Annotated in this window: 55 protein-coding genes, 1 tRNA gene and 2 pseudogenes (2 of these 58 only partly in view); 33 read left to right on the forward strand and 25 right to left on the reverse strand. The window is 71.5% G+C overall.

From position 1 onward, the window contains the following. The 5 genes from ACLZOT_RS19705 to ACLZOT_RS19725 form a co-directional block, all read right to left on the reverse strand. On the reverse strand, positions 1 to 1,237 hold the 5' portion of the coding sequence (locus ACLZOT_RS19705; protein WP_416970273.1) for a peptidoglycan D,D-transpeptidase FtsI family protein. It extends 227 nt beyond the left edge of the window; the window shows 1,237 of its 1,464 coding nt (coding positions 1-1,237); the start codon lies at positions 1,235 to 1,237; its stop codon lies off the left edge, out of view. Next, complete coding sequence (locus tag ACLZOT_RS19710; RefSeq protein WP_416970274.1) at positions 1,234 to 2,673, reverse strand: FtsW/RodA/SpoVE family cell cycle protein; 1,440 nt, start codon at positions 2,671 to 2,673, stop codon at positions 1,234 to 1,236. The genes ACLZOT_RS19705 and ACLZOT_RS19710 overlap by 4 nt, the downstream gene beginning before the upstream one ends. A gap of 49 nt (positions 2,674 to 2,722) precedes the next feature. Next, on the reverse strand, positions 2,723 to 4,228 hold the full coding sequence (locus tag ACLZOT_RS19715; protein WP_416970403.1) for a Stp1/IreP family PP2C-type Ser/Thr phosphatase: 1,506 nt from the start codon (positions 4,226 to 4,228) through the stop codon (positions 2,723 to 2,725). A gap of 104 nt (positions 4,229 to 4,332) precedes the next feature. Continuing rightward, a complete protein-coding gene (locus ACLZOT_RS19720) occupies positions 4,333 to 4,872 on the reverse strand; it encodes an FHA domain-containing protein (protein WP_416970275.1) in 540 nt (179 codons plus the stop codon). Between the two features lie 10 nt (positions 4,873 to 4,882). Then, a complete protein-coding gene (locus tag ACLZOT_RS19725) occupies positions 4,883 to 5,704 on the reverse strand; it encodes an FhaA domain-containing protein (protein WP_416970276.1) in 822 nt (273 codons plus the stop codon). A 379-nt stretch (positions 5,705 to 6,083) separates the two neighbouring features. Here ACLZOT_RS19725 and ACLZOT_RS19730 point away from each other — a divergent pair. Then, positions 6,084 to 6,167: transfer RNA gene (locus ACLZOT_RS19730), tRNA-Leu, on the forward strand. Between the two features lie 130 nt (positions 6,168 to 6,297). On the opposite strand, the gene ACLZOT_RS19735 is transcribed toward ACLZOT_RS19730, so the two are convergent. Further along, on the reverse strand, positions 6,298 to 7,656 hold the full coding sequence (locus ACLZOT_RS19735) for a helix-turn-helix domain-containing protein (protein ID WP_416970277.1): 1,359 nt from the start codon (positions 7,654 to 7,656) through the stop codon (positions 6,298 to 6,300). Positions 7,657 to 7,844: 188 nt separating this feature from the next. Between ACLZOT_RS19735 and ACLZOT_RS19740 the strand changes: the two genes are divergently transcribed. From ACLZOT_RS19740 to ACLZOT_RS19760, 5 genes are all read left to right on the forward strand, one after another. Beyond that, a complete protein-coding gene (locus tag ACLZOT_RS19740) occupies positions 7,845 to 8,651 on the forward strand; it encodes a DUF4232 domain-containing protein (protein ID WP_416970278.1) in 807 nt (268 codons plus the stop codon). Positions 8,652 to 8,736: 85 nt separating this feature from the next. Then, the gene (locus ACLZOT_RS19745; protein ID WP_416970279.1) at positions 8,737 to 10,194 is read left to right on the forward strand and encodes a DUF2252 domain-containing protein; all 1,458 of its coding nucleotides are present in this window, start codon (positions 8,737 to 8,739) and stop codon (positions 10,192 to 10,194) included. A gap of 84 nt (positions 10,195 to 10,278) precedes the next feature. Then, positions 10,279 to 10,422 (forward strand): hypothetical protein, encoded by a 144-nt coding sequence (locus tag ACLZOT_RS19750; RefSeq protein WP_416970280.1) that lies wholly within the window; start codon positions 10,279 to 10,281, stop codon positions 10,420 to 10,422. A 125-nt stretch (positions 10,423 to 10,547) separates the two neighbouring features. Further along, positions 10,548 to 11,351, forward strand: coding sequence for a J domain-containing protein (locus ACLZOT_RS19755; RefSeq protein ID WP_416970281.1), 804 nt, complete (start codon positions 10,548 to 10,550; stop codon positions 11,349 to 11,351). A gap of 137 nt (positions 11,352 to 11,488) precedes the next feature. Continuing rightward, positions 11,489 to 11,818: a rhodanese-like domain-containing protein gene (locus ACLZOT_RS19760; protein ID WP_416970404.1), complete on the forward strand. Its 330-nt coding sequence runs from the start codon at positions 11,489 to 11,491 to the stop codon at positions 11,816 to 11,818. A gap of 330 nt (positions 11,819 to 12,148) precedes the next feature. On the opposite strand, the gene ACLZOT_RS19765 is transcribed toward ACLZOT_RS19760, so the two are convergent. The 7 genes and pseudogenes from ACLZOT_RS19765 to ACLZOT_RS19795 all read right to left on the reverse strand — a co-directional run bounded on the left by ACLZOT_RS19765 (position 12,149) and on the right by ACLZOT_RS19795 (position 18,669). Beyond that, a complete protein-coding gene (locus ACLZOT_RS19765; protein ID WP_416970282.1) occupies positions 12,149 to 13,279 on the reverse strand; it encodes an acyl-CoA dehydrogenase family protein in 1,131 nt (376 codons plus the stop codon). Between the two features lie 94 nt (positions 13,280 to 13,373). Next, positions 13,374 to 14,435: a 2Fe-2S iron-sulfur cluster-binding protein gene (locus tag ACLZOT_RS19770; protein ID WP_416970283.1), complete on the reverse strand. Its 1,062-nt coding sequence runs from the start codon at positions 14,433 to 14,435 to the stop codon at positions 13,374 to 13,376. Next, complete coding sequence (gene paaD, locus ACLZOT_RS19775; protein WP_416970284.1) at positions 14,435 to 14,959, reverse strand: 1,2-phenylacetyl-CoA epoxidase subunit PaaD; 525 nt, start codon at positions 14,957 to 14,959, stop codon at positions 14,435 to 14,437. Before paaD ends, ACLZOT_RS19770 begins: the two co-directional genes overlap by 1 nt. Continuing rightward, positions 14,953 to 15,669: a 1,2-phenylacetyl-CoA epoxidase subunit PaaC gene (gene paaC, locus ACLZOT_RS19780; protein ID WP_416970285.1), complete on the reverse strand. Its 717-nt coding sequence runs from the start codon at positions 15,667 to 15,669 to the stop codon at positions 14,953 to 14,955. The genes paaD and paaC overlap by 7 nt, the downstream gene beginning before the upstream one ends. Further along, entirely contained in the window at positions 15,666 to 15,950 is a 285-nt protein-coding gene (paaB, locus tag ACLZOT_RS19785; RefSeq protein ID WP_416970286.1) for a 1,2-phenylacetyl-CoA epoxidase subunit PaaB, read from the reverse strand. Before paaB ends, paaC begins: the two co-directional genes overlap by 4 nt. Further along, positions 15,947 to 16,930 (reverse strand): 1,2-phenylacetyl-CoA epoxidase subunit PaaA, encoded by a 984-nt coding sequence (gene paaA / locus ACLZOT_RS19790; protein ID WP_416970287.1) that lies wholly within the window; start codon positions 16,928 to 16,930, stop codon positions 15,947 to 15,949. Before paaA ends, paaB begins: the two co-directional genes overlap by 4 nt. A gap of 111 nt (positions 16,931 to 17,041) precedes the next feature. Further along, a pseudogene (locus ACLZOT_RS19795) lies at positions 17,042 to 18,669 on the reverse strand (IS200/IS605 family accessory protein TnpB-related protein). Positions 18,670 to 18,961: 292 nt separating this feature from the next. On the opposite strand from ACLZOT_RS19795, the gene ACLZOT_RS19800 reads away from it, so the two are divergent. From ACLZOT_RS19800 to ACLZOT_RS19810, 3 genes are read left to right on the forward strand one after another with little or no spacing between them, the layout of a single operon-like run. Continuing rightward, the gene (locus ACLZOT_RS19800) at positions 18,962 to 19,870 is read left to right on the forward strand and encodes a DUF5819 family protein (RefSeq protein WP_416970288.1); all 909 of its coding nucleotides are present in this window, start codon (positions 18,962 to 18,964) and stop codon (positions 19,868 to 19,870) included. Next, on the forward strand, positions 19,867 to 21,123 hold the full coding sequence (locus ACLZOT_RS19805) for an HTTM domain-containing protein (RefSeq protein ID WP_416970289.1): 1,257 nt from the start codon (positions 19,867 to 19,869) through the stop codon (positions 21,121 to 21,123). Before ACLZOT_RS19800 ends, ACLZOT_RS19805 begins: the two co-directional genes overlap by 4 nt. Then, positions 21,120 to 21,875 (forward strand): TrmH family RNA methyltransferase, encoded by a 756-nt coding sequence (locus tag ACLZOT_RS19810; RefSeq protein WP_416970290.1) that lies wholly within the window; start codon positions 21,120 to 21,122, stop codon positions 21,873 to 21,875. Before ACLZOT_RS19805 ends, ACLZOT_RS19810 begins: the two co-directional genes overlap by 4 nt. Here ACLZOT_RS19810 and paaN read toward each other — a convergent pair. Then, positions 21,872 to 23,563: a phenylacetic acid degradation protein PaaN gene (gene paaN, locus ACLZOT_RS19815; protein ID WP_416970291.1), complete on the reverse strand. Its 1,692-nt coding sequence runs from the start codon at positions 23,561 to 23,563 to the stop codon at positions 21,872 to 21,874. The two genes, ACLZOT_RS19810 and paaN, sit on opposite strands and share 4 nt — an antisense overlap. A 138-nt stretch (positions 23,564 to 23,701) precedes the next feature. Here paaN and ACLZOT_RS19820 point away from each other — a divergent pair, with 138 nt between their 5' ends. Further along, positions 23,702 to 25,219, forward strand: a complete 1,518-nt coding sequence (locus ACLZOT_RS19820) for a 3-hydroxyacyl-CoA dehydrogenase (protein ID WP_416970292.1) — start codon at positions 23,702 to 23,704, stop codon at positions 25,217 to 25,219. Beyond that, a complete protein-coding gene (locus ACLZOT_RS19825) occupies positions 25,216 to 25,815 on the forward strand; it encodes a TetR/AcrR family transcriptional regulator (RefSeq protein ID WP_416970293.1) in 600 nt (199 codons plus the stop codon). The genes ACLZOT_RS19820 and ACLZOT_RS19825 overlap by 4 nt, the downstream gene beginning before the upstream one ends. Here the strand turns inward: ACLZOT_RS19825 and ACLZOT_RS19830 are convergent. Beyond that, positions 25,805 to 26,215, reverse strand: coding sequence for a PIN domain nuclease (locus tag ACLZOT_RS19830; RefSeq protein ID WP_416970294.1), 411 nt, complete (start codon positions 26,213 to 26,215; stop codon positions 25,805 to 25,807). The two genes, ACLZOT_RS19825 and ACLZOT_RS19830, sit on opposite strands and share 11 nt — an antisense overlap. Continuing rightward, positions 26,212 to 26,439: a type II toxin-antitoxin system VapB family antitoxin gene (locus tag ACLZOT_RS19835; protein ID WP_416970295.1), complete on the reverse strand. Its 228-nt coding sequence runs from the start codon at positions 26,437 to 26,439 to the stop codon at positions 26,212 to 26,214. The genes ACLZOT_RS19830 and ACLZOT_RS19835 overlap by 4 nt, the downstream gene beginning before the upstream one ends. A 95-nt stretch (positions 26,440 to 26,534) precedes the next feature. On the opposite strand from ACLZOT_RS19835, the gene ACLZOT_RS19840 reads away from it, so the two are divergent. Then, on the forward strand, positions 26,535 to 26,882 hold the full coding sequence (locus ACLZOT_RS19840; protein WP_416970296.1) for a hypothetical protein: 348 nt from the start codon (positions 26,535 to 26,537) through the stop codon (positions 26,880 to 26,882). 51 nt (positions 26,883 to 26,933) lie between these two features. Beyond that, the gene (locus ACLZOT_RS19845; protein WP_416970297.1) at positions 26,934 to 27,476 is read left to right on the forward strand and encodes an NUDIX domain-containing protein; all 543 of its coding nucleotides are present in this window, start codon (positions 26,934 to 26,936) and stop codon (positions 27,474 to 27,476) included. 327 nt (positions 27,477 to 27,803) lie between these two features. Here the strand turns inward: ACLZOT_RS19845 and ACLZOT_RS19850 are convergent, their stop codons facing one another. Next, positions 27,804 to 28,157, reverse strand: a complete 354-nt coding sequence (locus ACLZOT_RS19850) for a hypothetical protein (protein ID WP_416970298.1) — start codon at positions 28,155 to 28,157, stop codon at positions 27,804 to 27,806. Positions 28,158 to 28,487: 330 nt separating this feature from the next. Here ACLZOT_RS19850 and ACLZOT_RS19855 point away from each other — a divergent pair, with 330 nt between their 5' ends. Further along, positions 28,488 to 28,820, forward strand: a complete 333-nt coding sequence (locus ACLZOT_RS19855) for an SH3 domain-containing protein (protein WP_416970299.1) — start codon at positions 28,488 to 28,490, stop codon at positions 28,818 to 28,820. After that, positions 28,781 to 29,173 carry a hypothetical protein gene (locus ACLZOT_RS19860; RefSeq protein ID WP_416970300.1) on the forward strand — a complete coding sequence of 131 codons (393 nt, stop codon included), beginning with the start codon at positions 28,781 to 28,783 and terminating at the stop codon, positions 29,171 to 29,173. The genes ACLZOT_RS19855 and ACLZOT_RS19860 overlap by 40 nt, the downstream gene beginning before the upstream one ends. A gap of 29 nt (positions 29,174 to 29,202) precedes the next feature. Here the strand turns inward: ACLZOT_RS19860 and ACLZOT_RS19865 are convergent, their stop codons facing one another. Beyond that, entirely contained in the window at positions 29,203 to 29,703 is a 501-nt protein-coding gene (locus ACLZOT_RS19865) for an Lrp/AsnC family transcriptional regulator (RefSeq protein ID WP_416970301.1), read from the reverse strand. Between the two features lie 175 nt (positions 29,704 to 29,878). On the opposite strand from ACLZOT_RS19865, the gene pdhA (ACLZOT_RS19870) reads away from it, so the two are divergent. From pdhA (ACLZOT_RS19870) to ACLZOT_RS19890, 5 genes are all read left to right on the forward strand, one after another. Beyond that, the gene (pdhA, locus tag ACLZOT_RS19870; protein WP_416970302.1) at positions 29,879 to 30,994 is read left to right on the forward strand and encodes a pyruvate dehydrogenase (acetyl-transferring) E1 component subunit alpha; all 1,116 of its coding nucleotides are present in this window, start codon (positions 29,879 to 29,881) and stop codon (positions 30,992 to 30,994) included. Then, complete coding sequence (locus ACLZOT_RS19875) at positions 30,991 to 31,995, forward strand: alpha-ketoacid dehydrogenase subunit beta (protein WP_416970303.1); 1,005 nt, start codon at positions 30,991 to 30,993, stop codon at positions 31,993 to 31,995. The genes pdhA (ACLZOT_RS19870) and ACLZOT_RS19875 overlap by 4 nt, the downstream gene beginning before the upstream one ends. Further along, complete coding sequence (locus tag ACLZOT_RS19880) at positions 31,995 to 33,335, forward strand: dihydrolipoamide acetyltransferase family protein (RefSeq protein WP_416970304.1); 1,341 nt, start codon at positions 31,995 to 31,997, stop codon at positions 33,333 to 33,335. Before ACLZOT_RS19875 ends, ACLZOT_RS19880 begins: the two co-directional genes overlap by 1 nt. 63 nt (positions 33,336 to 33,398) lie before the next feature. Continuing rightward, positions 33,399 to 34,304: a DUF6457 domain-containing protein gene (locus ACLZOT_RS19885; RefSeq protein ID WP_416970305.1), complete on the forward strand. Its 906-nt coding sequence runs from the start codon at positions 33,399 to 33,401 to the stop codon at positions 34,302 to 34,304. Next, positions 34,301 to 35,752 carry a molybdopterin molybdotransferase MoeA gene (locus tag ACLZOT_RS19890; protein ID WP_416970306.1) on the forward strand — a complete coding sequence of 484 codons (1,452 nt, stop codon included), beginning with the start codon at positions 34,301 to 34,303 and terminating at the stop codon, positions 35,750 to 35,752. The genes ACLZOT_RS19885 and ACLZOT_RS19890 overlap by 4 nt, the downstream gene beginning before the upstream one ends. A 122-nt stretch (positions 35,753 to 35,874) precedes the next feature. Here ACLZOT_RS19890 and ACLZOT_RS19895 read toward each other — a convergent pair whose 3' ends face one another. Continuing rightward, on the reverse strand, positions 35,875 to 36,990 hold the full coding sequence (locus ACLZOT_RS19895) for a potassium channel family protein (protein WP_416970405.1): 1,116 nt from the start codon (positions 36,988 to 36,990) through the stop codon (positions 35,875 to 35,877). Between the two features lie 71 nt (positions 36,991 to 37,061). On the opposite strand from ACLZOT_RS19895, the pseudogene ACLZOT_RS19900 reads away from it, so the two are divergent. Both ACLZOT_RS19900 and ACLZOT_RS19905 read left to right on the forward strand, forming a co-directional pair. Continuing rightward, positions 37,062 to 37,742: pseudogene (locus ACLZOT_RS19900) on the forward strand (potassium channel family protein); the annotation flags it as partial. Between the two features lie 9 nt (positions 37,743 to 37,751). Continuing rightward, positions 37,752 to 38,735, forward strand: coding sequence for an NAD(P)H-quinone oxidoreductase (locus tag ACLZOT_RS19905; RefSeq protein WP_416970307.1), 984 nt, complete (start codon positions 37,752 to 37,754; stop codon positions 38,733 to 38,735). A 16-nt stretch (positions 38,736 to 38,751) separates the two neighbouring features. Here ACLZOT_RS19905 and ACLZOT_RS19910 read toward each other — a convergent pair whose 3' ends face one another. After that, entirely contained in the window at positions 38,752 to 39,132 is a 381-nt protein-coding gene (locus ACLZOT_RS19910) for a hypothetical protein (protein WP_416970308.1), read from the reverse strand. Between the two features lie 164 nt (positions 39,133 to 39,296). Between ACLZOT_RS19910 and ACLZOT_RS19915 the strand changes: the two genes are divergently transcribed. After that, positions 39,297 to 39,767, forward strand: a complete 471-nt coding sequence (locus ACLZOT_RS19915) for a hypothetical protein (protein WP_416970309.1) — start codon at positions 39,297 to 39,299, stop codon at positions 39,765 to 39,767. Positions 39,768 to 40,199: 432 nt separating this feature from the next. Next, positions 40,200 to 40,745, forward strand: a complete 546-nt coding sequence (locus ACLZOT_RS19920; protein ID WP_416970310.1) for a bacterial proteasome activator family protein — start codon at positions 40,200 to 40,202, stop codon at positions 40,743 to 40,745. A 76-nt stretch (positions 40,746 to 40,821) separates the two neighbouring features. Here the strand turns inward: ACLZOT_RS19920 and ACLZOT_RS19925 are convergent, their stop codons facing one another. Then, the gene (locus ACLZOT_RS19925; protein ID WP_416970311.1) at positions 40,822 to 42,435 is read right to left on the reverse strand and encodes a protein kinase domain-containing protein; all 1,614 of its coding nucleotides are present in this window, start codon (positions 42,433 to 42,435) and stop codon (positions 40,822 to 40,824) included. Between the two features lie 324 nt (positions 42,436 to 42,759). On the opposite strand from ACLZOT_RS19925, the gene ACLZOT_RS19930 reads away from it, so the two are divergent. Next, positions 42,760 to 44,394: a protein kinase domain-containing protein gene (locus ACLZOT_RS19930; RefSeq protein ID WP_416970312.1), complete on the forward strand. Its 1,635-nt coding sequence runs from the start codon at positions 42,760 to 42,762 to the stop codon at positions 44,392 to 44,394. Between the two features lie 42 nt (positions 44,395 to 44,436). On the opposite strand, the gene ACLZOT_RS19935 is transcribed toward ACLZOT_RS19930, so the two are convergent. Continuing rightward, positions 44,437 to 44,787: a pyridoxamine 5'-phosphate oxidase family protein gene (locus tag ACLZOT_RS19935; RefSeq protein WP_416970313.1), complete on the reverse strand. Its 351-nt coding sequence runs from the start codon at positions 44,785 to 44,787 to the stop codon at positions 44,437 to 44,439. A gap of 87 nt (positions 44,788 to 44,874) precedes the next feature. Continuing rightward, positions 44,875 to 45,534, reverse strand: a complete 660-nt coding sequence (locus ACLZOT_RS19940) for a response regulator (protein WP_416970314.1) — start codon at positions 45,532 to 45,534, stop codon at positions 44,875 to 44,877. Between the two features lie 323 nt (positions 45,535 to 45,857). Here ACLZOT_RS19940 and pdhA (ACLZOT_RS19945) point away from each other — a divergent pair, with 323 nt between their 5' ends. The 3 genes from pdhA (ACLZOT_RS19945) to ACLZOT_RS19955 are packed head-to-tail and all read left to right on the forward strand — an operon-like array spanning position 45,858 to position 49,440. Further along, complete coding sequence (pdhA, locus tag ACLZOT_RS19945) at positions 45,858 to 47,057, forward strand: pyruvate dehydrogenase (acetyl-transferring) E1 component subunit alpha (protein ID WP_416970315.1); 1,200 nt, start codon at positions 45,858 to 45,860, stop codon at positions 47,055 to 47,057. Between the two features lie 3 nt (positions 47,058 to 47,060). Continuing rightward, positions 47,061 to 48,041 (forward strand): alpha-ketoacid dehydrogenase subunit beta, encoded by a 981-nt coding sequence (locus tag ACLZOT_RS19950; protein ID WP_416970316.1) that lies wholly within the window; start codon positions 47,061 to 47,063, stop codon positions 48,039 to 48,041. Between the two features lie 10 nt (positions 48,042 to 48,051). Continuing rightward, positions 48,052 to 49,440, forward strand: a complete 1,389-nt coding sequence (locus tag ACLZOT_RS19955; protein WP_416970317.1) for a dihydrolipoamide acetyltransferase family protein — start codon at positions 48,052 to 48,054, stop codon at positions 49,438 to 49,440. A 96-nt stretch (positions 49,441 to 49,536) separates the two neighbouring features. Here the strand turns inward: ACLZOT_RS19955 and ACLZOT_RS19960 are convergent, their stop codons facing one another. After that, a complete protein-coding gene (locus ACLZOT_RS19960) occupies positions 49,537 to 50,394 on the reverse strand; it encodes a hypothetical protein (protein ID WP_416970318.1) in 858 nt (285 codons plus the stop codon). 153 nt (positions 50,395 to 50,547) lie between these two features. Between ACLZOT_RS19960 and ACLZOT_RS19965 the strand changes: the two genes are divergently transcribed. Then, entirely contained in the window at positions 50,548 to 51,060 is a 513-nt protein-coding gene (locus tag ACLZOT_RS19965; RefSeq protein ID WP_416970319.1) for a hypothetical protein, read from the forward strand. Between the two features lie 232 nt (positions 51,061 to 51,292). Here ACLZOT_RS19965 and ACLZOT_RS19970 read toward each other — a convergent pair whose 3' ends face one another. Then, positions 51,293 to 51,703, reverse strand: a complete 411-nt coding sequence (locus ACLZOT_RS19970; protein WP_416970320.1) for an ATP-binding protein — start codon at positions 51,701 to 51,703, stop codon at positions 51,293 to 51,295. A gap of 203 nt (positions 51,704 to 51,906) precedes the next feature. Here ACLZOT_RS19970 and ACLZOT_RS19975 point away from each other — a divergent pair, with 203 nt between their 5' ends. The 4 genes in view from ACLZOT_RS19975 to ACLZOT_RS19990 are tightly spaced (at most 40 nt apart) and all read left to right on the forward strand, a layout consistent with a single transcriptional unit that may run on beyond the window. Next, a complete protein-coding gene (locus tag ACLZOT_RS19975; protein ID WP_416970321.1) occupies positions 51,907 to 52,767 on the forward strand; it encodes a helix-turn-helix domain-containing protein in 861 nt (286 codons plus the stop codon). 5 nt (positions 52,768 to 52,772) lie between these two features. Next, positions 52,773 to 52,949 (forward strand): DUF397 domain-containing protein, encoded by a 177-nt coding sequence (locus ACLZOT_RS19980; RefSeq protein WP_416970322.1) that lies wholly within the window; start codon positions 52,773 to 52,775, stop codon positions 52,947 to 52,949. A 40-nt stretch (positions 52,950 to 52,989) separates the two neighbouring features. Further along, entirely contained in the window at positions 52,990 to 53,586 is a 597-nt protein-coding gene (locus ACLZOT_RS19985) for a hypothetical protein (protein WP_416970323.1), read from the forward strand. Next, positions 53,576 to 53,965, forward strand: partial view of a Fic family protein gene (locus tag ACLZOT_RS19990; RefSeq protein ID WP_416970324.1) — the 5' portion only. Its footprint extends 246 nt past the window's final position; 390 of the gene's 636 nt are visible here — the first part of the coding sequence; the start codon lies at positions 53,576 to 53,578; its stop codon lies off the right edge, out of view. The genes ACLZOT_RS19985 and ACLZOT_RS19990 overlap by 11 nt, the downstream gene beginning before the upstream one ends.

Below are 53,965 nucleotides of genomic sequence, written 5' to 3' on the forward strand. Positions count from 1 at the left end.
CGCCGGAGATCTGCGCGTTCTTGCCGGTACCGGTCTTGACGACCGTCTCCATCATCTGCTGCACCTTCTGCGCGGTGGAGGAGGAGACGGCCTGGGAGAGCACCTTGGGCTCGGTGGTCTCCAGGGTGTCGAGGTTGGGGGACTTGAGGGAGTCCACCATGTACGGGCTCATCAGCTTGCCGTCGTTGGCGATGGCCGCGGCGACCATGGCCATCTGGAGCGGGGTGGCCCGGGTGGAGCCCTGCCCGATGCCGTCGAGGGCGTTCTGCGGCCGGTTGTCCTCGGGGTAGACGGACTCGGCGGCGCGGACGGGGACGTCGAGCTTGTTCTCGTTGAAGCCGAACTTCGTGGCCTGCTCGATCATCTTCTTGTTGCCGACGTTGTCGGACATCTTCGCGAAGACGGTGTTGCAGGACACTTCGAGCGCGTACTCCAGCGTGGCGTTCTCGCACTCACCGTGCTCGTTGGTGAGGTCGGTCTTGGTCTGCGGCAGCTGGTAGGGGTCCGGGGTGTCGGTCTTCTCGTCGATCCCGGAGACGACGTTGTTCTCCAGCGCGGCGGCGGCGGTGAGCACCTTGAACGTCGACCCGGGCGGGTACGTCTCGCGCAGCGCCCGGTTCAGCATCGGGTCGTCGGCGTCGTTCTTCTTCTGCACGGCCACCCACGCCTCGGTGTCCGCGTCGGTGTTCCCGGCGAACTTCGAGGGGTCGTACGACGGTGTCGAGACCAGCGCGAGGATCTTGCCGGTGGTCGGGTCGATCGCGGCGACCGCGCCCTTCTTGTTCCCGAGCCCGTCGTACGCGGCCTTCTGCGCGGCGGCGTTGAGGGTGGTGACGACGCTGCCGCCGGCGCGCTGCTTGCCGGTGAGCATGTCGAGGGTGTTGCGGAAGAAGAGCCGGTCGTCGGTGCCGGAGAGGATGCCGTCCTCCAGGTTCTCCAGCTGGTTGGAGCCGAACGCCTGGGACGAGAACCCGGTGACCGGCGCCCACATGGCGCCGTCCTTCCAGGTCCGCTTGTACTTGTAGTCGCCCTTGGTCTCCACGGACCCGGTGATGGCCTTGCCGTTGACGATGATGTCGCCGCGCGGGATCGAGTACCGGGTGATCGGGACGCGGCGGTTCTTGTCGTCGGTGGCCAGCTCGTTCGCCTTGACGTACTGGAGCCAGTTGCCCCGCACCAGCAGGGCGAGGATCAGCAGACCGCAGAAGATCGCGACGCGGCGCAGGGGCTTGTTCATGAGGGGCGGACCACCTGGGTCATCTCGGCGTCGGGGCTGGGAGCGGGGGCCGGGGCGGGGCGGCGGGCCGTGTCGCTGATGCGGATGAGGATGCCGATGAGCGCCCAGTTGGCGATGACGGAGGAACCGCCGTACGCGAGGAACGGCATGGTCATACCGGTCAGCGGGATGAGGCCCATGACGCCGCCGGCGACGACGAACACCTGGAGGGCGAAGGCGCCGGACAGGCCGATGGCGAGGAGCTTGCCGAAGGGGTCGCGGGCGGCGAGGGCGGTACGGATGCCGCGCTCGACGATCAGGCCGTACAGGAGGAGCAGGGCCATCAGCCCGGCGAGGCCGAGTTCCTCGCCGAAGGTGGCGAGGATGAAGTCGGAGTTCGCGGCGAACTTGATCAGCTCGGAGTGGCCCTGGCCCCAGCCGGTGCCCAGCGTGCCGCCGGAGCCGAAGGCCCACAGCGCCTGCATGGCCTGCTCGGAGTGGCCGATGACGCCCTCCTGGGAGAGCTTGTACTCGCCCATCGGGTTCTGCCACGCCTCGACGCGCTGCTGGACGTGCGTCTCGAAGCTCGCGACGGCGACCGCGCCGACCGCCGACATCAGCAGACCGAAGACGATCCAGCTGGTCCGCTCGGTGGCGACGTACAGCATGATCACGAACATGCCGAAGAACAGCAGCGAGGTCCCGAGGTCGGTCTCGAAGACCAGGATCAGGATCGACAGGAACCAGACGACGAGGATCGGTCCGAGGTCGCGCCCGCGCGGCAGGTAGAGGCCGAGGAAGCGGCGGCTGGCGAGGGCCAGCGCGTCCCGCTTCACCATCAGGTACCCGGCGAAGAAGACCGCGAGCACGATCTTCGCGAACTCACCGGGCTGGATGGAGAACCCGGCGACCGAGATCCAGATCTTCGCGCCGTAGATGTTCTGCCCGAGGCCGGGGACCAGCGGCAGCAGCAGCAGGAAGATCGCGCCGGCCATGGAGATGTAGGTGTAGCGCTGGAGGACCCGGTGGTCCTTGAGGAAGATCAGCACCACGATGAAGAGGGCGATGCCCATCGCCGTGTACATCAGCTGCCGGGGCGAGGCGTTGCCCGCCTGCTCGGCCGCCTGGAGGTACTTGGACTGGTCCAGCCGCCAGATGGCGACCAGACCGAGCCCGTTGAGCAGCGTCGCCAGCGGCAGCAGCAGGGGGTCCGCGTAGGGCGCGAACTTGCGGACGACGAGATGGGCGATGCCCGCCAGCAGACCGAGCCCCAGGCCGTAGGCGAGCAGCCCCGCGGGGACCTGCTCGTTGATGGCGAGGCCCACGTTGGCGTAGGCGAACACCGGGATCAGGACGGCGAACACCAGCAGTCCCAGCTCGGTGTTGCGTCTGCTCGGCGCTCCGATGGCGCCGATCGTGGACGTGTGGTGCGTCGGTGTGTTGGTAGTACTGCTCATCGTGTGACGGGGCCTCTCACGGCTTGCCTCTTGCTTGCCTCACGGCTCGCTACTGCTTGCCGCACAGCGAGACGACCTGCTCCTCCTCCTGAGAGAGAGACGGCCCGGGGCTCGGGGTGGCCGACGGGCTGGCCGCCGGGGACGGGGACGCGTTCGGGCTCGGGCTCTGCGAACCCGCCGTGGCCGACGGGCTCGGCGTCGGCTTGGACGCGGACGACGAGGATCCGGTTCCCGAACTCCCGTCCTGCGCCTGCTTCTTGCACGCGGACGCCTGGACGGACAGCTCGTCGAGTTTCTTCTGCGCGCCCTTCAGGCTGGAGGCCGGGATGGTCTCCTCGACCTGCTTCTGCTGGTACTGCGGGAGGTACTTGAGTTCGATCTCGGGGTGGTCCTTCTCGACCTTCGAGAGCGAGACCCAGGCGAGGTCCTGGCTGATCCCCCGGTACAGCGCGAGGTGTTCGCCCTTGGCGCCGACGTAGTACTGGGTCTGCGTCCACCGCCAGCCGCCGTACAGACCGGCGCCGACGACCGCGAGGGCCAGCGCGCTGTACAGGGAGACCTTGAGCCACTTGCGGCTCTTGCGGGGTTTGACGAAGTCGTCGGCGGAGTAGTCGCCGAAGCCGTCGGTGGAGATGAAACCGGTCACGTCCCCCGATCCGGGGGGCCCGAACTCGCCGCCGCCGGGGTTCGCGCGGTGCCGTCCGAGGCTCGCGGCGCGGCCGGCCGGGGTCTGCATGATGCCGTTGTCGTGCGGCAGCTGGAGCTGGTTCTCGGCGACCGCGCCGACCACGACGGGGGTGTCGTAGAGCTGGCCCGCGAGGGTGTCGCCGGTGTCGAGGTCGAGGACGTCCGCGACGATCACGGTGATGTTGTCGGGGCCGCCGCCGCGCAGGGCGAGCTGGATGAGGTCCTGGATGGTCTCGTGGGGCCCCTGGTAGCTGGCCAGGGTCTCTTCGAGGGTCTGGTGCGAGACGACGCCGGAGAGGCCGTCGGAGCAGATCAGATACCGGTCGCCCGCCCTGACCTCGCGGATCGAGAGGTCGGGCTCGACGTGCTCGGCGGAGCCGAGGGCGCGCATCAGGAGGGAGCGCTGCGGGTGGGTCGTCGCCTCCTCCTCGGTGATCCGGCCCTCGTCGACGAGGCGCTGCACCCAGGTGTGGTCCTGCGTGATCTGGGTGAGGACGCCGTCGCGCAGCAGGTAGGCGCGCGAGTCGCCGACGTGGACGAGGCCGAGGCGCTGGCCCGTCCACAGCAGGGCGGTCAGGGTCGTCCCCATGCCTTCGAGCTGGGGGTCCTCGTCGACCAGGGAGCGCAACTGGTCGTTGGCGCGCTGGACGGCGGTGGCGAGGGAGGTGAGGACGTCCGAGCCGGGGATGTCCTCGTCGAGCGCGACGATCGTGGAGATCGCCTCGGAGGAGGCGACCTCGCCGGCGGCGGCGCCGCCCATGCCGTCCGCGATGGCGAGCAGGCGGGGTCCGGCGTATCCGGAGTCCTCGTTGCCCTCGCGGATCATGCCCTTGTGCGATCCGGCGGCGAAACGCAGGGAGAGACTCATGCGCACCTCACCCGTCGGCTCCGGGTACAGCCGGTCGTGTCGAGCCACACTGCCCACCCTCCGGTCGGGAGCTCGCTCCGCTCGCGCTCATTCATGATGCAGCACTACTTCCGCAGCTCGATGACGGTCTTGCCGATGCGGATCGGGGCGCCCAGCGGGATCGGCGTCGGGGTCGTCAGCCGCGTTCGGTCGAGGTACGTGCCGTTGGTGGAGTTGAGGTCCTCGACGATCCAGTTGCCGTCGCGGTCCGGGTAGATCCTGGCATGGCGGCTGGAGGCGTAGTCGTCGTCCAGCACGATCGTCGAGTCGTGCGCCCGGCCCAGCGTGATGGTCTGGCCCTGGAGCGCGACGGTCGTGCCGGTGAGGGTGCCCTCGGAGACGACCAGCTTGCTGGGGGCGTTACGGCCCCGGCGGCCCCCGGAGGCGGGCTGCTGGCGCTGCTGCGGGGGCGCGGCGGCGGCCTGCTGCTGGCGCCGGCCCTGCTGCGCGTTCTGGTCGGCGCCTCGCCGGGAGCGCTGCGAGCCGCGCTGGGTGACGCGCGTACCGAACAGGTCGCTGCGGATGACCTGTACGGCCACGATCACGAACAGCCACAGTACGGCCAGGAAACCCAGCCGCATGACCGTGAGGGTCAGCTCTGACATTGCCCCCGCTTCACCCTTCGGCTTGCCTATAGATAACGGTGGTGCTGCCCACGACGATCCGCGAGCCGTCGCGGAGCGTAGCGCGGGTGGTGTGCTGTCCGTCCACCACGATGCCGTTCGTGGACCCGAGGTCCTGGACGGTCGAGGGCGAACCGGTACGGATCTCGCAGTGCCGCCGGGAGACACCCGGGTCGTCGATGCGGACGTCGGCGTCGGTGGAGCGGCCCAGCACGAGGGTGGCGCCGGTGATCTGGTGGCGGGCGCCGTTGATCTCGATCCAGTGCCGGGCGCGGGAGCCGGGAGCGGGGGCACCGGCGAGGCCGCCGCCCTGGCCCGCGGGCGGGTAGCCGTATCCGGGGCGGCCGGCGGGAGCGCCGGGCGGCGGGGCGGCGGGCATGGGGGGTGCGCCGTACGGGGCCGGGGCGGCCGGGCGGGCGCCCGGGGCCTGCTGGTCCGTGGAACCGGAGAGAGTGCGGCTGCGGACCCGGTACAGGCCGGTGTCCAGGTCGTCCGCCTTCTCCAGGTTGACCTTGATCGGCCCCATGAAGGTGTAGCGCTGCTGCTTCGCGTAGTCCCGCACCATCCCGGCCAGTTCGTCACCGAGCTGTCCGGAGTAGGGGCTGAGGCGCTCGTGGTCGGGCGTGCTCAGTTCGACGATGAAGTCGTTGGGGACGACGGTCCGGTCCCGGTTCCAGATCTGGGCGTTGTTGTCGCATTCGCGCTGGAGCGCGCCGGCGATCTCCACGGGCTGGACCTCGGACTTGAAGACCTTGGCGAAGGTGCCGTTGACCAGCCCTTCCAGGCGTTGTTCGAACTTCTTCAGAACTCCCATGGGGCACCTCCTCCGTCGTGACGGCTCTGTCGTTGTCGCTGTGGGCCGTGCTGTTCGAACGTCTCGTGCTGTTGCTCGTACTGCTTACTGATCGTATCCACGCGGCGGTGAAACAGCCGGTTCCCCTTTCGCGCCGTGCCTGCCGAGGATCGTAGAGGCGCTCACGGACCAGTGTCCCGCACCTGACTGTGCACCTGCTCCGGCTTCCTGGGAGACGGGGGGACACCGGTACGAGGTTGATACGTGTCACTCACCGGGGCGGGACGGTGGGTACCCCTGCGTGACAAGTGAGGTGAAGAGGCCGGATCCCCCGTGGTAAGGTTTTCCACGTCGGAAGGGGCCAGCCCGAAAGGGCCAGAAGCCGGAAGACACACCCAATGCGCGGGTGGCGGAATAGGCAGACGCGCTGGATTCAGGTTCCAGTGCCCGAAAGGGCGTGGGGGTTCAACTCCCCCCTCGCGCACAGCGAGAACCCCCCAGATCATCGATCTGGGGGGTTTCTTCATGCCCGGATGTCCGGACGCCCGGGGGTCGGGTGGTGTGATGTTCGCCCTGGTGTGAGGTGTCTCTCACCAGGGCGCGTACCGCGGGCGCTAAGGGACCTGGCCGTCGTTGCGGGGGGTGCGGATCCACTCGTTGCCGCCCAGGGGGTAGTCCCAGATGTCCCGGCCGTCGTCGGCGCTCGTGCGGAACGGGGTGCCCTCGTTGTCGATGTGTACGGTGCCTTTTCGGGAGCCGCTCGACCAGGCCAGGGTGAGGTCCCAGCGGACGTCGTGGGCGGTCGTGGTGGCGTTGATGTAGAAGACCTCCGGGTCGGACTCGCTGACCTTGTACGGGAAGTCGCGCTGGCCGCCCTGCACCGTCACCGCCGGGGTGCCCTGGTCCAGGTCGACCGAGAACGACTTCGTCTCCACGTTGCCGCCGCAGCCCGAGCCCATGCCGTACACGTTCCAGGCGAGGGGGGCGTTCTGGGTGATGATCCGGACGTTCAGGGACTCCAGGACGACCGTCTCTCCGCCCGTGCCCTGGACCGTCAGGCCGATCATCTGCTGGTTCGCGGAGACCGCGCCGTTCGCCGCCGCCCAGCGGGGGGCGTTGGGCTCCGTCGCGGGCGGGCCCATCTGCGCGGGGTCGCTGTCCACCAGGAACTCCTGGCTGCAGGGGCTCTCGTAGACGTACGGGCGGACGCCGACCGTCAGGGGGGTGCCCTGGGGTTCGGGGGCCGGGGTGGAGGGACGGGCGGACGCGGACCCCTTCGAGGGGGACGCCGCCGACGGGGAGGGGCTTCGGAGGGACGGGGAGGGGGTGGGGGAGAGGGCGGACGCGGAGGTGGGGGCGGTGGGGGTGCCTAGGCCGGCCGCTTTTCCGTCAGGGGTGGGGTCTGTGGGGCGGTTCGCCACGAGGGCGGCTGCGGTGAGGGCGGTGACGATCGCGGCTGCGGTGATGAGGGTGGCTCTGCGGGGGAGTTTGCGGGAGGGGGGTGGGCTTTCGAGGGTTTCGGGGGTTTCGGGAGTGGGGGGTGGCGGGGGCTGGGCCCAGCTCGGGGTGGTGGCGGGGGGTGCTTCGGGGGGTGCCGGGGTGGCCTCGGCGGCCGTGGCGTTCGTGACTGTCGGTTCGTCAGTCCCGTACCCCTCCGTCGGCTCCGTCGGCTCCGTCGTTTCTGTCGTCTCCGTCGTTTCCTTCGTCCGGCGTTTGCGGGCCGTGTCCGCGAGGATCCAGTGGCGGTGGAGGTCGACCAGTTCCTGGGGGGTCGCGCGGCAGGCGCGGGCGAGGCGTTCGACGGGGGCGTACTCCGTGGGGACGGCGGTGCCGTTGCAGTAGCGGTGGAGGGTCGAGGTGCTCATGTGGAGGCGTTTGGCGAGGGCGCCGTAGCTGAGGCCGGAGCGGTCCTTGAGGGCGCGGAGTGTCGCCGCGAATTCCTCGATGTCGTCGGCCCCCACCGTCGGTGACACCTGTCGCTCCCTCTTTCCGTATCCCGTTCGCGCGTTCCAGGCGGACCGCGTTTCCTCTGGTGGGAGTGTGTTTGACCGTTCCAGCGTTCCCAACTGGGCGGCAGACGTGGCGGTTGGGACGGATCACCCCACAAGCTCTGGTCATCCAAGCATCACTCCGGCCCGAACCACTAAGGGGCAGCTCAGTCATGTCCAGCTTCCGTACCTCCCGTACCCGTCGTGTCCGTCTCGTGAGCGCCGCCGCCGGTGTCGTGATCGCTGCGTTGTCGATGAGCGCCTGCAAGGACGGGACGGGGGTCGATGTCACCGGGGCGCCGGTGCCGGCGTCGTCTTCTTCTTCCTCCTCCTCGTCCTCGGACGCGCCGTCGGCGGGGGCGCCGGAGGCGGGCGGGGCTTCCACGAGCGGGGGTGCGTCGGGCGGCACGTCCGGTGGGTCTTCCGGCGGTTCCTCCGGGGGGTCCTCCGGCGGCTCTTCGGCCGCCAAGGGTTCCTCGGTTTCCACCGGGACCTCCGGGGGTACGGCCGCGGCGACCGGCGGGTCGTCGGCCGGGAAGAAGGCGGTCTCGCCCGTCACCTGCGAGGGGTCCAACACCAAGACCGTCGCCTCGCCCGTCAACCGGCCCGTGAACCACATGCTGCTGACCGTCACCAACACCGGCAGCAAGCCCTGCTTCCTGTACTACTACCCGGCCGTCGCCTTCGCCGGCGCGCAGTCCGCGCCGCCGGTCATCGAGGACTCGCAGCCGCAGGCCGTCGTCACGCTCGAACCCGGCCAGTCCGGGTACGCGGGGGTCACGCTCTCGGCGACCGACGGGAGCGCCGAGGGCGGCCGTACGGTGAAGTCGCTGGACGTCTACTTCTACGGCCGCGACCTGGACGGCGGGAGCGTCGGCAAGGGCGCGAAGCCGAAGCTGCCCGCCGGGGGCGTCTACATCGACGACTCCCTCAAGGTGACGTACTGGCAGCAGGACATGGACGACGCCCTGATGTGGTGACGCGCTCCTGCCGAGCCCCTCTGTGTGGGTGACGGAGTTGTCCACAAGTCGGGAGTTATCCACAGGGAGTGACGGGTTTCGGGGGATGGCTGTACGGTCGGGGCGAGTTGATGATCGTGCGGGTGCACAGGGGAGGCGGTCGGCCGTGAGCGGGGTTCGGATTCCTCGGGTGGCGGGGTTCGCGCAGTGGGACGGGGGCTCCGGGGAGTCGCCCAAAGAGGCCGGGAAGGCGGTGCGGCGCGCGGTGCCGCGCCGCGCGCACGCCGGGTTCGAGGCGGACGGGGAGCGGCCCGAGGTCGTCGCCGTCGTCGAGGAGTCCAACCGGGGGCGGATCGCCGGGCTGACGCCGATAAGGATGGGGCGGATGGCGGCCTCGCCGTTCGCGTTCCTGCGCGGGTCCGCCGGACTCATGGCGTACGACCTGGCGCGTACGCCCTCCACCCGGATCCCGGCGCAGATCTGCGGGGACGCGCACGCCGCGAACTTCGGTCTGTACGGTGACGCGCGCGGGCGGCTCGTGATCGACCTCAACGACTTCGACGAGACGGTCGTCGGGCCGTGGGAGTGGGACCTCAAGCGCCTCGCCGCGTCCCTCGTCCTCGCGGGGCGGGAGGCCGGTGCCGACGAGGACCGGTGCCGGCAGGCGGCCCACGACACGGTCGGCGCGTACCGGCGCACGATGCGGCTGCTGGCCAGGCTGCCCGTCCTCGACGCGTGGAACGCCATCGCCGACGAGGAGCTGGTCTCGCACAGCGACGCCCGCGATCTGCTGGGGACGCTGGAGCGGGTCTCGGAGAAGGCCCGCGCCAACACGAGCGGGCGGTTCGCGGCGAAGTCGACCGAGGCCACCGAGGACGGGGGACGCCGGTTCGTGGACGCGCCGCCGGTGCTGCGCCGGGTCCCGGACGAGGAGGCGGCGGCCGTCGTCGCCGGTCTTGAGGCGTACGTCGCGACGCTCTCCGAGGACCGGCTCCCCCTGCTGGCCCGCCACTCCGTCCACGACGTCGCCTTCCGCATCGTCGGCACGGGCAGTGTGGGGGCGCGGTCGTACGTCGTCCTGCTCCTCGACCATCGCGGTGAGCCCCTGGTCCTCCAGGTGAAGGAGGCCCGGCCCTCCGCGCTGGTCCCCCATCTCGTCACCGCCGGGTTCCCCGTCGAACCCGTCGACCACGAGGGGCGGCGGGTCGTCCTCGGGCAGAAGCGGATGCAGGTCGTCAGTGACGTCCTTCTCGGGTGGACGACCGTTTCCGGACTTCCCTTCCAGGTACGGCAGTTCCGCAACCGCAAGGGCAGCGTGGACCCGGCCGCCCTCGCGCCGGACCAGCTCGACGACTACGCCCGCATGACCGGGGCGCTCCTCGCCCGCGCCCACTCCCACAGCGCCGACCCTCGCCTCATCGCCGGGTACTGCGGCAAGAGCGAGGAACTCGACGAGGCGATCGCGGGCTTCGCGGTGGCGTACGCGGAGCGGACCGAGCGGGATCATGGGGCGCTGGTGGCGGCTGTGCGGGAGGGGAGGGTGGAGGCGGAGACGGGGGTGTGAGGGGGAGGCTGGTGGCGTGAGGCGTGTTCGCGTCGGGCGCGAGGGTGATCGCCGGGGCATCTGAGGTCGGTCGCGCGGAGCGCGGTGCTCGCGTCGGTCGCCGGGGTGATCGGGGTGGTCGGGCTGTGGGGCGTGTTCGCGTCGGGTGCCGGGGTGATCGGGGCCGCCGGGCTGTGCGGCGTGTTCGCGTCGGGTGCCGGGGTGGTGCGGGTGGCCGGGCTGCGGTAGGGGTGCGGACGAGGTGCCTCGCGGTCGTCTCCGTCCCCATGTCTCCGTGCCCCGCGCCCCCACCGATGCGCCCGCCAGGACCCGTACGCATCCGGTGCCCCCAGCGGAGCGATTACGCTGGGTGGGTGACGACACCCGATGCTGAGGCCGAGCGTGCGCGGCCCGAGGAGCGGCTCGAACAGGCCGTGCGGGCCGCCGAGCAGGCGCTGATCGAGTTCGAGATCGCGGTGGAGACCTTCCGGGTGGAGGTCGACAACTTCTCGCGGCTGCACCACCAGAAGCTGGGGCCGATGTACGCCCGCCTCGACGAACTCGACGCGCAGATCGCCGAGGCGAGGGCCGCGCGCACCGGTGACCCGGAGGACGTACGGATCGCGGCGGAGGCGCGGGCGCGGGTGATGCCCATGCCGGGGGTCGAGGAGCTGTTCCACGGCTGGATGGACGGCGACGGGCTCTTCCCGGAGGCCACGGCGATGCTGACCGAGCAGCCCGTACGGCCCCCGGAGCGGGTGCGGCCCAGCGACGAGGCCCGCAAGCTCTACCGCGACCTCGCCCGCAAGGCCCACCCCGACCTCGCGCAGGAGGACGCGGAACGGCTGCGGCGCGAGGAGTTCATCACGCGGGTCAACGCGGCGTACGCGCGCGGCGACGAGGCGTTGTTGCGTGAGCTGTCCGAGGAGTGGGCCGCGGGGCCGGTCCCGCCGGAACCCTCGCCCGCACCCGGTGACGTCCTCTACGCCCGCCTCGAATGGCTCGCCCAGCGCAAGGAGATGCTCGCGGGCCTGGCGAAGGAGCTGGAGGACAGCGCGATCGGCTCCATGCTGAAGCTGGCGCCGGACGATCCTGACCGGCTGCTGGAGGAGATCGCGGAGCAGCTGTTGGGGGACGTGGCGAAGCGGGAACGGGAACTGGCTGCGCTGTTGGGGTAGTTGGGCTCAGGAGCGGGGTCGGTACGGATCGGTGGTCCGCGTGACCATTTGTGGGCGTCCGCGTGTGGGAGCGGTGGGCGCGGGGTGGTCCTCGGCTGTGGTTCGGGTAGCGTCGGGGCATGAGTTTCGGAGCTGGTGTGCCCACGGTCGAGGTCACGGACCTCAAGGACGGCGACTTCCTGCTGGACGTCCGTGAGGACGACGAGTGGCAGGCGGGCCATGCCGCCGGGGCCCTGCACATCCCCATGAGCGACTTCGTGGCCCGCTACGGCGAGTTGACCGAGGCGGCTCCCGAGGACGCCCGCGTCAACGTCATCTGCCGCTCGGGCGGCCGCTCGGCCCAGGTCACCGCGTACCTCGTCCAGCAGGGCATCGACGCGGTCAACGTCATCGGCGGCATGCAGGTCTGGGAGGCCGAGGGCAGGCCGGTCGTACGGGCGTCGGGGGATCCGGGCACGGTGGTCTGAGGCGGCCTGGCCCTGCGGGGCAGTGGTCTGAGCCGGCTCGATGCAGTGGGGCGCGCGCTTTGAGCTGGGCTCAGGGCAGGGCGCCCCTTCGGGGGCTGTGGGTGCGTCGCCGGTTGGCGGGCGTAGTTCGCGCGCAGCGTTGGCGCCCCCTTCCAGTAGGCAGGGCGCCTCTTCGGCACTTTTGCTGACGGGGCGCATTCCCTACGGCGAGCCCCAAGTCTTTTAGGGGCGCGGGGCTGTGTCGATATGCGGCTCCGCCGCGTGGGCGCGACCAGCCACGACGGCGCCGCACCCGCCAACCGACATTCCCCGGCACCCCCGTAGGCCCCTTCACCCCAACGCGTGTGCCGCCAACAACTCCCCCAACTCCTCCTCGTACGCCCCCGCCGCCCCGAGCGACAGCTCAACCTGTTTCGCCCAGGCGTGATACCGGTGCAGGGCATAGTCCGCATCGGCCCCGAACCCCCCATGCAGATGCTGAGCCGTCTGCACAACCCTCCGCACCCCTTCCGCCGCCCACACCTTCGCCACGGCCACGTCCCCGGCGACGGGCAGCGCCCCCCGCGTGCCGGAGGCGATGCGCCAGGCGGCCTGCCAGAGGGTCGCCTCCATCGCGCGAAGGTCGATGTACCGGTCCGCGGCCTGCACGGCGACCGCCTGGAACGTGGCGATGGGATGCCCGAACTGCTCCCGCTTCGACGTGTAGTCCGAGGTCATCCGCAGCACCCGCTCCCCCAGGCCGGAGGCCACCGCACAGGTCCCGACCGCCAGCACCCCCCGCAGCCACTCCCAGGCCCCCGCCTCCTCCACGACGTACGCCTCAGCGACCCGCACGGACTCCAGCCGTACTTCAGCGAACCGCTCCCCGGCGGTCGACACCTGCTCCGCGAGGACGGCCTCCCCGGGCCGCACGACGGCCAGCACACTCCGCCCGTCCCCCGCCTGCGCGGGTACGACGACGAGGTCCGCGTCGTACGCCCACGGCACCGCCGTCTGTACTCCGTCGAGCACCCACCCGTCGCCCTCCCGCCGCGCGGCGACGGCGAGTTCGGCCCCGTCGTGCCCGGTCCGCCCGTGCGCGGCGACGGTCAGCACCGTCTCCCCGCGCCCGGCCGCCGCGAGCACCGCCTCCTTCAGCTCGGCGGAGCCGTACGCCTGGATCGCGGCGGACGCGGCGACGCTCTCCAGCAGCGGCACCCGTGCGAGCACCTTCCCGGCCTCCCGCAGCACCAGGCAGAGCGCGACGACGTCGAGGCCGGCCCCGCCGTACTCCTCGGCGAGGAGGAGGCTCAGCAGGTCCGCGTCGGCGAGTTTCGCCCACAGGTCCCGGTCGAACTCCTCGGCCACCGGCCGTCCTTGGGTCTTCGCCGGGGACGGCACCGCGTCGGGCGCGACCCCCGCGAACACGCCGCGCGCCGCCTCGGCCGCCGCCTGCTGTTCCTCGCTGAACGTGAAGTCCACGGCCTGGTCCTCCCGACGGGGTGCCCACTCGGATCTGACGGTCCGTCAAGATAGAACAGGTTCTAGAAGAAGGGAACGCCGCCCAGGGGGCGGGCTACCTGTCGAAGTCCACCTCCACCCCCTCCGTCACCGGACGCGACTGGCACGCCAGCACATATCCCGCCTCCGTCTCCTCCGGCTCCAGCGCGAAGTTGCGGTCCATCCGCACCTCCCCGGAGACGAGGAACGCCCGGCAGGTCCCGCAGACGCCGCCCTTGCAGGCGTACGGCGCGTCGGGCCGCACCCGCAGGACCGTGTCCAGCAGGGATTCGCCGTCCCGCACGGGCCAGGTGCCGGAGCGGCCGTCCAGGCGGGCCGTCAGCGTGCTGTGCGCGGGGGCGGCCGGCCGGGGCGGGGCGGGCGCGTCGGCGACGTGGAAGATCTCCTGGTGGACCCGCTCGCGGGGGACCCCCAGCTCGCGCAGCGCCTGTTCCGCGCCCGTCACCAGCCCGTACGGCCCGCACAGGAACCAGCCCGCCACCGCCCCCACCGGCAGCAGCGCCGGCAGCAGCGCGGTCAGCCGCTCCCGGTCCAGCCGCCCGGACGGCAGCCCCGCCTGCTGCTCCTCCCGCGACAGCGCCGTCACGAGTTGGAACCGGTCCGGGTAGCGGTCCTTGAGGTCGGCCACCTCCTCCAGGAACATCGTCGACGCCGCCGTACGGTCGCCGCGCACCAGGCAGAACCGGGCGGTCCGCTCCCGCGCGAGGAGCGTCGCGGCGATCGACAGCACGGGCGTGATCCCGCTGCCCCCGACGACCGCCGCGTACAGCCCCGGCGCCGGTTCCAGCGTGAACCTCCCGGCCGGGGTCATCACCTCCACCTCGTCCCCGACGGCGATCTCCTTGAGCGCGTACGTCGAGAACGCGCCCCCCTCCACCAGCCGCACCCCCACCCGCAACGCCCTCGGCCCCGACCCGCCCGGCTCCGGCGCCGGTGAGCAGATCGAGTACGTCCGCCGGACCTCCTCGCCGTCCACCCGCCGCCGCAGCGCCAGGTGCTGGCCCGCCGCGTGCCGGTACGCCTCCCGCAGCTCCGGCGGCACCGCGAACGTCAGCGCCACCGAGTCGTCCGTCAGCGGCTCCACCTCGGTCACCCGGAGCGCGTGGAAACGGGCCATCACAACTCCTTGAAGTGATCGAAGGGTTCGAGACAGGACCGGCACCGCCGCAGCGCCTTGCAGGCGGTGGACGAGAACCGGCTCAGCAACTCGGTGTCGGGGGAGCCGCAGTGGGGGCAGGGGACGCTGTCGGCGCGCGTCGCCCCCAGAGTCACCGGCACCGGCCCCCCGCCCACCCCCACGCGCGGCGGCGCGATCCCGAACTCCCTCAGCTTCCGGCGGCCTTCCTCCGTGATGTCGTCCGTCGACCAGGCCGGGGTGAGGACGCGGCGGACGGTCACCTCGCGCATGCCCTCCGCGCGCAGGGCCCGTTCGATGTCGGTGGACATCGTCTCGACCGCCGGGCAGCCCGTGTACGTCGGTGTGAGGTCGACCTCGACCGCGCCCGCTTCTTGGACGTGCACCGCGCGGACCACGCCGAGTTCGCGCAGGGTCAGGACCGGCAACTCGGGGTCGGGTACCGCGCCGGCGATTGCGAGGAGGCGCTCCTCAAGGGGCGTGAGGGCCGTCGGGGGCGTCACCATGTCGCCCCCGGGTGGCTGCGGTGCAGGTGCTGCATCTCCGCGAGCATCCGGCCGAACGACTCCGTGTGCAGGCCCTGCCGACCGGCGCCCGCCCGCCACGCGCCCGTGCGCGGGCCCTCGGGGACGGGGAGGCCGGCGCGGGCCATGACCTCCTCGACCGACGTCCGCCACGCCGACTCCAGCGGCCCCGGGTCGACGGCGAGACCCTCGACCGGCTCGAACAGCTCGCCGGTGTACCGCCACAGCGCCTCGCACGCCGTGCGCATCCGCGCGTGGCTCTCGTCCGTGCCGTCCCCCAGGCGCAGCGTCCACTGCTCGGCGTGGTCGCGGTGGTACGCCGTCTCCTTGACGGCCTTCGCGGCGAGGCCGGTGAACTCGCCGTCTCCGCGCGCGAGTTCCTCGTACAGGAGGTGCTGGTACGTCGAGAAGTAGAGCTGGCGGGCGATCGTGTGCGCGAAGTCGCCGTTGGGCTGCTCCACGAGCTGGACGTTGCGGAAGGCGCGCTCCTCGCGGAGGTAGGCCAGCTCGTCCTCGTCGCCGGCCAGCGAGAGGAGGACCCGGGCCTGGCCGAGGAGGTCGAGGGCGATGTTCGCGAGGGCGAGCTCCTCCTCCAGGACGGGGGCGTGGCCCAGCCACTCGCCGAGGCGGTGGGAGAGGACCAGCGCGTCGTCGCCGAGGGCCAGCGCGGGGGCCGTACGCGTCGGGGTCACAGGTGCTTCACCCCCTCCGGGATCTCGTAGAACGTCGGGTGGCGGTACGGCTTGTCGGCGGACGGGTCGAAGAACGGGTCCTTCTCGTCCGGGGAGGAGGCGGTGATCCCGGCGGACGGGACGACCCAGATGGAGACGCCCTCGCCGCGGCGGGTGTACAGGTCGCGGGCGTTGCGCAGGGCCAGCTCCGCGTCCGGGGCGTGCAGGCTGCCCGCGTGGGTGTGGGCGAGGCCGCGGCGGGAGCGGACGAAGACCTCCCAGAGGGGCCAGTCGGTGGTCATGCGCGTGCTCCTGTCTCGCCGGTGTGCTTCGCGGCGTGGGCCGCCGCCGCTTCCCGCACCCAGGCGCCGTCCTCGTGGGCCTGCCGGCGCTGGGTGATGCGCTGTTCGTTGCACGGGCCGTTGCCCTTCAGGACTTCCTTGAACTCCGACCAGTCGATCGGGCCGAAGTCGTGGTGACCCCGCTCCTCGTTCCACCTCAGGTCCGGGTCCGGGAGGGTGAGGCCCAGGGACTCGGCCTGGGGGACGCAGATGTCGACGAAGCGCTGGCGCAGGTCGTCGTTCGAGTGGCGTTTGATCTTCCACGCCATCGACTGCGCGGAGTGCGCCGACTCGTCGTCCGGCGGGCCGAACATCATCAGGGACGGCCACCACCAGCGGTCCACCGCGTCCTGCGCCATCGCGTGCTGTTCGTCCGTGCCGTTGCTCAGCGCCAGCAGCAGTTCGTAGCCCTGGCGCTGGTGGAACGACTCCTCCTTGCAGATCCTGACCATCGCGCGGGCGTACGGGCCGTAGGAGCAGCGGCACAGGGGGACCTGGTTCGTGATCGCCGCGCCGTCCACCAGCCAGCCGATCGCTCCGACGTCCGCCCAGGTCAGCGTGGGGTAGTTGAAGATCGAGGAGTACTTCTGGCGGCCGGAGTGGAGCTTGTCGAGGAGTTCGTCCCGGCTCGTGCCCAGCGTCTCCGCCGCGCTGTACAGGTACAGGCCGTGGCCCGCCTCGTCCTGGACCTTCGCCATCAGGATCGCCTTGCGGCGCAGGGAGGGCGCCCGCGTGATCCAGTTCGCCTCCGGCTGCATGCCGATGATCTCCGAGTGCGCGTGCTGGGCGATCTGGCGCACCAGCGTCGCCCGGTAGGCGTCCGGCATCCAGTCGCGCGGCTCGATGCGGTCGTCCGCCGCGACGGCCGTGTCGAAGAGGCGCTGACGGTCGTCGTCCCCGGCCCGTTCGTCCGGCGTCCGCTGCTCCGCCACTGTCGCCATGCCGTCCCCCTCACTCGTCGCTGCCACTGCTTCCCGACCGATCGTTCGGTCCGTCCGATTCCATGGTGAAACCCCCACCGGAACCATGTCAACCGCTGTGGAAAACCGTTCCTATTCAGTGAGCTGGAGTGGGTCTTGGACCCAAGCTTGATCACTGCGGACATCTCGAACGGTGTTGGGTGTCCTGGTCGCCCGCGTACGTGCCGCGTCCGGTGGCACGCGTCGTGTGCGTGGTCCGGGAACGCGGGGGCGGGGTCCCTCGCGCCCGAGGGCCTTCGGTCGGGCCTGGGCGGTCCGATGCCCGTGACGATCACTCTGGTCGTCACGGGGCGGTGCCGTCCGACGCCGGATCGGATGCTCCTGGGCGCGTCGCCCGATCGCGATGCTCGCGGCATCGTGACGGGTCGTCCTGCGGTTCTTGGTGGTGAGGGGTTTCTGCCAGTGCTGCGCGCCACACATCGAGGTGTACGCCGGATCGACGGCAATAATCGAGATGCCGGTCGCGTCAGCCATCGACGTCAGCCGGGCGCGGAGCTTTCCGGTCGGCATACCGGAGACGATCTGCCGGAACCTCCTGCGGCGGCCGTGTTTCTCGCGGGTCTTCTCGGCGGTGAAGTCGAGGTCCTCGACGGCGATGGCCTTGACGCCGCACGTCCTGGCCCAGTTCAGCAGACGGGTCAGGGCGTGGCAGACCTGCGCGTCGCGATGATCAGCGGTCCCGCTGAGGTCGTAGAAGAAGCGACGGGGCTGCCCGACCGGGTTGCCGTGAACGTCGAGGCGCCAGGCGGCGAGGTGATCGGCGTCGGTGTCGACACCGATCACTCCCTCGGCGAGGGCTGCGGCCAGGGAAATGTCCGGGTGACGGGGAAGGTCCAGGCGGCGGTCAGGTACCAGCACCCGCGCGCGGTGTCGTGGTGGATGCGGTAGGCGACGGCCCGGTTCGCCTCGACGCGGTCGGCCCACTCGGTCCCCCGGTGCGGGAAGAACACCCGCGCGGCGAGGACGTACCGGCCGTGCCTGCTGTTGGCGTGCGCGGCGAGAGGCGCGGGGAGCTTGATGCTCACCTCGCCGTCCGGGGTGACACGGATCGTCTCGTTGCCGTGGCGCTTGCCGGACTCACCGTCCGCCTGGAGGAACCAGCGCCCGGCCACCCACCGTTCGCGCCACTGGGCCTCGGTGAGTCGGGCGGCGTCGAGGTGGTGACGGGTGGTGAGCAGACGCCTGCCACCCCGCACCACGCGGACGACGCCGGCCTCACGATCAGCACGCACAGCGGTCAGCCGGTCTTGCAGGACGTGCAGACGGCGGGACTTGTGGAACCACTCCCCCTGCGAACGGTAACCACCCGGCGCCCGTTTGGTGCCCTTCTCCCCGACCGGCAGTGACAGCCGGTGCCGGATCGTACGGATACCGGCTTCGAGGGACTGGACATGGGCGGCCTGCCCGCGCCGGGCCAGCGCCCACTGGTCGTGGGTGGCCTTGGTGATCGACCCCGCCCAGCGGGACGACGAGACCGGCGTCAGCTCCCGCTTGCGGACCGCCCACGTCTCGGCCGAATGCCCCGGACCATCAGCACAACGCGCCTTGAAATCACGGGACGCGAGCGAACCCAGATGCACACCCACCAGCCGCAGCACCTCCTCATCCTCCGACGCCAGGCCCTTCAGACGGGTACGTACCGCCACACCGGTGGGGCCGGGCACCACGAACGGAGCCGCCACCTCCCGCAGCCCGCCCACCCCGATCACCCTCCCTTCCGGAACCGAAGACCTTCCCCACCACCCTCAACGGCCACCGCCAGGAAAGGTCACGCGTTCGATGAAAGGAACTTTGTTCCCCCGCGCGTGAAACACTCGCCAGGACTTGGACACACCCCTTGTACGTCAGAACACCCTCCCGTGCTGTTGCACCACAGCAGTCCACAACCCCCATGACCCGGGCCCGAAGGCTGCGCCCGCCCCACGGCCTGAGTACCGTGCCGTGGAGCCGTCCCCCGACGGCCACCCGAGACCCAGACCTGAACGGGGCGCAATGAACACGCGTGACGACGCATCGCGCGGGCCGACGGACGGTCCGCCGCCGTACGCGTCCCACGACGGGGCGGACGGTGCCGAGAGCCGGGAACCGGCCGAGCGCGGACGAGACCTGCCGGACGGGAAGACGCCGGACGAGGAGACGCCGGGCAGGGCGGAGTCGCAGCCGGTGGAGACGGACGACGCAGAGCCGGACCTCGACGCGAGCGATCCGGAGCCCTCCGCCGAGCCGGCGGCCGAGGCCGACGGCTCCTCGCCCCCCACCCGCCTCGCCGCCCTCTCCCTCCGCACCCAGATAGCCGTCGCCGCAGTCGTGGCCCTCGTCGCGGCCGTCGCCCTCGTGCATGTCGGCATGGTGTTCCTGCACGTCGCCCCCTCGAACACGGTCAGCAAGCAGCACGCGCGCGCGATCGACGACTGGGTGTACCCGGAGTTCGAGCAGAACTGGAAGCTGTTCGCGCCGAACCCCTTGCAGCAGGACATCGCGGTGCAGGTGCGGGCGGAGGTGCGGTCGTCGGACGGCGGGTACCGCACGACGGGCTGGTACGACCTGTCCGCGGCGGACGGCAGGGCGATCGACGGGAACCTGCTGCCCAGCCACACCCAGCAGAACGAGCTGCGGCGGGCCTGGGACTTCTTCACCGGGACGCACGACAACGACAACCGTGCCGTCGGGATGAGGGGCGCGCTGTCGGAGGAGTACCTGCGGCGGATCGTGGTGATGAGGCTGGAGCGGGGAGGGACGGTCCGCGAGGGCGGCACCCTCGCGCGCGTGCAGGTGCGGTCGCGGACGTCGAACGTCGCGCCCCCGAAGTGGAGTGACGAGAAGGTGTCGACCCAGCCGACGTTCCGGGTGCTGCCGTGGTGGCGGGTCCCGCAGGCCGAGGCGGACGGGGGAGTCAAGTGAACGCGGTGTTCGCCAAGGGCCTCGCCCGCGTGACGGAGTCCCCCCTGGGCCCGTACCAGAGCGCGGTGATACGCATCGGCTTCAGCGCCACCTGGCTGCTGTTCCTCCTGCGCGAGATCCCCCACCGTACGGAGCTGTACGGCCCCGACGGCCCCTGGAGCTGGCAGCTGGGCCGCCGCCTGATCGACGTCAACGGCGCGTTCACGGTGCTGATGTGGTCCGACTCGCGCGTGTGGTTCGAGGCCGTCTACTTCCTGGCGGTCCTGTCCGCCGCCCTGCTCCTCGTCGGCTGGCGCGCGCGCACGATGTCGGTCGTCTTCATGGTCGGCGTCCTGTCGCTCCAGAACCGCAGCGTCTTCATGGGCGACGGCGGCGACAACGTCCTGCACCTGATGTCGGTCTACCTGGTCTTCACCCGGTGCGCGCGCGTGTGGTCGCTCGACGCGCGCAGGGAGCGCCGTACGGCCGACGCACGCGCGCGCGGGGAGCACGTACCCGATCGGGTGGGCCCTGCCCTGTGGGCCGTCCTGGGTGGCACGCTGGCCGTCGCGACGGCCGCCGGGTGGCTCACCGAGGGCGAGTGGTTCGTGCCGGCGCTCCTGTGGGCCGTGTGGGCCGCGCAGGGCGTGTGGTGGCTCGCGGCGCGGCGTGCGGGCGAGCTGCGGGCCCTGTGCGACATCACGGCGAACGTGCTGCACAACGCCGCGCTCGTGGTCGTCATGGCGGAGGCGTGCCTGATCTACGCGACGGCGGGCTGGTACAAGATCCAGGGCACGCGCTGGCAGGACGGTACGGCGGTGTACTACCCGCTCCAGCTCGACTCGTTCTCCCCGTGGCCCGCGCTCGCGGACCTGCTCGCGGCGAGCGGCACGCTGGTGATGATCGCGACGTACGGGACGGTCATCGCGCAGGTCGCGTTCCCGTTCACCCTGTTCAACCGGCGCGTCAAGAACGTCCTGCTGGCCGTGATGATGCTGGAGCACGCGACGATCGCCGTCGTCCTGGGGCTGCCGTTCTTCTCGCTGGCGATGATCGCGACGGACGCGGTGTTCCTGCCGACGTCGTTCCTGCTGTGGCTGGGCGCGAAGACGGCCCGCGCGCGCGTGCTGATGTCCAAGGAGGGTCCAGGGGGCCCAGGAGGCACAGGGCGTGCAGGGGGCGCGGAGGGCGAGGGCGCGGGCGGCGGTGAGGGCACCGGGGCCGCAGGGACCGTCGAGGGCACCGGAAAACCCCACGTAGGCTCGACCGCATGACCGACCTGGCCGCCTGGCACCGCCTCGCCGGTACCGCAGCTCTCCCCCACGGCGACGGCGCGGTCCTCCTCGACGGCTTCCACGCCCTCAAGCACGCCCTGCGCTTCTCCGCCGAGGTCCCCCTCGCGGTGGCCGTCGACCGGGCCGCCGCGCTGGCTCTCGCGGACGACCTCGCGCCGGACGTCCGTGAACCCCTGGCGGCCCTGCTGAGGGAGGTGACCCCGGAGGCGTACCGCGCGCTGGTCCCCCGCCCCCACCCGACGGGCGTCGCCGCCCTCGCCGTACGGCCGCCCCGCGCGGCCAACCTGGAAGCGCTCGCGGCCCTCCCGCGCACGGCCCCCGTCGTGGTCCTCGACAACCCGCGCAACCTCGGCAACGCGGGCGCGGTGATCCGGCTGGCCGCCGGTTTCGGGGTGACCGGCGTGGTCACGACGGGGACGCTGGACCCCTGGCACCCGACGGTCGTGCGGGGCGGCGCCGGGCTGCACTTCGCGACGGCGGTCGAGCACCTGGAGGCCGTCGAGCTGCCCCCGGGCCCGGTGTTCGCGTTCGACGCGGAGGGCGACGACATCCGGGGCGTGAAGCTCCCGGACGACGCCGTCCTCGCGTTCGGCTCGGAGCGCAGCGGCCTGTCCGACGCGCTGCGCGCCCGCACGGACCACCTGCTGTCGCTGCCGATGCGCCCGCAGGTGTCCAGCTACAACCTCGCCACCAGCGTGGCGATGACGCTGTACCACTGGAGTGCCGGCTAGCCCTCCCGGCGGACCTCGACGACCCGGAAGCGGTTCGCGACGAACGCCCCGTCCGTGAGGGCCGCGTTGGCCGCCGGGTTGCCCCCGGAGCCGTGGAAGTCGGAGAACGCGGCCGTCTGGTTGACGTACACGCCCCCCGTGAGGTTCAGGGACAGCTGCGCGGACTCCTCCAGGCACGCTTCCTCGATCGCCGCCTCCACGCCCGCGTCGGTGGTGTACGCGCCGACCGTCATCGCGCCCTTCTCGCGGATCGTGCGCTTCAGGAGCGCGACCGCGTCGACCGAGGAGTCGACGGCGACGGCGAAGGAGACGGGGCCGAAGCACTCGCTGAGGTAGGCGGCCTCGGCGTCCGGCTTGGTGCCGTCGAGCTTGACGATCAGGGGCGTGCGTACGACCGCGTCGGGGAACTCGGGGTTGGCGACCGCGCGCGAGGCGAGGGCGACCTCCCCGAGGGCGGAGGCGGCCTCCAGGCGGGCCTTCACGTCCGGGTTGACCAGCGCGCCCAGCAGGCCGTTCGCGCGGGCGTCGTCGCCGAGCAGGCCGTCCACCGCGCGCGCGAGGTCGGCGACCACGTCGTCGTACGACTTGAGGCCCTCGTCCGTGCCGATGCCGTCCCGGGGGATCAGGAAGTTCTGCGGGGTGGTGCACATCTGGCCGCTGTACAGGGACAGGGAGAACGCCAGGTTGGCGAGCATGCCCTTGTAGTTCGCCGTGGAGTCGACGATCACCGTGTTGACGCCGGCCTTCTCCGTGTAGACCTGGGCCTGGCGGGCGTTGGCCTCCAGCCAGTCCCCGAAGGCCGTCGAGCCCGTGTAGTCGACGATCCGGATCTCGGGGCGCGTCGCGAGGGTCTTCGCGATGCCCTCGCCCGGGCGCTCGGCGGCCAGCGCGACGAGGTTCGGGTCGAAGCCCGCCTCGGTGAGGACCTCGCGCGCGATGCGCACGGTCAGCGCGAGCGGCAGCACCGCGCGCGGGTGCGGCTTCACCAGGACCGCGTTGCCGGTCGCCAGGGACGCGAACAGGCCCGGGAAGCCGTTCCACGTCGGGAACGTGTTGCAGCCGATGACCAGGCCGATGCCGCGCGGGACGGGCGTGAACGCCTTGTGCAGCTCCAGCGGGTCGCGCTTGCCCTGCGGCTTCGACCACTCCGCCGTGCCGGGCGTGCGGACCTGCTCCGCGTACGCGTACGCCACCGCCTCAAGGCCCCGGTCCTGCGCGTGCGGGCCGCCGGCCTGGAACGCCATCATGAACGCCTGGCCGGAGGTGTGCATCACCGCGTGCGCGAACTCGTGGCTGCGGTCCGAGATGCGCTTGAGGATCTCCAGCGAGACCACCGCGCGCACCTCCGCGCCCGCGTCCCGCCACGCCTTCTGGCCCGCCTTCATCGCCGGGAGCAGCACGTCCGCGTCCGCGTGCGGGTACGTGATGCCCAACGCGGGTCCGTACGGCGAGACTTCGGCGCCGACCCAGTCGTCCGTACCGGGTTGGTCCAGGTCGAAGCGGGTGTCCAGCAGGGCGTCGTACGCCGCTTTGCCCGCCGCGAGGTCCAGGCTGCCGTTCTCGCCGTACGCCTTGGGGTGCTCGGGGTGGGGGGACCAGTACGCGCGGGTGCGGATCGCTTCCAGCGCCTGGTCGAGGGTGGGACGGTGCCTGGTGATGAGGTCGGCGGCGGTGAGGTCGGCGGCCATGCGGGACCAACTCCTGGGGTGGATGCGTCTGTGTGTCTGGGCAGGAACAGCCGGTCACCGCTAGAGTAACCGAACGATCGGTCGGGACAAGGGGGCCTGCCGCATCTGTGGAAAACCCCGTGCGGGAGGATCGCGCACATGACAGCTATCGACCTCAGCAGCCCCGTCGCCGTCGTCGGCGCCGGAACCATGGGCCAGGGCATCGCCCAGGTCGCTCTGGTCGCCGGACACCCCGTACGGCTGCACGACTCGCTGCCGGGCCGCGCGCGCGAGGCCGTCGACGCGATCGGCGCCCGCCTCGACCGGCTGGTCGAGAAGGACCGCCTCACCGCGGCCGACCGGGACGCCGCACGCGCGCGCCTGACGGCCGTCGAGAGCCTCGCCGGGCTCGCGGACTGCGCGCTGGTCGTCGAAGCCGTCCTGGAGCGGCTGGACGTCAAGCAGGACCTCCTGCGCGCGCTGGAGGACGTCGTCGGCGACGACTGCCTGCTCGCCACCAACACCTCGTCCCTGTCGGTCACCGCGATCGGCGGCGCCCTGCGCAGCCCCGGCCGCTTCGTCGGCCTGCACTTCTTCAACCCCGCGCCGCTGCTGCCGCTCGTCGAGGTCGTCTCCGGGTTCGCCACCGACGTGTCGTCGGCCACGCGCGCGTACGAAACCGCCCGCGCGTGGGGCAAGAGCCCCGTCGCCTGCGCGGACACGCCGGGGTTCATCGTCAACCGCATCGCGCGGCCCTTCTACGGCGAGGCGTTCGCCGTGTACGAGGCGCAGGGCGCGGACCCGGCGACCATCGACGCCGTCCTGCGCGAGTGCGGCGGTTTCCGGATGGGCGCCTTCGAACTCACCGACCTCATCGGGCAGGACGTCAACGAGTCGGTGACGCACTCCGTGTGGAAGGCGTTCTTCCAGGACGTCCGGTTCGCGCCCTCCCTCGCGCAGCGGCGCCTCGTCGAGTCCGGCCGTCTCGGCCGCAAGACCGGGCACGGCTGGTACGACTACGCCGACGGCGCCGAGCGGTCCGAGCCGCACACCGCCGAACCCGCCCAGGCGCCCGCCTACGTCGTCGCCGAAGGCGACCTGGGCCCCGCGGCCGACCTCCTCCCGCTGATCCGCGAGGCGGGCGTACAGGTCCGTGAGGAGGACGAGGACCACGGCACCCGGCTCGTCCTGCCCGGCGGCGGTCAACTCGCCCTCGCCGACGGGCAGACCTCCGTCGAGTTCCGCGACGTCGTCTACTTTGACCTCGCCCTCGACTACCGCAAGGCCACCCGTATCGCCCTGTCCGCCTCCCAGGACACCTCCCCGCAGACCCTCTCCGAGGCGATCGGCCTCTTCCAGGCGCTCGGCAAGGACGTCAGCGTCCTCGGCGACGTCCCCGGCATGATCGTCGCCCGTACGGTCGCGCGGATCGTCGACCTCGCGCACGACGCGGTCGCCAAGGGCGTCGCCACCGAGGAGGACATCGACACGGCGATGCGGCTCGGCGTCAACTACCCGCTGGGGCCCTTCGAATGGAGCCGCCGCCTCGGGCGCAACTGGGCGTACGCGCTCCTCGACGACCTGCACCTGCGCGATCCCTCCGGGCGGTACGCGCCCTCCCTCGCGCTCTACCGGCACGCGTACGCCACCGACAAGCGGGAGGGCAGCACCTCATGACCACCGCCAAGCGCGACACGTACACGCCCGAATCGCTGCTGTCCGTCGCCGTCCAGGTCTTCAACGAGCGCGGGTACGACGGGACGTCCATGGAGCACCTCTCCAAGGCCGCCGGGATCTCCAAGTCGTCGATCTACCACCACGTCGCCGGGAAGGAGGAGCTCCTCCGTCGTGCCGTCTCGCGCGCGCTGGACGGGCTCTTCGCGATCCTCGACGAGGACCCCGCGCGCGCGGGACGCGCGATCGACCGGCTTGAGCATGTCGTCCGCCGCATGGTCGACGTTCTGATCACCGAGCTTCCGTATGTGACGCTTCTTCTCCGTGTTCGCGGTAACACGGACACCGAGCGGTGGGCCCTGGAACGCCGCCGCGAATTCGACCACCGGGTGGCCGAGTTGCTCGCGTCGGCCGCCCTCGAAGGCGACGTCCGCCCCGACATCGACGTACGCCTCGCCACCCGCCTCGCCTTCGGCATGATCAACTCCATCGCGGAGTGGTACCGGCCGGACGGGCGGGGGGTGGGGGAGCGGGAAGTCGCGGACGCTGTGGCCCGGTTGGTGTTCGGGGGGTTGCGCGGGGGCGGGACTACCTCTTGAGATCGATCATGCGCACCGGCTGTCCCGTCGTCCGGGCGATCGTCTCGAAGTCTCGGTCGTAGTGGAGCAGGGTGAGACCCGCTTCTTCCGCGACAGCGGCGATCAGCAGGTCCACGGGGCCCGCGCTGCGGTGCTCGCCTTTGGCTGTGAGCTGTTCCTGGACCACCCGGGCTCGCCGAAAGACGCTGTCCGGCACCGGGGACCAGGTGAACTGGTTCAGCCGGTCCCCGATGATTTCGCGGTCGGCCGAAGAGCGGGCCGAGTACTGGACCTCCAGTTCCGTGATGTCGCACAGAGCCACCAGCCCGGCACCGATGCGGCGTTCCCAGTCCTCGGTCGTCTGGCGAAGCAGTACCCGCGCGAGCGCGGAGGTGTCGATGAGGTAGTCGGCGACGCTCAACGAGCGGCTCCGCCACGGTAATTGCGCTTGTCGAGGAGGATCTCGACGTCGAGCGCTCCTTCCGCGGCCAGGTCCTGGAGTTCGTGCAGGGCGCGCAGGCGGCGGTTGCGCGCCACGATCTCACGCAGCGCGGTGTTGATCGTGTCGCGCTTGGTCGTGGTCCCCAGTTCTTTGGCGGCTGCTTCCAGTGCCTCGTCGTCGAGGTCGATGACAGTGCGGCTCACGAGCATCCCCTTCATGTATACGGCATTGTATATCAATATACACTCCTCGCTATACATTCCCGGAGGGCTGGTCGTCGAACACCCCTGTCCTCTCCGTGCTGGTAGACGCTGCCGTACGGATCGCCGTCCATGTGCGGCGGCACGACGGGTTGGCGGGACTGTTCGGGCTGGACGCGATCTTCAACGAGATCAACTGCCGCAACGAGGGCACCACCGAGGTCTCCGGCGTCAACCATCTGCTGCGTGGCCTGCTCTTGTTTCTCGCCGCTCACCTGACCGTCCTCCTCGGGCAGCGCCCCGGCCGGCTCCCCGACACCGACACCGACAACCAGGAGACCCTGGCCGTCGCCGCCCGCCCGCAGCGAGGGCCGTTCTACCTGAAGCCCCGTCATCGCAGCGCCGCCCCGGTACGTCTGACGGGTCCGCGCACCCGGGGTGGGTGAACCTGAGCAAAGCCCGCCCCGGGCACCGGCGCCGCCGCGATACTGGCAGCCATGACACCCACGCCCGGCCGGCCCCCGACGCCGTTCTCCCGGATCAAGGTCCGCACCGGCGCCCTCGTCTTCTGCGGCACCGATGTCGCCCTCATCCGCCGCGACCGGCCCGGTTCCGTCCACTACACCCCGCCCGGCGGGAACGTCGAGGACGGCGAGGACTTCCGCGCAGCCCTCGCCCGGGAACTCGACGAGGAACTCGCCCTGGACATCGGCCAGGCAGAGGGCGGCGACCTCCTCTGGGTCGTCGACCAGCGCGTCACCCGCCCCGGACCGACCCCGCCGCCCCGCAAACTCCACCTGATCTACCGCCTCCACATCACCCCCGAGACCCGCGCAGCCCTCGCCGAGCAGGAACTCGACGAACAGCCCGACGGCACCCACGAGGTCGGCGTCATCGAATGGGTCGACTACCGCAAGACCGCCGACCTCCCGATCTTCCCGCCCATCGGCCCCGCCCTCGCAGCCCTCCCCGACCCCCGCGCCTCCGTCGGCGACGCCGCGCTCGACGCGGTCACCGACGACAACTACCGCTGGGTGTGAATCGGAGGGGTCGGGGAACAACGGACCGGGAACCGGCGCAAAGGTGCCTTGCCGCAGATCGTGTGGTCGGCGCCGACGTGTACGGGAATTCCGCGTAGGCGGCCGGGCGGTCGGTGGCGTCATGCTTCTCGCCGACAACCCGCCCGGCACACCGGTGCACCGGCTCACCTACGCGTGATCAACCCCCAGCCTCCGTAAGGCAGTCGGGCCACACGTACACGTCGTCTCTGCGGGCGCACGGGATCGGTACGAGAGTCCGGCGCCCGCAGTCGCACCAGTCCCCCTCCGCCTGCGCGGGCGGTTCGTCCGCGAGCAGCGTTTCCCGGTTCACGCGCTCGTCCTGAACGACGCGGCGTCGAAGGGGGCGCCGGGGTACGTGTACGGGTGGTCGACGCCCAGCGTCGCGAGTTCGGCGGCGCGTCGGCGCTCCCACTGGAGCCGCAACTCCCAGGCGGCCTCCGCCTGTTGGTGCCGCTCGGCCTGGAGACGGAAGATCTCGGCGGCCTCTTCTTTGCTGATGCTGGTCCAGGGGCGGGACCAGGGGCTCGCGGGGATGACGGGCTCGGGGGCGGGTGCCTGTGCTGTCAGGCACGGCTTGCGGCGCTGGCCTCGGGCGGGGAGGAGGAGGGAGAGCAGGGTGCACAGGGACGCCGAAATGGCGCGCGCGATAGACTGGCGCACGGCGACAGGACCTTTCGGAAGTGATGTCGTCACGGCCTCACCAGCGGAGTGCTCCAACACTCCGGGCCCTGGTGGGGCCACTTTTTGTTGCGTATCACGCTAGCAGCAAGATTCGCTTTGCGATGCGAAAACCTATGAATCTCCCGTGAGTTGGGGTTTCGGCCACATCAAGGGCCCTCGTACGGAACGTTGTTGGCCGAAAGATCACTCGCGTGATTAGCTAGGGCCTGCTTTCGCGCGTGCGAATAAGTTGAGCGCGCGAGGCGCGCTGTGCGTCCCCCGAGCCGGCGCATCTTCATCCCCTCGGTCCCTGACTCAAGGAGACGTCATATGCGTATCGTTCGGCAGATCGCGGCAACCGCCGCCTCCGCGGCCGTCATCCTCGGCGGCGCCGTCCTCACCGCCCCCTCCGCCTCGGCGGCCTCCCTCCCCTCCGCCTGCAACACCATCGTCACGCTGACCAAGGAAGCGTCGACGTCGGTCAACCTCCGCAGCGGCCCCGGCACCAGCTACACGTCCCTCGGCATCCTCGCGACGGGCGTCAACTTCACCGAGTACTGCACGAAGGACTACGCCTGGAGCTACGGCAAGGTCACGAGCGGCGCGAACAAGGGCAAGCTGGGGTGGGTCAAGTACTCCCTCCTGAACCCGATCGAGAGCTGATCCGTTCACGCCGGCCGGGCTTCTCTCGCCTCAGGGCGGGGGAGTCCGGCCGCTCCCTCGCGGACGACGACCGAGGCTGCCTCCGGCTCGTCCTCGCCGTTCCCCTCGCCGCGCTCACCCTCGTCGCCGCGTACTTCTGCTGGACGGCCCTGACCATCACCCCGTCCGGCACCTGGGACGACGACGCGTACGCCGGGATCGTCCTGTCGTGCGTCGTGACGCTCGGGGCCGCCGGAGCTGTTGGGGCGCTGCGGCTGGTGCCGTGGGTGCGGAGGGCCGTGCCGTGGTGGTGGATTCTGCCGGTACTGCTGCCGGGCGTGGTCGCGGGCGTGCGCTGGGCCGCCGGAACCTAGGCCGACCGCTCGGCGCTTGAGGTGGTCCCTCACGCCTGCGGTTCGAGGTCCTCCTCCTCGAAGACCAGGAGCGTACGGCTGCTCAGGACCTCGGGGATGCCCTGGAGGCGGGTGAGGACCAGTTCGCGTAGGGCGCGGTTGTCCGGGGTGTGGACCAGCAGCAGGACGTCGAAGTCGCCGCCCACCAGGGCGATGTGGGAGGCGCCCGGGAGCTGGCGGAGTTGTTCGCGGACCGTGCGCCAGGAGTTCTGGACGATCTTGAGGGTGATGTAGGCGCTGGTGCCCTGTCCGGCGCGTTCGTGGTCCACGCGCGCGCCGAAGCCTCTGATCACGCCGTCTTCGACGAGACGGTTGATACGCGCGTAGGCGTTCGCGCGCGAGACGTGGACCCGTTCCGCGACGGAGCGGATCGAGGCGCGGCCGTCGGACTGGAGCATGCGCAGGATGTCGTGGTCGATGGCGTCGAGGGGGCGCGCGGGCGGAAGCGGGTTTCCGGTTTCCGGGTTTTCGGCCATTTGTTCAGGTGCCATGTCCCCCCGCCTCCCTACCATGGACGTACTGCGTCCATCACAGGCTGTGGAGAACCGTTTGTCCACAGCCTGAGGCCACCCGTAGCCAAACTGTGCCGACGACCGAACAATCGGTAGGTGAGGCGCCTCACATTCGACGCGCCTCCCGTAGCCGCTCCCACGAGGAGGTGCCGTCATGACGGTCATGGAGCAGCGAGGCGCGTACCGGCCCACGCCGCCGCCCGCCTGGCAGCCCCGGATGGACCCCGCGCCCCTGCTGCCGGACGCCGAGCCGTACCGCGTCCTCGGCACGGACAGGGCGGTGGACCCGGAGCTGCTGCTGAGGCTGCATGCCGAGCTGGTGCGGGGGCGGCGCTACAACGCGCAGGCGACGGCCCTGACGAAGCAGGGACGGCTCGCCGTGTACCCGTCCAGCACCGGCCAGGAGGCGTGCGAGGTCGCTGCCGCGCTCGCGCTGGAGGAGCGCGACTGGCTGTTCCCGAGCTACCGCGACACCCTCGCCGTCGTCGCACGCGGCGTGGACCCCGTCGAGGCGCTGACGCTCCTGCGCGGCGACTGGCACACCGGCTACGACCCGTACGCGCACCGCGTGGCCCCCCTGTGCACCCCGCTCGCCACCCAGCTCCCGCACGCGGTGGGCCTCGCGCACGCGGCCCGCCTCAAGGGCGACGACGTCGTCGCGCTCGCGCTGGTCGGCGACGGCGGCACCAGCGAGGGCGACTTCCACGAGGCCCTGAACTTCGCCGCCGTCTGGCAGGCCCCGGTCGTCTTCCTGGTCCAGAACAACGGCTTCGCGATCTCCGTGCCCCTCGCCAAGCAGACCGCGGCGCCCTCCCTGGCCCACAAGGCGGTCGGGTACGGCATGCCGGGCCGCCTGGTCGACGGGAACGACGTCCTCGCGATGCACGAGGTGCTCACCGACGCCGTACGGCACGCCCGCGCGGGTGGCGGGCCGACGCTGGTCGAGGCGGTGACGTACCGCCTCGACGCGCACACGAACGCGGACGACGCGACGCGCTACCGGGAGGACGCGGAGGTCGCCGCCTGGCGCGAGCACGACCCGATCGCCCTCGTCGAGCGCGAGCTCACCGCGCGCGGGCTGCTCGACGAGGCCCGCGCGCAGCGGGTCCGCGACGACGCCGAGATCATGGCCGCCGACCTGCGCGCGCGCATGAACCAGGACGCCGCCCTCGACCCGGACGACCTCTTCGCGCACGTGTACGCCGCCCCCACGCCCCAACTGCGGGAGCAGCAGGCCCTGCTGCACGCGGAGCTGGAGGCCGAGGCGTGAGCACCGTCGCCGTCAAACCGGCCACCTTCGCGCAGGCCCTCACGCGCGCGCTGCGCGACGCGATGGCCGCCGACCCCACCGTCCACGTCATGGGCGAGGACGTCGGCACCCTCGGCGGCGTCTTCCGCGTCACCGACGGCCTCGCGAAGGAGTTCGGCGAGGACCGCTGCACCGACACGCCCCTCGCGGAGGCCGGCATCCTCGGGACGGCCGTCGGGATGGCGATGTACGGGCTGCGGCCGGTCGTCGAGATGCAGTTCGACGCGTTCGCGTACCCGTCCTTCGAGCAGCTCGCCAGCCACGTCGCGAAGATGCGCAACCGCACGCGCGGGCGGATGCCCCTGCCGATCACCATCCGCGTGCCCTACGGCGGCGGCATCGGCGGCGTCGAGCACCACAGCGACTCCTCCGAGGCGTACTACGCGGCCACCCCGGGGCTGCACGTCGTCACCCCGGCGACCGTCGCCGACGCGTACGGGCTGCTGCGCGCCGCCATCGCCTCCGACGACCCCGTCGTCTTCCTGGAGCCGAAAAGGCTGTACTGGTCCAAGGACACCTGGAACCCTGAGGAGCCGTCGCCCGTTGAACCGATCGGACGCGCGACGGTGCGGCGCCCGGGCGGGAGCGCCACGCTGATCACGTACGGGCCCTCGCTCCCCGTCTGCCTCGAAGCGGCCGAGGCGGCGAAGGCGGAGGGCTGGGACCTGGAGGTGGTCGATCTGCGCTCGCTGGTGCCGTTCGACGACGACACGGTCTGCGCGTCCGTACGGCGCACGGGGCGGGCGGTCGTCGTCCACGAGTCCGGCTCCTTCGGAGGGCCGGGCGGCGAGATCGCGGCGCGCGTGACGGAACGCTGCTTCCACCACCTGGAGGCGCCCGTCCTGCGCGTGGGCGGCTTCGACATCCCCTACCCGCCGCCGATGCTGGAACGGCACCACCTGCCCGGTGTCGACCGGATCCTCGACGCGGTCGCGCGTCTCCAGTGGGAGGCCGAGAGCTGATGGCACAGGTGTTGGAGTTCAAGCTGCCCGACCTCGGTGAGGGCCTGACCGAGGCCCTCATCGTCACCTGGATGGTCCAGGTCGGCGACGTCGTCACCGTCGACCAGCCCGTCGTCGAGGTCGAGACGGCCAAGGCGATGGTGGAGGTCCCCTGCCCGTACGCGGGCGTCGTCACGGCCCGCTACGGCGAGGAGGGCACGGAACTCCCGGTCGGGGCACCGCTGCTGACGGTCGCGGTGGGCCCGGCGAGCACGGTGGACACGGTCGGCGCGGTGGGCTCCGCGAGCGCCCCCGCCGCCGAGGGCTCCGGCAACGTCCTGGTGGGCTACGGCACGGCGGAGCCGCCCGCGCGCAGGCGCAGGGTGCGGCCCCCGGTGCCGTCGGGAGCCACGCGCAGGACCTCCGGCGCCGCGACGCGGGTGAACGGCCTGAACGGGGACGCGGGCGACGGCCCCGTACCGGTCATCTCCCCCCTCGTCCGCCGCCTCGCCCGCCAAGGCGGCCTCGACCTGCACGAGCTGACCGGCTCCGGCCCCGAGGGGCTGATCCTGCGGGCCGACGTGGAGGACGCGTTGCGCGTCGCGGCGGTGCAGGGGCGCACGACGGTCGCGCCTGCTGATACGTACGCCGACGAGGCCCCCGTTGCCTCCAGCGGGACCCGGATCCCCCTCAAGGGGCTGCGCGGGACCGTCGCCGACAAGCTCACCCGGAGCCGGCGGGAGATCCCGGACGCGACGTGCTGGGTGGACGCCGACGCGACGGAGCTGATGCGGGCGCGGACGGCGATGAACGGGGCGGGTGCGCCCAAGGTGTCCCTCCTCGCGCTGCTCGCGCGGATCTGCACGGCCGCGCTGGCCAGGTTCCCCGAGCTGAACTCGCGCGTGGACGCGGAGGCGCGGGAGGTCGTGGTGCTCGACGCCGTGCACCTCGGGTTCGCCGCGCAGACGCCCCGGGGGCTCGTCGTACCGGTCGTCAGGGACGCGCACGCGCGCAACGCCGAGGGGCTGTCGGCGGAGTTCGCCCGGCTCACCGAGGCCGCGCGCACCGGGGGGCTGAAACCGGCCGAACTGAGCGGCGGGACCTTCACGTTGAACAACTACGGCGTGTTCGGGGTCGACGGCTCCACGCCGATCATCAACCACCCCGAGGCGGCGATGCTCGGCGTCGGGCGCATCGTCCCGAAACCGTGGGTCCACGAGGGCGAACTCGCCGCCCGGCAGGTCGTCCAGCTCTCCCTCACCTTCGACCACCGTGTCTGCGACGGGGGCACGGCGGGCGGGTTCCTGCGGTACGTGGCGGACTGCGTGGAACAGCCGGCGGTGCTGCTGCGCACGCTGTGAGGGGGCGGCCGGTCCCCGTGGCGGTGTGTTCCGCGTGATCGGCGTGGCCCGCATACTCGGGGGGTGACCTCGAACCCGTCCCCCTACGACGCGGTCGTCCTCGCGGGCGGCGGCGCGAGGCGCCTCGACGGCGCGGACAAGCCGGGCGTCCGGATCGGGGGCCGCACCCTGCTGGACCGGGTCCTCGGGGCGTGCGCGGACGCGGCGACGACGGTCGTGGTGGCCGCCCCGCGCCCCACGGCCCGCCCCGTGGTCTGGGCCCGCGAGGATCCGCCGGGCGGCGGCCCGGTCGCCGCCCTCGACGCGGGCCTGCGCCACACGACGGCCGACCGGGTCGCGGTCTTCTCAGCCGACCTGCCGTTCCTGGAGGCGGAGACGGTACGGGGGCTGGTGGCGGCGCTGGACGGTGCGGGCGGTAGTGGTGCGCGTCGACTCGACGGCGTCCTCCTCGTCGACTCCGGCGGGCGCGACCAACCGCTCGTCGCCGTCTACCGCGCGTCCGCCCTGCGGCGTGAGCTGGACGCCCTGGGGGGTCTTGTCGGGCTTCCCCTGCGCAAGCTCACCGCAGGACTCGAACTTGCCCATGTCCCGGACCCCGTCGCCGCCTTCGACTGCGACACCTGGGACGACATCGCCACCGCCAGGGCCCGGATCAGGGAGCATGATCACGTGTTGGACGAATGGATCTCCGCAGTCAAGGACGAGCTGGGCATCGACCTCGACGTCGATACGAAGGCCCTGCTGGACCTCGCCCGGGACGCCGCGCACGGCGTGGCCCGGCCGGCCGCTCCACTGACGACGTTCCTCGTCGGCTACGCGGCGGGCCGTACGGACGGCAGCGCGGAGGCCGTCGCCGAGGCCACCCGCAAGGCCACGGCGCTGGCGCTGCGCTGGGCGGAGGAGGCCGAGGGGGCCGACGGCAAGCCCACCGACGGCAAGCCCACCGACTCCGGCCCGGCCGCCGGATGACCCGCCCCGGCACGGGCCTCGGCCAGGAAGAGGACCTCGACGTCGAGGAGGTGCTCGCGCTCGTGCGGAACGCCACGGACGCCGGTGGCACTGGAAACCCCGAAGGCACGGGAGGCGCCGTCGGTGACACCGGCAATGCCGGAGGTGCGGGAAGCCCCTGTGACGCCGGAGGCACCCGGCACACCGGCAGCCCCGAGAACCCCGCCTCTCCTGCCTCCCCCACCACCCCTACAGCTTCCACCGCCACCCACAGCCACCACCCCCACTCCACCCCCGCCACCCCCTGGCCCCAAGCCCGAGCCCTCGCCGCCCGCGCGGGCCGCCTCGCAGCCGCTCGCCGCACCCCCCTCTCCACCCCCCTCGACCGAGCCCTCGGCCTCCCCTTGGCCGCCCCTCTCGCCGCCCTCACCGACCTCCCCTCCTTCGACACCTCGGCGATGGACGGCTGGGCGGTAGCGGGCCCGGGCCCCTGGGTCGTCCGGGGCGAGGGAGTGCTCGCGGGGCAGGCGGCCCCCGAACGCCTCCCCGACGGAGAAGCCGTACGGATCGCGACGGGCGCGCGGATCCCCTCGGACACGACGGCGGTGCTGCGCAGCGAGCACGGGCGGACGGACGACAAGGGCCGCCTGCACCCGACGCGGGACGTCCAGCACGGCCAGGACATCCGCCCGAGGGGCCAGGAGTGCAGGGCGGGGGACCTGCTGCTGCCCGAGGGCGCGGTCGTGACCCCGGCGGTACTGGGGCTCGCCGCGGCGGCCGGGTACGACACGCTCGCCGTCACCGCCCGACCTCGCGCCGAAGTCCTGGTCCTGGGCGACGAGTTGCTGACGGAGGGCCGCCCGCACGACGGCCTGATCCGGGACGCGCTGGGCCCGATGCTCCCGCCCTGGCTGCGGGCGCTCGGCACGGAGGTCGTGGCGGTCCGACGGCTGGGGGACGACGCGGAGGCCCTGTACGAGGCGGTCACGTCGTCCGGCGCCGACCTGATCGTGACGACCGGCGGGACGGCCGGGGGCCCCGTGGACCACGTCCACCCCGTCCTCGCCAGGATCGGCGCCGAGCTGCTGGTCGACGGCGTGCAGGTCCGGCCGGGCCACCCCATGCTGCTGGCCCGCATCAAGGAGGGCCAGCACCTCGTGGGGCTCCCCGGCAACCCCCTGGCCGCCGTCTCGGGGCTCCTCACCCTCGCGGAACCCCTCCTGCGGGCCCTGTCCGAGCGCAGGGCCGCCGAGCCGTACGCGCTGCCGTTGAAGGAGACGGTGCACGGGCACCCGTACGACACGCGGTTGATCCCCGTCGTCGTCCGGGGCGACCGGGCCGTACCGCTGCACTACAACGGACCGGCGATGCTGCGGGGGATCGCGGTGGCGGACGCGCTGGCGGTCGTACCGCCCGGTGGGGTGCGGGCGGGGGGCGAGGTGGAGGTGCTGGACCTGCCGTGGGAGTGATGTTTCACGTGAAACAGGCATTCGAGTGTTTCACGTGAAACGCTCCGAGCTCGCCCATTGGGTGTTTCACGTGAAACACCCAAACCTCGCCAACTGGGTGTTTCACGTGAAACGTGCTGCCCTCACGCCGGTTCGACGACCGTTGCCCTGCTGACCGTGACCACCCGGTCCCCCCGTTCCAGCGTCGTGAGGCCGGGGTCCGCGTAGTCCAGGAGCTTCTTGCCCCGGACGACCGCGACGATCAGGTCGGCGCAGGAGCGCGGGGGTTTGCCGATCTCCTCGGGGGCGACGGGGCGTTCGACGATGTCCAGGCCGCTGCCCAGGGTCATCAGGTCTTCGAGGGTCCCCGCGACGACCGGGCTGACCATGGCGACGCCGAGGAGGCGGCCCGCGGAACTGGAGCTGGTGATCACCGTGTCGGCGCCGCTCTGCTTCAGCAGGGGCACGTTCTCGTCCTCGCGGGCGGCGACGACGATCGTGGCGCGGCGGTTGAGCTGGCGTGCCGTGAGGGTGACCAGGGCCGTCGTGTCGTCGCGCTGGGGGCAGACGATGACCTGGGCGGCCGTATGGACCTCCGCCTTCAGGAGGGTCTCCGAGCGCGTCGCGTCGCCCAGGACCCCGACGAGGCCGTCCTCGGCGGCCGTCAGGACCCCCTTCTTCTGGACGTCCACGATGACGATCCTGTCCCGCGCGATGCCCTGGCCGACCAGGGTCTCCGCCGCGTGGCGGCCCTTCGTGCCGTAGCCGACGACCACGACGTGGTCGGCCAGGCGGGAGCGCCAGCGGTGGACGCGGACCTGCTGGCGGGTGCGCTCGGTGAGGACCTCCAGGGTGGTGCCGACCAGGATGATCAGGAAGACCACCCGCAGCGGGGTGATGACGACGATGTTGATGAAGCGGGCCGTGTCGCTGACCGGGGTGACGTCGCCGTAGCCCGTCGTCGAGAGGGTGACCGTCGCGTAGTACGCGGAGTCCAGGAGGTCCACCGCGCCGTCGGAGTTGTCGTTGTAGCCGTCGCGGTCGATGTAGACCAGGAACGTCGTCAGGGCCAGCACGAACAGGGCCAGCAGCAGGCGCCTCAGCACCTGCTGGAGCGGGGGGACGCCGCTGCGCGTCGGCATCGTGACCGCGCGGCTCGCCTCCGCGTCGTCGCGGTTGTCCGCGCGGGACCGGTACCACAGGGAGCGGAACAGGGAGAGTCTGCTCTGCTTCGTCGGCTGGCGTGGGTGGTCCTTCATCGCGTGCCCCCCTGGGGTGGTGATCCGGTCGGTGGGCACCATGGTTGTCTACGTTTCGCCGAGCACCTCGGAGGCCCTCCTTGCGTGACCACACTGTCGTCGTCGGATTCGGTACGAAGGGGCGTTCCGCGATTCGGACCGCCTGCGCGTCCGGGCTGCGCAAGGAGCAGGTCGTGGTGGTCGACCCGAGCGCCAAGGTGATCGACGCGGCCACCGCGGAGGGGTACGAGGGGGTCGTGGGGGACGCCACTCGCAGCGATGTGCTGCGGCGGGCGGAGGTCCACAAGGCGGGGAAGATCATCATCGCCACGCAGCGCGACGACACCGCCGTCCTCGTCGCCCTCACCGCGCGCCAGCTCAACCAGGGGGCGATGATCGTCGCCGCCGTCCGCGAGGAGGAGAACGCGCCGCTGCTACGGCAGTCCGGGGCCGACGAGGTCATCACCAGCGCGGGTGCCGCCGGCCGGTTGCTCGGGTTGTCCGTGCTGTCGCCCGCCGCCGGGGTGATCATGGAGGGGCTGTTGAGGCAGGGGAGCGGACTGGACATCGTCGAGCGGCCGGTGACCCGTGCGGAGACCGGGAAGACGCCCCGGGAGACCGAGGATCTCGTGGTGAGCGTCGTGCGGGGGCACCGGGTGCTGGGGTACGACGATCCGGCGGTCGGCGTGCTGGAGCTGACCGACCGGATCGTGACGATCGTGCGGGCCGGGGAGAAGCCGGGGGGAAAGAGCGCGGCGGGGTGCGAGGAGTAGCGTCGGGGCATGCGTGCGATCACTATTGCGGAACCTGGTGGGCCCGAGGCGTTGGTCTGGGCGGATGTCGCGGATGCGGAGGCCGGGGAGGGGGAGGTGCTCGTCGAGGTCGTCGCCGGGGCCGTCAACCGGGCCGACATCCTTCAGCGGCAGGGGTTCTACAACCCGCCGCCCGGGGCCTCCCCCTACCCCGGGCTCGAATGCTCCGGGCGGATCGTCGAGGTGGGGCCCGGAGTCGCCGGGTGGAACGTCGGGGACGAGGTGTGCGCGCTGCTCGCGGGCGGGGGGTACGCCGAGAAAGTCGCCGTTCCCGCCGGGCAGTTGCTGCCGGTGCCGCGCGGCGTCGGCCTCGTGCGGGCCGCCGCGCTTCCCGAGGTCGCCTGCACCGTCTGGTCCAACGTTTTCATGATCTCCCATCTACGGCCCGGCGAGACCCTCCTCGTCCACGGGGGGTCCAGCGGCATCGGGACCATGGCCATCCAGCTCGGCAAGGCCGTCGGCGCGAAGGTCGCGGTCACCGCGGGTACGGCCGAGAAGCTGCGCCGGTGCGCCGAGCTGGGCGCCGATGTGCTGATCAACTACCGCGAGCAGGATTTCGTCGAGGAGATCCGCGCCGCCACGGCCGGTGCCGGCGCCGACGTCATCCTCGACAACATGGGCGCGAAATACCTCGACCGCAACGTCCAGGCCCTCGCCGTCAACGGCCGCCTCGCGATCATCGGGATGCAGGGCGGGGTCAAGGGCGAGCTGAACATCGGTACGTTGCTCGCGAAGCGGGCGGCCGTCAGCGCGACGTCCCTGCGGGCCCGGCCGCTGGAGGAGAAGGCGGCGATCGTGGCGGCGGTCCGCGAGCACGTCTGGCCCCTCGTCTCCGACGGCCACATCCAGCCGGTCGTGGACCGCGAGATCCCGATGCGGGAGGCTGCGCGGGCGCATCAGGTGGTGGAGGAGAGCGGGCATGTGGGGAAGGTGCTGTTGGTGGTTTCCCAGTAGGTAGGGGGTGGTGGGTTCAGCTCCGTCGGAGGCGTAGGCCCACCAGTGCCAGGGCCATTCCCAGGCCGATCAGGACCAGGCCGGTGCCCAGGGGGAGGATCCGCAGCGTCGAGGTGGGGGTGTCTGCCCGGCGGACGGTCTGGCGGAGGGGCTGGCGGGCGGGTTCCAGGGGGACGGATGTGGTGGGCGGCGGGGAGACCGACGGGGTGACCGGCCGGGGTTCCGGCCGGGCGTTCTCCTGCGGGGCCGGATCCGGCGCGCGGGGTCGGCCCGGAGGTTCGCGGCCCTCTCCCGGGCGGCTTCCGGCGCGGTCGGGGGTGGGGTGGGCCGTGGAGGTACCGGGTGGGGGCAGGGCGCTCGCCGCGCCGGCGCCGTACAGACAGAGCGCCGCGCACACCGCGAGGCACGCGGCGCGCAGCCCTCTCGGCGCACGTGTTCGTGTTCTGCCGCAGGTGGTCTTCGCCGGGGTGCTCCTCCGCGATGCGGCCCGGCGGCCTGCCGGGTTCCTGGCCGCCGTTGCTCCGGGCGGGGCGTCCGCTGCTCCGGGCGAGGTGCCCGCAGGTGTGGCTCGCCCCCTCGCCGAGCTCCCCCCTGGCGGTTGCCCCGGCTTCACCTGCCCCGCTGCCGACCGTCCCGGCCTCGCGTTCCCTGCTGTCGGCCGTCCTGGCCCTGCCCACCCTGCTGCCGACCGCCCCGGCCCCCACCCCGCTGCTGGCCCTCCCGGCTCCCACCCTGCTGCTGGCCGTTCCGGCCCTGCCCACCCTGCTGCCGACCGTCCCGGCTCCCACCCCGCTGCTGACCGTCCCGGCCCTGCCCACCCTGCTGCCGACCGCCCCGGCCCCCACCCCGCTGCCGGCCCTCCCGGCTCCCACCCCGCTGCTGACCGTCCCGGCCCCGCCCACCCTCCTGCTGGCCCTCCCAGCCCCCACCCCGCTGCCGGCCGTCCCGGCCCCGCCCACCCTCCTGTCGGCCGCCCCGACCTCGCCCACCCCCCTGCCGGCCCTTCCGGCCTCCCCCGCCCCTCTCTCCTGATCGCGCGTGAGGGCGGGCTCTCCCTCCGAGGGGGCGGTGTCACGGTCGGGGGCTCCTCGCTGTGGGGAGTTGCACGGGTGCTGTGCGTGGTGGGGTCAGGGTGGCACGGTGTGGGGTGGGTGGCATTTCGGGACGGGGTGGGTGGGGGTCAGGGCGCTTCTGATGGATCTCCGCGGCGTCGCGACGCTCGGCACTCCCCCAAGTTCTCTGAGCAGGGGGGACCCCCACTCGCGGCACCGCGCGAAAGCCCACGTACCTCTTCCCCTACTCGCGACTTCGCTTGAGCGGGGGGACCCCCATCGAGGACTTCCACGCGGCACCCCGAGAGCACGCACCGAACTCCGCTCCTTCTCCCACGGATATCCATCAGAAGCGCCCTAGTCGGAGGGGGTGGGCGGGTGGTGGAGTGGGTGGGTGCGAGAGAATGGCGGTATGGAGATGCCGAGGAACGAAAGGTCGCCGGAGAACGCCCAGAAGATCCTGGTCGTGGGCCAGGACGGCATGGCGCTCGGCGGGGTCGACGTGGACGACGAGGGCCGGGAAGTTCCCGTGACCGAGATGGTCGAGCAGCCCGCGAAGGTCATGCGGATCGGAAGCATGATCAAGCAGTTGCTGGAGGAGGTGCGGGCGGCTCCCCTCGACGAGGCGAGCCGGGTGCGCCTCAAGGAGATCCACGCGAGTTCCGTGAAGGAGCTGGAGGACGGGCTCGCCCCCGAACTCGTCGAGGAGCTGGAGCGGCTGTCCCTGCCGTTCAACGAGGACTCCACGCCGAGCGACGCGGAGCTGAGGATCGCTCAGGCCCAGCTCGTGGGCTGGCTCGAAGGGCTCTTCCACGGGATCCAGACGACCCTGTTCGCCCAGCAGATGGCGGCGCGGGCGCAGCTGGAGCAGATGCGCCGGGCACTGCCGCCGGGCGTGGGCCACGAGGGCGGCGAGGAGGGCCACCCGGGGACGCGCACGGGCGGTCCCTACCTGTAGATCACGCCGACGCCGGCAACAGAGAACGCCCCGGACGGAAGCAACCGTCCGGGGCGTCGTCGTACCGCCGCGTCGTTCAGGACGCCGGATTGCCCGTCGACACGTTGAGCTGGATCTCCGGCATGTTGTCGGGATCGACGTCCGTGTCCGCCGCCGGGAACTGGTTCATGACCGTCCCCTCGCCGAAGGTGTTCTCGTCGACGTCGACGAGCTTGGGACGCCAGCCGGCCGCCTGGAGGCACGCCTTGACGGAGTCGATGTTCTTGAACTTGAAGTTGGGGACCCGGATCTTGTCGGGGTCGTTGTAGGACTCCTCGGGCTCGGAGCACTCGGTGGATTCGATGGTCTTCGTCGTGTCGGGCCCCCGGTGCCCGGCGACGGCCGTCGAGGACTCGGACGCGGTCACATCGCTGCCGCTCTCCTCCTTGCGGCCGCTGCCGGCGTTGAAGGAGATGGCGATGATGAGCGCGCTGACGGCGACGACGGCGACGACGACGGACCCGATGACGACGGGCCGGGTACTGCGCCGCCCGCCGGGGACGGGGGCGGGCGGGGGCGTGGCGGGCCCGCCGTTCATGGGGTACGTCTGGGCGCCGTACGCGGGCGCGGGCGTGGGGAAGCCCTGCTGCGGATAGCCGTACGAGGGGGCCGGCGGGGGCGTCGTACCGTACGGGCCGGGCTGGGCGCCGTACGGGCCGGGAGCCGGTGTACTGGGCGTCGTAGGGCCGCCCACCGGCGGGAACACCGCGGAACCGACGCCCTGTCCGCTGCTCGCGGGCTGCCCCGGCACGATGCTGGGCGGCGCGACCTGGAAGGACGCGGCGACGCGCAGGCACTCGTCGCGCATGGCGACGGCGTTCGGGAAGCGTTCGTTGGGGTTCTTCTTCAGCGCGCGGGCGATGAGCGCGTCGACGGCCGGCGGCAGCGAACGGTTGATGGAGGAGGCGCGCGGCGGCTCCTCCTGGACGTGCGCGTAGGCGATGGCCAGCGGCGAGTCCGCGTCGAAGGGCAGGCGCCCGGTGACGAGCTGGAACAGCATGATGCCGACGGAGTAGAGGTCGGAGCGCGCGTCCACGGCGCGGCCGAGGGCCTGCTCGGGGGAGAGGTACTGCGGCGTCCCGACGACCATCCCGGTCTGCGTCATCGACGTCACCCCGGACTGCATGGCCCGCGCGATGCCGAAGTCCATGACCTTGACGACCCCGCGCTTGGTCATCATCACGTTGCCGGGCTTGATGTCGCGGTGGACGAGCCCCATCTCATGGCTGATGTCGAGCGCCGCGAGGACGTCCGCGGTGATCTGGAGCGCCTTGTCGGCGGGCATCGCGCCGTGCTGCCGTACGTCCGCGTCGAGGACGGAGCCGAGGGGCTGGCCCTCGACGAACTCCATGACGATGTACGGCGTCGTCTCGCCGCCGCTGAGGTCCTCGCCGGTGTCGAAGACGGAGACGATGTTGGTGTGGGTGAGCTTGGCCACGGCCTGCGCCTCGCGCCGGAACCGCTCCCGGAACGCCTCCTCGCGGCCGAGCTGGGAGTGCAGCGTCTTGACCGCGACCTGCCGGTCGAGGACGGTGTCGTAGGCGAGGTGCACGGAGGCCATGCCGCCCTCGCCCAGCAGCCCGCGTACCTGGTAGCGTCCGCCGGCGAGCGACTGCCCCGTGAACCGGCCCTCTGCGCCGTCGTGACTCATGTGTGCGCTTCCCCCGTCAGGCCGTCGCCACCGCGTTCGTAGTGACCGAGACCATTGATCCCATGCGTCAATCCCGGCCAAGTCTGCCTCAGGCCCCTCACACGTCAAGCTCGGTGCCCGTTCCGTGACCGTACGCGAAAGAAACACCGCGCGAGCGTCACAGCGTCCGCATCCGCGGTACACGGAATGTGCACGAGCACACGTCCGGGAGGGCCGCTCGCAGGGGCCTTCCCGGATCGGGGGCCCGGCGGGAGGCTGTAGCGTGGCCGACGGAGACCGTGACAACACCGCGCGCACCGCGGGCAGAAACGACGGCGAGGACTGATGGCACAGCAGCAGCGCTCTCAGGGCCCGTCCGACCCCGAGGCGACTGACGGCGGTATGTCGGACGCGCCGGAACAGTGGGGCAACGGCGGCCTGGTCGGTGACGGACGTTACCGGCTCACGCGCAGACTCGGCCGCGGCGGCATGGCGGAGGTGTTCGCCGCCGAGGACGTACGCCTCGGCCGGATGGTCGCCGTCAAGCTGCTGCGCTCCGACCTCGCCGAGGACCCGACGTCCAAGGCCCGCTTCACGCGCGAGGCCCAGTCGGTGGCCGGCCTGAACCACCACTCCATCGTCGCCGTGTACGACTCCGGCGAGGACGTGATGGCGAACGGCCAGGCCGTGCCGTACATCGTCATGGAGATCGTCGAGGGCCGTACGATCCGCGATCTGCTGATGAACGCGGAGGCACCGGGCCCCGAGCAGGCGCTGATCATCGTCTCCGGGGTCCTCGAAGCGCTCGCGTACTCGCACCAGCACGGCATCGTGCACCGCGACATCAAGCCCGCGAACGTGATCATCACGCACAACGGCGCCGTCAAGGTCATGGACTTCGGCATCGCCCGCGCGCTGCACGGCGCGTCCACGACGATGACGCAGACCGGCATGGTCATGGGGACGCCTCAGTACCTCTCCCCCGAACAGGCGCTCGGCAAGGCCGTCGACCACCGCTCCGACCTGTACGCCACCGGCTGCATGCTGTACGAACTCCTCGCGCTGCGGCCCCCGTTCGTCGGCGAGACCCCCCTCTCGGTGGTCTACCAGCACGTCCAGGACATCCCCGTACCCCCCTCGCAGGCGTCCGGCGGCGCCTCCCCGCCGGAGCTCGACGGGCTCGCGATGCGCGCGCTCGCCAAGGAGCCGGACGACCGGTTCCAGACGGCGGAGGAGATGCGCGGGCTCGTCCAGTACGGGCTCCAGATGCTGTACGACCAGGGCGCGCACACCGGCACCTGGAACACCGGCCCGGTCACCGCGCCGATCGCCGCGCACCCGTCCCCCGGCGGCTACTCCAGCACGACGATGATGCCGCAGGGCGGCCACGGCGGCGCGACCTCGCAGATCCCCCAGCCGATCCTGCCCCAGGGGTACGGCTCCGGCGACGACGGCGGTTTCGAGGGCCACGGCAACCAGGGCAGCGGGCGCGGGAAGCTGTGGATCCTCGCGGTCCTGGCGATCATCGCCATCGCGGCGGGCGTCGCCATCGCGCTCAACAACACCGGCGGCAAGGGCGGCGGCACGGATCCCACCCCGACGCCGACCGTCTCCTCCTCCACCAGCTCGGACTCCTCGTCGCCCTCGCCGAGCGAGACCGAGTCCGACGACTCCAGCGAGGGGTCCACGGACAACAGCACGACGTCCGGGGGCAGCGGGGACTACACGGACCCGTCCACCCCGACGCCCACGCCGACCCCGACACCGACGCCCACTCCGACGCCGACGCCGACGGACAACGACTCGTCCGAGTCGGCGGACCCGACGACCGGGGGCGACACCTCGACGGGTTCCACGAACCAGGGGAGCACGGGGACGTCGTCCGGTACGACCAACGGGAGCACCTCCGACGGGGGGACCTCCAACGGCAGCACGTCGGAGGGCAGCACGACGGGGCTGGGCGGGCTGACCGGAGGCTGAGCGGGGTGTGAAAGGGGGGGCGCGTGCCGATCGGTACGCGCCTCAGTCTTCCTCCGTGTGCACCGTCGCGTACTCCGGCGTGACCCACAGATAGACGGGGTCCGTCGGCGCGTCTCCCGGAATCAGCGCGCGCTCCTCCACCGTCGGCTCCGCCGTCTCGCACAGCCCCACGACCTGCACCGACCAGTGATCGGCCGCCCCGGTTCCGTACGCCACGATCTGGCCCGCGCACGCGTGCTGGTGGCCGCACAGCCGCAGCAGCAGCCGGTCGGCGACGACGGCGTGGCGGGCGGTCGCGAGGAACGGCAGCGCGCGGACGCTGGCCGCGACCTGGCCGTGGTCGGCGCGGGCGAGGAGGTCGAGGGCGTGCCGGGTGTCGGCGGTGAGCGGCATGCAGTCCACTGTGGGCGCGTTCCCACGGGCGGCGACAGGGCCTGACGCCCTTGCGAATAGGGACGTAAGTCCCGAGTAAGAGCCGGCCTAGCCCTGCTGGCCCACCTGCATACGGGCCACGTACGCCGCCGCCTGTGACCGGCGCTGCATGCCCAGCTTCGCCAGCAGACTCGACACGTAGTTCTTGATCGTCTTCTCGGCGAGGTGCAGCTCCTCGCCGATCTGCCGGTTGGTGAGGCCCTCGCCGATGAGGTGGAGGATCCTGCGCTCCTGCTCGGTGAGCCGCTCCAGGCGTTCGTCGCCCTTGGGGGCGCCCTCGCGCAGGCGCTCCAGCACGCGCGCGGTGGCGACGGGGTCGAGGAGGGACCTGCCCTCGGCGACGTCCCGCACGGCCGAGATGAGTTCGTCGCCGCGGATCGCCTTCAGGACGTACCCGGACGCGCCCGCCATGATCGCGTCGAACAGGGCCTCGTCGTCCGCGAAAGAGGTCAGTATCAGACACTTCAGGGACGGGTCCTGGGAGCGGATCTCCCGGCACACCTCGACGCCGCTGCCGTCGGGAAGCCGCACGTCGAGGACGGCGACGTCGGGACGCAGGGCCGGGATACGGGCGAGCGCCTCCGCCGCCGTACCCGCCTCGCCGATCACCTCGACGCCCTCCTCGACGGCGAGCAGTTCGCGCACACCGCGCCGTACGACCTCGTGGTCGTCGAGGAGAAAAACCCGGATTTCCGCCTTTTCGCGCACGAGATCAGTTTCACACACAACCCTTCCCGCGACCCGGGGGCGCGGGATAACGTGCCGTAGCTCCGGCCTCCTGCGAGGCTGTGACCAGGGCCCTTCACGGCTTTGCCGACTTTACTTGGAAATCCGAGTAAAAACGCAGGTCAGAAGGGGTTTCACAGAAATGTGGAGCACTGGGTAACGTGAACGCCCAAGGGCGCTCGCCGGAGCTCATGTCACGCCTGTTCCGGCCGAGTGGCACCCACCCCGTGCACGGGTGTCCGGAAACAGGTAGGCCGCACTGGACCCCGGCAACCCCGGGAGCCGGACCGACGGAGGAGCTACACGTGACCGTGGAGAGCACTGCCCCGCGCACACCGCGACGCGGCGGTGGAGGCAAGGCCGGGACGAGCCGCAGGGCCGCCGCCCCGAAGAAGAGCACCGAACCCGAACTCGTGCAGCTGCTGACCCCCGAGGGCAAGCGGGTCAAGAACGCCGAGTACGACAAGTACGTCGCCGACATCACCCCCGAGCAACTCCGCGGCCTCTACCGCGACATGGTCCTCACCCGGCGTTTCGACGCCGAGGCGACCTCCCTCCAGCGCCAGGGCGAACTGGGCCTGTGGGCCTCCCTGCTCGGCCAGGAAGCCGCCCAGATCGGCTCCGGCCGCGCCCTGCGCGACGACGACTACGTCTTCCCGACCTACCGCGAGCACGGCGTCGCCTGGTGCCGCGGCGTCCCGCCGGAGAACCTGCTCGGCATGTTCCGGGGCGTCAACAACGGTGGCTGGGACCCCAACAGCAACAACTTCCAGCTCTACACGATCGTCATCGGCTCCCAGACGCTGCACGCGACCGGGTACGCGATGGGGATCGCCAAGGACGGTGCCGACAGCGCGGTCATCGCCTATTTCGGGGACGGCGCGTCCAGCCAGGGCGACGTCGCCGAATCGTTCACCTTCTCCGCCGTCTACAACGCGCCCGTCGTGTTCTTCTGCCAGAACAACCAGTGGGCGATCTCGGAGCCGACCGAGAAGCAGACCCGGGTTCCGCTGTACCAGCGCGCGCAGGGGTACGGGTTCCCCGGCGTCCGGGTCGACGGCAACGACGTGCTCGCCTGTCTCGCGGTGACCAAGTGGGCGCTGGAGCGGGCGCGCAACGGGGAGGGGCCGACGCTGGTCGAGGCGTACACGTACCGGATGGGGGCGCACACGACGTCCGACGATCCGACGCGGTACCGGCTGGACGACGAGCGGGTGGCGTGGGAGGCGAAGGACCCGATTCTGCGGCTGCGGGCGTACTTGGAGTCCCTCAAGGGGTCCGGAGTCTCTGGCTCAAACCACCCTGAAGAGGGATTTTTCGCGGAACTCGAAGCGGAGTCCGAGGCGTTGGGAAGGCGAGTGCGTGAAGCGGTCCGGGGGATGCCGGACCCCGACCGGTTCGCGATCTTCGAGAACGCCTACGCGGACGGGCACTCGCTCGTCGACGAGGAGCGGGCTCAGTTCGCCGCCTACCAGGCGTCGTTCACAGAGGCAGAGGGGGTCTGAGACATGGCAGTGGAGAAACTGGCGCTGGCCAAGGCGATCAACGAGTCGCTGCGCCGCGCTCTGGAGGAGGACCCCAAGGTCCTGGTCATGGGCGAGGACGTCGGCAAGCTCGGCGGCGTCTTCCGCGTCACCGACGGCCTCCAGAAGGACTTCGGCGAGAGCCGCGTCATCGACACACCGCTCGCCGAGTCGGGCATCGTCGGTACGGCCATCGGGCTGGCCCTGCGCGGCTACCGCCCGGTCGTGGAGATCCAGTTCGACGGGTTCGTCTTCCCGGCGTACGACCAGATCGTCACCCAGCTCGCGAAGATGCACGCCCGCTCGCTGGGCAAGGTCAAGCTCCCCGTCGTCGTCCGCATCCCCTACGGCGGCGGCATCGGCGCGGTCGAGCACCACTCCGAGTCCCCCGAGTCGCTGTTCGCGCACGTCGCGGGGTTGAAGGTCGTCTCGCCGTCCAACTCGGCGGACGCGTACTGGATGATGCAGCAGGCCATCCACAGCGACGACCCGGTGATCTTCTTCGAGCCCAAGCGGCGGTACTGGGACCGCGCCGAGGTCGACACCGAGGCGATCCCCGGCCCGCTGCACAAGGCGGTGCGCGTGCGCGAGGGCTCCGACCTCACGCTCGTCGCGTACGGGCCGATGGTGAAGGTCTGCCTCGAAGCAGCCGATGCCGCCGCCGAGGAGGGCAAGTCCCTGGAGGTCCTCGACCTGCGCTCCGTCTCGCCGCTCGACTTCGACGCGATCCAGACGTCCGTCGAGAAGACCCGGCGGCTCGTCGTCGTCCACGAGGCGCCCGTCTTCTTCGGCTCCGGCGCGGAGATCGCCGCGCGGATCACCGAGCGGTGCTTCTACCACCTGGAGGCGCCGGTGCTGCGGGTCGGCGGCTACCACGCGCCCTATCCGCCGGCCCGCCTCGAAGAGGAGTACCTCCCGGGGCTCGACCGGGTGCTCGACTCCGTCGACCGTGCCCTGGCGTACTGAGGAGAGGGACGTGACGACGATGACCGAAGCCGCGGTACGCGAGTTCAAGATGCCGGACGTGGGCGAGGGGCTCACGGAGGCGGAGATCCTCAAGTGGTACGTCCAGCCGGGGGATGTCGTCTCCGACGGGCAGGTGGTGTGCGAGGTCGAGACGGCGAAGGCGGCTGTGGAGCTGCCGATTCCGTACGACGGGGTGGTGCGGGAGCTGCGGTTCGCGGAGGGGACGACCGTGGATGTGGGGGTGGCGATCATCTCGGTGGAGGTGGGGGGTGCCGGTGGCGAGGCGGCCGCCCCTGAGGTGCCGGCTCAGGCGCCCGCCGCTGAGGCTGTGAAGCCTGAGGGGCGTCAGCCGGTGCTCGTCGGGTACGGGGTGGCGGCCTCCTCCACGAAGCGGCGGCCTCGCAAGGGGGTCGCGGAGGTGCCCACCGCTGCCGCGCCCGCTGTGCAGGCGGAGCTGAACGGGCATGCGGCGACGGTGACGGCGGTGCTGTCCGACGAGGAGCGTACGGAGACGGCCGGGCGGCCGTTGGCGAAGCCTCCCGTGCGGAAGCTCGCGAAGGACCTCGGCGTGGACCTGGCGACGGTGACGCCGACCGGCCCCGACGGGGTCGTCACGCGGGAGGACGTGCACAAGGCGGCGGCGCCGGTCGTGGCGCCCGCCGTGGTGCCGGCCGCCGCTGTACCGGCGTACGACACCGCTCGCGAGACCCGGATCCCCGTCAAGGGCGTCCGCAAGGCGACGGCCGCGGCGATGGTCGGCTCGGCCTTCACCGCGCCGCACGTCACGGAGTTCGTGACCGTCGACGTCACGCGGACCCTGAAGCTCGTCGAGGAGCTGAAGCGGGACAAGGACCTCGCGGGTCTGCGGGTCAACCCCCTGCTGCTGATCGCCAAGGCGCTCCTGGTCGCCATCAAGCGCAACCCCGAGATCAACGCGTCCTGGGACGAGGCCGCCCAGGAGATCGTCCTCAAGCACTACGTCAACCTCGGCATCGCCGCCGCCACGCCGCGCGGCCTGATCGTCCCGAACATCAAGGACGCGCAGGCCAAGACGCTTCCGGAACTGGCCCTGGAGTTGGGCGAGTTGGTCACGACAGCCCGCGACGGCAAGACCTCCCCGGCGGCCATGCAGGGCGGCACGGTCACCATCACCAACGTCGGCGTCTTCGGCATCGACACGGGCACGCCGATCCTCAACCCCGGGGAGTCCGCGATCCTGGCGATCGGAGCCATCAAGCTCCAGCCCTGGGTCCACAAGGGCAAGGTCAAGCCCCGCCAGGTGACGACCCTCGCGCTGTCCTTCGATCACCGGCTGGTGGACGGGGAGCTGGGGTCGAAGGTGTTGGCCGACGTCGCGGCGATCCTGGAACAGCCGAAGAAGCTGATCACTTGGGCGTGATCCCCTGAGAAGGGGACGGACCGGCTGAAGAAGGGACGGCTCGGCTGAGGGAGGGACGGCTCGGTGCCGTCCCTTCTCGGTACTCCGTGCCGGGTGTCAGGTGATCGGCGCGGGCTGCGGAGCCAGGGGCAGGGGGCGTCCCCACACCCGGTGCGCCGCGTTCAACACCGCGTCCGTCAGGCGGGTGCTCGCGTGCCGGAGGCGCGGGCGGGGGTGGGCGGCGGCCTGGCCCTGGGTGCGGATGCGGGGGTCGTGGGGGATGTGGACGAGGCCGGCGGTGCGGTCGGTCGCGGTGGCGAGGGCCGTGCGGAGGGAGGAGGGGAGGCGGCCGTCGGTTGTGCCCGCGAGCGCGATGACCGTCCGGGCGAGGGGCAGGGCCTCGGCGTCCAGGGTTTTCGTCGCCTGGATCAGGGCATGGATGCCGTCCGCTGTCGCGGGGGCGCACAACACCGGGATCGCGTACGGGAGTTCGTACCAGTCGCGGGTCAGGGCACGGGTGCCCGTGTGGCGGGCCGTGAGGAGGTCGTGGGACAGCGGGTGCGGGGTGTCCGCCACGACCGCCTGCCAGCCGCCGATCGCCGCCAACTGGTACCACGCCGTGGGGAGTTGGGGGAGGTCGAGGAGGGGCGGGGCGTGCCAGGCGCGGGTGTCGGAGAGGATGTGCGGGCCGGTGTCCTCGACCGCGCACGCGTGGCGTACCGCCGTACGGGTCAGGGGCTGGTCCGGGGGCAACGCGGCCAGCCCCGTGGTGCGTCGGGGCGCGAGGTGCGGTGGCCAGGACGACGCGAGCCTCGGGGCGAGGTCGAGGAGGACCGTGTCCGCGACGCCGGCCAGCCCCTTCGCGAGCAGGTGCGCCACCGTCGTACGGCCGCTGCCGCCCGTCGCCGCGAGGACCGGGACGAGCAGGCGGGAGCCGAGCGGGAGGTGCGGTACCGCGACCGGTGCCGTGCCCATCGTCTTCTCCTCGCCGTACGTCTCCGACGTGCGACTTTACGCCGACCGGTGGGCGGATGCGGCGGGGATCGTGTGAAAGTGCGGGCGCTAGGGTTCGCGCAGCAGTGCGAACCAGTGCTGAACTGGTCGGCCACCTGACCGCACGAGGGAGCCATGTCCGAGCCGCAGTACCGCCCCTGGGGGACGGTGACCCCCGAGTTCTGGTCCGTCTCCACGCCGCCGGGCCTCTCCGCCGAGACCCTCCGCGCGCGGCTCGTCAAAGTCGCCGAGGTCGCGCAGTCGGGGCAGCCGGCCGACGCGGCCGTCCTCGCGGAGAAGCTGGACCAGGACGTGACGCGCGAGTACGGGGGGTTCCACCTCTACACCGCCCAAGTCCGGGAGGTACGGGGGTACTTGGCGACCCTCACCGGGGACCACTCGACCGGGCTCGCCTGGTATCTGCATGGCGCCCAGCTCCGCGCGACGATCCAGGGCGCCGGCCATCCCGACGTCGCGGCGGCGTCCCGGCGGGCGTTCAGCCTGTGGCGCGCGATCCCGTCCGACAACCTCGAACGGCCGCACCTGGGGGCGGAGTTGCTCCGCGTGACGACGGAACTCCACGGGGAGGAGGCGGCGGTGGTGCGGCGTACCCGGGAGTGTCTGTACGACCTGGTGCTGCCGGCCTGAGCTAGGGCCCTTCTGATGGATCTCCGCAGCGTCGCGACGCCCGGCACGCTCCCCCAAGCTCTCCGAGCAGGGGGGACCCCCACTCGCCGCACCGCGCGAAAGCCCCCGTAGCGCCTCCCCCACTCGCGACTTCGCTTGAGCGGGGGGACCCCCATCGAGGACTTCCACGCGGCACGCCGAGAGCACGCACCGAACGCCGCTCCTTCTCCTGCGGAGATCCATCAGAAGGGCCCTAGAGGTCCAGCTCCGCCCACACCGTCTTGCCGACGGTCAGGTACTCAACTGCCCAGCGGTTCGCGAGGCGTTGGACGATCAGCGGGCCCCGGCCGGTCGTCGTGTCGGGCGCCGGGGTGCGGTGCACGGGGAGGGACTCGCCCTTGGGGTCGGTGACGGCGATGCGGAGGGACCTGGCCGTGAGGGACGTCTCGACTCGGTAGAGGCGGCCGGGGAGGCGGCCGTGGAGGATCGCGTTCGTGCACAACTCGCTGGTGATCAGGGCGGCGTTGAGGGCGAGGGCGGGGTGGCCCCAGGTGGTGAGGAGGGTGGTGATGTGGCGGCGGGCGAGGGGGACTGTGCGGGGGGTGGGGGTGTAGGTGACGGTGTCGAAGTGGGTGGGCGTGGGGACGGGGCAGGAGTCGTTCACGGCGGACCTCCTTGTGCGAAGTCGCCTCCGGCCGGCTGGGACGCATGGGAGATTTGGCCCAACCTGTTGCGCCAGGTGGCTGATTGAGCACTGAAGGTAGCGTTGTTCCAGACGGCCTCGCAAGAACTCTCGGGGAAATATCTCCCGGTTCCCTCTTGTGGGGTACGCTGCGCGCGGCCGCTGACCGGGAGGAGACGAGCGTGATGACAGGGCGGGCTTCCACTGTGCTGGCACGGAAGTTGGGCGGTGAGCTGCTGCGCCTGCGGGAGGCCGCCGGCCTCACCCAGCCCCAGGCCGCGGGGGCGTTGTCGGCGACCGCCGCGAAGGTGGCGAAGATGGAGCGGGGGTGGGTGCCGATCCGGGAGCCCGATGTCCGCGCGCTGTGCAAGCTGTACGGGGTGGAGGACGAGGCCGTCGTCGAACGGCTGCTGGCGATCGCGAAGGCGGATCGGGAGCGGCGTAAGGCGAAGGGGTGGTGGAATCAGTACCCGCAGCTTCAGGAGATGATTGAGTACGTCGCGCTGGAGGACGTCGCCACCAGCATGCGGACGTGGGAACTCGCCATCGTCCCGGGCCTGTTGCAGACCCCCGACTACGCGCGGGCGCTGGCGGTCGGGAACGGGGTCTGGGAGGACCCGAACGCGATCGAGCCGTTCGTCGAATCCCGGCTGGCCCGGCAGGCGCGGCTGGGCGGCGAGAACCCGCTGGAGCTGTGGGCGGTCGTGCACGAAGGAGCGCTGCGACAACTCGTTGGCGGAAGCGCCGTGATGCGGGCACAGTTGGAACACCTGCTGGACATCGCCCGGCGGCCGAACGTGAAGGTGCAGGTGCTGCCGTACCACGCGGGTGCTCACCCGGGCATGACCAGCGCCTTCACCATCGTGTCATTCGCTGAGCAAGGCGCCTTGGACGTGGTCCACATGGACACCACCTCCTCGACGTTGTGGCTGGAGAGCGATACTGATGCCGACCAGCACAGCAGGCTCTTCGACCGGATCGCACGGGTGAGTCTGGCGCGACAGAACTCGATCAGGCTGATCGAGGGGATCATGAAGGAGTTGTAGTCGAGGTGGCCGCGTTCGAGTTCGTCAAGTCCAGCTACAGCGGCGGCAACGCCGGTCAGCAGTGCGTCGAGGTCGCCCGCAACATCCCCGGCACCGTCGCCGTACGCGACTCGAAGAACCCCGGCGGCCCTCTCCTCCACCTCACCCCCTCCACCTGGGCCGCCCTCCTCAAGGCGCTCTGAGCCCTCGTAAGGAACAGTCATCACCCTCGGTCAGTTCCCCATGTTCAAGGGATGGCAGGACTTCGACCCGGCCCGCCACCCCTTCGACCCCGATACCGGGCTCCCCGGCGTGCGCGACGTCGTTTCCACCTCGGCCGGTTCGGAGCATTCCGTCGCTCTCGGTCTCGGTGAGCGTTTCGGGAAGTGGGCCTATCGAGCCCTGGGCGCGGTCGACGAGAACAGTTACTCCGGTGCCGTCATCCGTGAGCTTCCCGCGTACTCGGACGAACCCGAACAACTCGCGCGCAGATACACCAGCGTCCTGCTGCAATGGCGGAACTGGCTGGAGGATCTCGCGGCGGCCTTCACCTCGTTGGCCCCCGCACCGGACGCCGGCGTGGAGCAGATCCGTAAGGCCCGCGCTCGGGCCGTCGTCCCCCTCGTGACGCTCGTCGTCGAGCGGACGGGCGCGGGTGAGCTGTGGCTGCCTGCCTGTGAGGACGCGATCGCGTGGTACCTGGAGACGACCGGCATGTCGGCGTTCGAGGCGGAGGAACTGGCGTGCGCCCTGGTGGACTCGGAGTTCAGAAGCTGGGTCTCCCCCGATGCCGAGGCCGTGAGCCGGGTCCAACTGGCCATCGGGGAGCATGGTGCGTGACGACCTCGCCGCCTGGCTGGAGGTCCGTTCGCGGATCCGCTGGGAAGAGACGGCCGACCCGCTGACGGGACCGATCCGAGGGCGCCGGGACGGAATCGCGCACCTCACGGTCGTACACGAGAAACGCTTCCGGAACGCGTGGAGTTCCGTACAGGAGGACGCCGCGGCTGGTCGGCCTCTCGGCTTCTCGCGTCTCGCCGCCTGGCAGAGCGTGGTCCTCGGGCGGGAGCAGTTCACGTTCCGTCGGCTTCCCGCGTTCGCCAAGGGCGGGGACGAGCGGTACGGGGTGGACGCCGGGACCCCGGCCCTGTTCGACGTGTGTCTGGCGGAGGCGACCGGCCCCGCCCCCGTCGCGGCCAGAGCCGCCCGCTTGTACCTG

Origin of the sequence: Streptomyces sp. 4F14 (genome assembly GCF_048159485.1) — a bacterium.
Taxonomy (GTDB): Bacteria; Actinomycetota; Actinomycetes; order Streptomycetales; family Streptomycetaceae; genus Streptomyces.

What these genes read in the sequence shown, in the direction of transcription:
- ACLZOT_RS19710 (WP_416970274.1), bottom strand. Translation starts at nt 2,673, where the DNA reads ATGAGCAGTACTACCAACACACCGACGCACCACACGTCCACGATCGGC.
- ACLZOT_RS19715 (WP_416970403.1), bottom strand. Translation starts at nt 4,228, where the DNA reads ATGAGTCTCTCCCTGCGTTTCGCCGCCGGATCGCACAAGGGCATGATC.
- ACLZOT_RS19720 (WP_416970275.1), bottom strand. Translation starts at nt 4,872, where the DNA reads ATGTCAGAGCTGACCCTCACGGTCATGCGGCTGGGTTTCCTGGCCGTA.
- ACLZOT_RS19725 (WP_416970276.1), bottom strand. Translation starts at nt 5,704, where the DNA reads ATGGGAGTTCTGAAGAAGTTCGAACAACGCCTGGAAGGGCTGGTCAAC.
- ACLZOT_RS19740 (WP_416970278.1), top strand. Translation starts at nt 7,845, where the DNA reads ATGTCCAGCTTCCGTACCTCCCGTACCCGTCGTGTCCGTCTCGTGAGC.
- ACLZOT_RS19745 (WP_416970279.1), top strand. Translation starts at nt 8,737, where the DNA reads ATGGCTGTACGGTCGGGGCGAGTTGATGATCGTGCGGGTGCACAGGGG.
- ACLZOT_RS19770 (WP_416970283.1), bottom strand. Translation starts at nt 14,435, where the DNA reads ATGGCCCGTTTCCACGCGCTCCGGGTGACCGAGGTGGAGCCGCTGACG.
- paaD (WP_416970284.1), bottom strand. Translation starts at nt 14,959, where the DNA reads ATGGTGACGCCCCCGACGGCCCTCACGCCCCTTGAGGAGCGCCTCCTC.
- paaB (WP_416970286.1), bottom strand. Translation starts at nt 15,950, where the DNA reads ATGACCACCGACTGGCCCCTCTGGGAGGTCTTCGTCCGCTCCCGCCGC.
- paaA (WP_416970287.1), bottom strand. Translation starts at nt 16,930, where the DNA reads ATGGCGACAGTGGCGGAGCAGCGGACGCCGGACGAACGGGCCGGGGAC.
- ACLZOT_RS19800 (WP_416970288.1), top strand. Translation starts at nt 18,962, where the DNA reads ATGAACACGCGTGACGACGCATCGCGCGGGCCGACGGACGGTCCGCCG.
- ACLZOT_RS19810 (WP_416970290.1), top strand. Translation starts at nt 21,120, where the DNA reads ATGACCGACCTGGCCGCCTGGCACCGCCTCGCCGGTACCGCAGCTCTC.
- paaN (WP_416970291.1), bottom strand. Translation starts at nt 23,563, where the DNA reads ATGGCCGCCGACCTCACCGCCGCCGACCTCATCACCAGGCACCGTCCC.
- ACLZOT_RS19820 (WP_416970292.1), top strand. Translation starts at nt 23,702, where the DNA reads ATGACAGCTATCGACCTCAGCAGCCCCGTCGCCGTCGTCGGCGCCGGA.
- ACLZOT_RS19825 (WP_416970293.1), top strand. Translation starts at nt 25,216, where the DNA reads ATGACCACCGCCAAGCGCGACACGTACACGCCCGAATCGCTGCTGTCC.
- ACLZOT_RS19845 (WP_416970297.1), top strand. Translation starts at nt 26,934, where the DNA reads ATGACACCCACGCCCGGCCGGCCCCCGACGCCGTTCTCCCGGATCAAG.
- ACLZOT_RS19855 (WP_416970299.1), top strand. Translation starts at nt 28,488, where the DNA reads ATGCGTATCGTTCGGCAGATCGCGGCAACCGCCGCCTCCGCGGCCGTC.
- ACLZOT_RS19865 (WP_416970301.1), bottom strand. Translation starts at nt 29,703, where the DNA reads ATGGCACCTGAACAAATGGCCGAAAACCCGGAAACCGGAAACCCGCTT.
- pdhA (WP_416970302.1), top strand. Translation starts at nt 29,879, where the DNA reads ATGACGGTCATGGAGCAGCGAGGCGCGTACCGGCCCACGCCGCCGCCC.
- ACLZOT_RS19880 (WP_416970304.1), top strand. Translation starts at nt 31,995, where the DNA reads ATGGCACAGGTGTTGGAGTTCAAGCTGCCCGACCTCGGTGAGGGCCTG.
- ACLZOT_RS19890 (WP_416970306.1), top strand. Translation starts at nt 34,301, where the DNA reads ATGACCCGCCCCGGCACGGGCCTCGGCCAGGAAGAGGACCTCGACGTC.
- ACLZOT_RS19895 (WP_416970405.1), bottom strand. Translation starts at nt 36,990, where the DNA reads ATGAAGGACCACCCACGCCAGCCGACGAAGCAGAGCAGACTCTCCCTG.
- ACLZOT_RS19905 (WP_416970307.1), top strand. Translation starts at nt 37,752, where the DNA reads ATGCGTGCGATCACTATTGCGGAACCTGGTGGGCCCGAGGCGTTGGTC.
- ACLZOT_RS19920 (WP_416970310.1), top strand. Translation starts at nt 40,200, where the DNA reads ATGGAGATGCCGAGGAACGAAAGGTCGCCGGAGAACGCCCAGAAGATC.
- ACLZOT_RS19925 (WP_416970311.1), bottom strand. Translation starts at nt 42,435, where the DNA reads ATGAGTCACGACGGCGCAGAGGGCCGGTTCACGGGGCAGTCGCTCGCC.
- ACLZOT_RS19930 (WP_416970312.1), top strand. Translation starts at nt 42,760, where the DNA reads ATGGCACAGCAGCAGCGCTCTCAGGGCCCGTCCGACCCCGAGGCGACT.
- ACLZOT_RS19935 (WP_416970313.1), bottom strand. Translation starts at nt 44,787, where the DNA reads ATGCCGCTCACCGCCGACACCCGGCACGCCCTCGACCTCCTCGCCCGC.
- ACLZOT_RS19950 (WP_416970316.1), top strand. Translation starts at nt 47,061, where the DNA reads ATGGCAGTGGAGAAACTGGCGCTGGCCAAGGCGATCAACGAGTCGCTG.
- ACLZOT_RS19960 (WP_416970318.1), bottom strand. Translation starts at nt 50,394, where the DNA reads ATGGGCACGGCACCGGTCGCGGTACCGCACCTCCCGCTCGGCTCCCGC.
- ACLZOT_RS19965 (WP_416970319.1), top strand. Translation starts at nt 50,548, where the DNA reads ATGTCCGAGCCGCAGTACCGCCCCTGGGGGACGGTGACCCCCGAGTTC.
- ACLZOT_RS19975 (WP_416970321.1), top strand. Translation starts at nt 51,907, where the DNA reads ATGACAGGGCGGGCTTCCACTGTGCTGGCACGGAAGTTGGGCGGTGAG.
- ACLZOT_RS19985 (WP_416970323.1), top strand. Translation starts at nt 52,990, where the DNA reads ATGTTCAAGGGATGGCAGGACTTCGACCCGGCCCGCCACCCCTTCGAC.